The sequence below is a fragment of the Rhizobium sp. NRK18 genome (assembly GCF_024385575.1).
Classification (GTDB): Bacteria; Pseudomonadota; Alphaproteobacteria; order Rhizobiales; family Rhizobiaceae; genus JANFMV01.
This window is the reverse complement of sequence record NZ_JANFMV010000001.1, coordinates 1-57,671: the sequence shown is the minus strand read 5'-3', so window position 1 is coordinate 57,671 and position 57,671 is coordinate 1. Positions and strand designations below refer to the sequence as shown.

General features: G+C 62.5%; 49 protein-coding genes. 23 read left to right on the top strand and 26 right to left on the bottom strand.

What is annotated here, in order from left to right; genetic code table 11:
* The first annotated feature begins 37 nt into the window (after positions 1–37).
* The 5 genes from NN662_RS00245 (at position 38) to gyrB (ending at position 5,373) form a co-directional block, all read left to right on the top strand.
* Positions 38–739, top strand: coding sequence for a Tim44/TimA family putative adaptor protein (locus tag NN662_RS00245; protein ID WP_261928315.1), 702 nt, complete (start codon positions 38–40; stop codon positions 737–739).
* Between the two features lie 4 nt (positions 740–743).
* Complete coding sequence (locus NN662_RS00240) at positions 744–1,859, top strand: murein transglycosylase A (protein WP_261928314.1); 1,116 nt, start codon at positions 744–746, stop codon at positions 1,857–1,859.
* Positions 1,859–2,431 carry a Smr/MutS family protein gene (locus NN662_RS00235; protein WP_261928313.1) on the top strand — a complete coding sequence of 191 codons (573 nt, stop codon included), beginning with the start codon at positions 1,859–1,861 and terminating at the stop codon, positions 2,429–2,431. Before NN662_RS00240 ends, NN662_RS00235 begins: the two co-directional genes overlap by 1 nt.
* Positions 2,428–2,793, top strand: a complete 366-nt coding sequence (locus NN662_RS00230; protein WP_261928312.1) for a helix-turn-helix domain-containing protein — start codon at positions 2,428–2,430, stop codon at positions 2,791–2,793. The genes NN662_RS00235 and NN662_RS00230 overlap by 4 nt, the downstream gene beginning before the upstream one ends.
* Positions 2,794–2,937: 144 nt before the next feature.
* Entirely contained in the window at positions 2,938–5,373 is a 2,436-nt protein-coding gene (gene gyrB / locus NN662_RS00225) for a DNA topoisomerase (ATP-hydrolyzing) subunit B (protein ID WP_261928311.1), read from the top strand.
* 63 nt (positions 5,374–5,436) lie between these two features.
* On the opposite strand, the gene NN662_RS00220 is transcribed toward gyrB, so the two are convergent.
* On the bottom strand, positions 5,437–6,036 hold the full coding sequence (locus NN662_RS00220; RefSeq protein ID WP_261928310.1) for a nitroreductase family protein: 600 nt from the start codon (positions 6,034–6,036) through the stop codon (positions 5,437–5,439).
* Between the two features lie 432 nt (positions 6,037–6,468).
* On the opposite strand from NN662_RS00220, the gene NN662_RS00215 reads away from it, so the two are divergent.
* The 8 genes from NN662_RS00215 to NN662_RS00180 all read left to right on the top strand — a co-directional run bounded on the left by NN662_RS00215 (position 6,469) and on the right by NN662_RS00180 (position 14,378).
* Positions 6,469–7,743: a polyhydroxyalkanoate depolymerase gene (locus NN662_RS00215; RefSeq protein ID WP_261928309.1), complete on the top strand. Its 1,275-nt coding sequence runs from the start codon at positions 6,469–6,471 to the stop codon at positions 7,741–7,743.
* A 170-nt stretch (positions 7,744–7,913) separates the two neighbouring features.
* A complete protein-coding gene (locus NN662_RS00210) occupies positions 7,914–8,360 on the top strand; it encodes a DUF2852 domain-containing protein (protein ID WP_261928308.1) in 447 nt (148 codons plus the stop codon).
* 94 nt (positions 8,361–8,454) lie between these two features.
* Positions 8,455–9,228 carry a M48 family metallopeptidase gene (locus NN662_RS00205; protein WP_261928307.1) on the top strand — a complete coding sequence of 258 codons (774 nt, stop codon included), beginning with the start codon at positions 8,455–8,457 and terminating at the stop codon, positions 9,226–9,228.
* Between the two features lie 58 nt (positions 9,229–9,286).
* Positions 9,287–9,961: a phosphoribosylanthranilate isomerase gene (locus NN662_RS00200; RefSeq protein ID WP_261928306.1), complete on the top strand. Its 675-nt coding sequence runs from the start codon at positions 9,287–9,289 to the stop codon at positions 9,959–9,961.
* Positions 9,958–11,178, top strand: coding sequence for a tryptophan synthase subunit beta (gene trpB, locus NN662_RS00195; RefSeq protein WP_261928305.1), 1,221 nt, complete (start codon positions 9,958–9,960; stop codon positions 11,176–11,178). The genes NN662_RS00200 and trpB overlap by 4 nt, the downstream gene beginning before the upstream one ends.
* 2 nt (positions 11,179–11,180) lie before the next feature.
* The gene (trpA, locus tag NN662_RS00190; RefSeq protein WP_261928304.1) at positions 11,181–12,020 is read left to right on the top strand and encodes a tryptophan synthase subunit alpha; all 840 of its coding nucleotides are present in this window, start codon (positions 11,181–11,183) and stop codon (positions 12,018–12,020) included.
* Between the two features lie 45 nt (positions 12,021–12,065).
* On the top strand, positions 12,066–12,992 hold the full coding sequence (gene accD, locus NN662_RS00185) for an acetyl-CoA carboxylase, carboxyltransferase subunit beta (RefSeq protein ID WP_261928303.1): 927 nt from the start codon (positions 12,066–12,068) through the stop codon (positions 12,990–12,992).
* A gap of 42 nt (positions 12,993–13,034) precedes the next feature.
* A complete protein-coding gene (locus NN662_RS00180) occupies positions 13,035–14,378 on the top strand; it encodes a bifunctional folylpolyglutamate synthase/dihydrofolate synthase (protein WP_261928302.1) in 1,344 nt (447 codons plus the stop codon).
* Positions 14,379–14,451: 73 nt separating this feature from the next.
* Here NN662_RS00180 and trxA read toward each other — a convergent pair whose 3' ends face one another.
* From trxA to NN662_RS00120, 12 genes are all read right to left on the bottom strand, one after another.
* A complete protein-coding gene (gene trxA / locus NN662_RS00175) occupies positions 14,452–14,772 on the bottom strand; it encodes a thioredoxin (RefSeq protein WP_261928301.1) in 321 nt (106 codons plus the stop codon).
* Between the two features lie 75 nt (positions 14,773–14,847).
* Positions 14,848–18,393, bottom strand: coding sequence for a double-strand break repair helicase AddA (gene addA, locus NN662_RS00170; protein ID WP_261928300.1), 3,546 nt, complete (start codon positions 18,391–18,393; stop codon positions 14,848–14,850).
* Positions 18,386–21,580: a double-strand break repair protein AddB gene (gene addB, locus NN662_RS00165; RefSeq protein WP_261928299.1), complete on the bottom strand. Its 3,195-nt coding sequence runs from the start codon at positions 21,578–21,580 to the stop codon at positions 18,386–18,388. The genes addA and addB overlap by 8 nt, the downstream gene beginning before the upstream one ends.
* Positions 21,581–21,584: 4 nt before the next feature.
* Positions 21,585–22,328: a nucleotidyltransferase family protein gene (locus NN662_RS00160; RefSeq protein WP_261928298.1), complete on the bottom strand. Its 744-nt coding sequence runs from the start codon at positions 22,326–22,328 to the stop codon at positions 21,585–21,587.
* Positions 22,325–23,833, bottom strand: a complete 1,509-nt coding sequence (gene tsaE / locus NN662_RS00155) for a tRNA (adenosine(37)-N6)-threonylcarbamoyltransferase complex ATPase subunit type 1 TsaE (RefSeq protein WP_261928297.1) — start codon at positions 23,831–23,833, stop codon at positions 22,325–22,327. The genes NN662_RS00160 and tsaE overlap by 4 nt, the downstream gene beginning before the upstream one ends.
* Positions 23,820–26,441, bottom strand: a complete 2,622-nt coding sequence (locus NN662_RS00150) for an ATP-binding protein (protein WP_410010889.1) — start codon at positions 26,439–26,441, stop codon at positions 23,820–23,822. The genes tsaE and NN662_RS00150 overlap by 14 nt, the downstream gene beginning before the upstream one ends.
* Positions 26,442–26,583: 142 nt before the next feature.
* Complete coding sequence (gene ahcY / locus NN662_RS00145; RefSeq protein ID WP_261928295.1) at positions 26,584–27,984, bottom strand: adenosylhomocysteinase; 1,401 nt, start codon at positions 27,982–27,984, stop codon at positions 26,584–26,586.
* A 163-nt stretch (positions 27,985–28,147) separates the two neighbouring features.
* The gene (locus NN662_RS00140; RefSeq protein ID WP_261928294.1) at positions 28,148–28,423 is read right to left on the bottom strand and encodes an HPr family phosphocarrier protein; all 276 of its coding nucleotides are present in this window, start codon (positions 28,421–28,423) and stop codon (positions 28,148–28,150) included.
* A 21-nt stretch (positions 28,424–28,444) separates the two neighbouring features.
* Positions 28,445–28,846 carry a PTS sugar transporter subunit IIA gene (locus NN662_RS00135; protein WP_261928293.1) on the bottom strand — a complete coding sequence of 134 codons (402 nt, stop codon included), beginning with the start codon at positions 28,844–28,846 and terminating at the stop codon, positions 28,445–28,447.
* A gap of 150 nt (positions 28,847–28,996) precedes the next feature.
* Entirely contained in the window at positions 28,997–29,443 is a 447-nt protein-coding gene (locus NN662_RS00130; protein ID WP_261928292.1) for an HPr kinase/phosphorylase, read from the bottom strand.
* The gene (locus NN662_RS00125; protein ID WP_261928291.1) at positions 29,430–31,298 is read right to left on the bottom strand and encodes a sensor histidine kinase; all 1,869 of its coding nucleotides are present in this window, start codon (positions 31,296–31,298) and stop codon (positions 29,430–29,432) included. Before NN662_RS00125 ends, NN662_RS00130 begins: the two co-directional genes overlap by 14 nt.
* A gap of 39 nt (positions 31,299–31,337) precedes the next feature.
* Positions 31,338–32,060, bottom strand: a complete 723-nt coding sequence (locus NN662_RS00120; RefSeq protein ID WP_261931819.1) for a response regulator transcription factor — start codon at positions 32,058–32,060, stop codon at positions 31,338–31,340.
* A gap of 310 nt (positions 32,061–32,370) precedes the next feature.
* Here NN662_RS00120 and NN662_RS00115 point away from each other — a divergent pair, with 310 nt between their 5' ends.
* From NN662_RS00115 to NN662_RS00100, 4 genes are all read left to right on the top strand, one after another.
* Positions 32,371–33,981: a phosphoenolpyruvate carboxykinase gene (locus NN662_RS00115; protein WP_261928290.1), complete on the top strand. Its 1,611-nt coding sequence runs from the start codon at positions 32,371–32,373 to the stop codon at positions 33,979–33,981.
* Positions 33,982–34,191: 210 nt separating this feature from the next.
* Positions 34,192–36,417 carry a beta strand repeat-containing protein gene (locus NN662_RS00110; protein WP_261928289.1) on the top strand — a complete coding sequence of 742 codons (2,226 nt, stop codon included), beginning with the start codon at positions 34,192–34,194 and terminating at the stop codon, positions 36,415–36,417.
* A gap of 101 nt (positions 36,418–36,518) precedes the next feature.
* A complete protein-coding gene (gene arfB / locus NN662_RS00105; protein WP_261928288.1) occupies positions 36,519–36,953 on the top strand; it encodes an alternative ribosome rescue aminoacyl-tRNA hydrolase ArfB in 435 nt (144 codons plus the stop codon).
* A 69-nt stretch (positions 36,954–37,022) separates the two neighbouring features.
* On the top strand, positions 37,023–37,634 hold the full coding sequence (locus NN662_RS00100) for an alpha-ketoglutarate-dependent dioxygenase AlkB family protein (protein WP_261928287.1): 612 nt from the start codon (positions 37,023–37,025) through the stop codon (positions 37,632–37,634).
* Positions 37,635–37,637: 3 nt separating this feature from the next.
* Here NN662_RS00100 and coaA read toward each other — a convergent pair whose 3' ends face one another.
* From coaA to hisB, 7 genes are read right to left on the bottom strand one after another with little or no spacing between them, the layout of a single operon-like run.
* Positions 37,638–38,621, bottom strand: coding sequence for a type I pantothenate kinase (gene coaA / locus NN662_RS00095; protein WP_261928286.1), 984 nt, complete (start codon positions 38,619–38,621; stop codon positions 37,638–37,640).
* Between the two features lie 13 nt (positions 38,622–38,634).
* Positions 38,635–38,949, bottom strand: coding sequence for a phosphoribosyl-ATP diphosphatase (locus NN662_RS00090; protein WP_261928285.1), 315 nt, complete (start codon positions 38,947–38,949; stop codon positions 38,635–38,637).
* Positions 38,950–38,958: 9 nt separating this feature from the next.
* Positions 38,959–39,735: an imidazole glycerol phosphate synthase subunit HisF gene (gene hisF, locus NN662_RS00085; protein ID WP_261928284.1), complete on the bottom strand. Its 777-nt coding sequence runs from the start codon at positions 39,733–39,735 to the stop codon at positions 38,959–38,961.
* Complete coding sequence (gene hisA, locus NN662_RS00080) at positions 39,732–40,475, bottom strand: 1-(5-phosphoribosyl)-5-[(5-phosphoribosylamino)methylideneamino]imidazole-4-carboxamide isomerase (protein ID WP_261928283.1); 744 nt, start codon at positions 40,473–40,475, stop codon at positions 39,732–39,734. Before hisA ends, hisF begins: the two co-directional genes overlap by 4 nt.
* A gap of 17 nt (positions 40,476–40,492) precedes the next feature.
* On the bottom strand, positions 40,493–41,143 hold the full coding sequence (hisH, locus tag NN662_RS00075; RefSeq protein ID WP_261928282.1) for an imidazole glycerol phosphate synthase subunit HisH: 651 nt from the start codon (positions 41,141–41,143) through the stop codon (positions 40,493–40,495).
* 1 nt (position 41,144) lies between these two features.
* Entirely contained in the window at positions 41,145–41,624 is a 480-nt protein-coding gene (locus NN662_RS00070; RefSeq protein ID WP_261928281.1) for a DUF2628 domain-containing protein, read from the bottom strand.
* 28 nt (positions 41,625–41,652) lie between these two features.
* On the bottom strand, positions 41,653–42,255 hold the full coding sequence (hisB, locus tag NN662_RS00065; protein ID WP_261928280.1) for an imidazoleglycerol-phosphate dehydratase HisB: 603 nt from the start codon (positions 42,253–42,255) through the stop codon (positions 41,653–41,655).
* Positions 42,256–42,469: 214 nt separating this feature from the next.
* On the opposite strand from hisB, the gene hslV reads away from it, so the two are divergent.
* From hslV to NN662_RS00050, 3 genes are all read left to right on the top strand, one after another.
* Positions 42,470–43,030 (top strand): ATP-dependent protease subunit HslV, encoded by a 561-nt coding sequence (gene hslV / locus NN662_RS00060; RefSeq protein WP_261928279.1) that lies wholly within the window; start codon positions 42,470–42,472, stop codon positions 43,028–43,030.
* A gap of 58 nt (positions 43,031–43,088) precedes the next feature.
* Positions 43,089–44,399, top strand: coding sequence for an ATP-dependent protease ATPase subunit HslU (hslU, locus tag NN662_RS00055; protein ID WP_261928278.1), 1,311 nt, complete (start codon positions 43,089–43,091; stop codon positions 44,397–44,399).
* Between the two features lie 211 nt (positions 44,400–44,610).
* Complete coding sequence (locus NN662_RS00050; RefSeq protein ID WP_410010953.1) at positions 44,611–45,558, top strand: DUF1402 family protein; 948 nt, start codon at positions 44,611–44,613, stop codon at positions 45,556–45,558.
* On the opposite strand, the gene NN662_RS00045 is transcribed toward NN662_RS00050, so the two are convergent.
* Together NN662_RS00045 and NN662_RS00040 are read right to left on the bottom strand one after the other, a co-directional pair.
* Positions 45,555–46,199, bottom strand: a complete 645-nt coding sequence (locus NN662_RS00045; protein ID WP_261928276.1) for a TetR/AcrR family transcriptional regulator — start codon at positions 46,197–46,199, stop codon at positions 45,555–45,557. The two genes, NN662_RS00050 and NN662_RS00045, sit on opposite strands and share 4 nt — an antisense overlap.
* Before the next feature lie 98 nt (positions 46,200–46,297).
* Positions 46,298–47,335 (bottom strand): serine/threonine-protein kinase, encoded by a 1,038-nt coding sequence (locus tag NN662_RS00040; RefSeq protein ID WP_261928275.1) that lies wholly within the window; start codon positions 47,333–47,335, stop codon positions 46,298–46,300.
* Between the two features lie 286 nt (positions 47,336–47,621).
* On the opposite strand from NN662_RS00040, the gene NN662_RS00035 reads away from it, so the two are divergent.
* Entirely contained in the window at positions 47,622–49,016 is a 1,395-nt protein-coding gene (locus NN662_RS00035; protein WP_261928274.1) for a cytochrome P450, read from the top strand.
* 141 nt (positions 49,017–49,157) lie between these two features.
* Positions 49,158–51,314: a malate synthase G gene (locus NN662_RS00030; RefSeq protein WP_261928273.1), complete on the top strand. Its 2,157-nt coding sequence runs from the start codon at positions 49,158–49,160 to the stop codon at positions 51,312–51,314.
* A 78-nt stretch (positions 51,315–51,392) separates the two neighbouring features.
* Here NN662_RS00030 and NN662_RS00025 read toward each other — a convergent pair whose 3' ends face one another.
* On the bottom strand, positions 51,393–52,052 hold the full coding sequence (locus NN662_RS00025; RefSeq protein WP_261928272.1) for a L,D-transpeptidase: 660 nt from the start codon (positions 52,050–52,052) through the stop codon (positions 51,393–51,395).
* Positions 52,053–52,246: 194 nt separating this feature from the next.
* Here NN662_RS00025 and NN662_RS00020 point away from each other — a divergent pair, with 194 nt between their 5' ends.
* Entirely contained in the window at positions 52,247–52,735 is a 489-nt protein-coding gene (locus NN662_RS00020; protein ID WP_261928271.1) for an MmcB family DNA repair protein, read from the top strand.
* Between the two features lie 2 nt (positions 52,736–52,737).
* Here NN662_RS00020 and NN662_RS00015 read toward each other — a convergent pair whose 3' ends face one another.
* From NN662_RS00015 to hrpB, 3 genes are all read right to left on the bottom strand, one after another.
* Positions 52,738–53,319 carry an ActR/PrrA/RegA family redox response regulator transcription factor gene (locus tag NN662_RS00015; protein WP_261931818.1) on the bottom strand — a complete coding sequence of 194 codons (582 nt, stop codon included), beginning with the start codon at positions 53,317–53,319 and terminating at the stop codon, positions 52,738–52,740.
* A gap of 96 nt (positions 53,320–53,415) precedes the next feature.
* Positions 53,416–54,747, bottom strand: coding sequence for an ActS/PrrB/RegB family redox-sensitive histidine kinase (locus NN662_RS00010; RefSeq protein WP_410010888.1), 1,332 nt, complete (start codon positions 54,745–54,747; stop codon positions 53,416–53,418).
* A 6-nt stretch (positions 54,748–54,753) separates the two neighbouring features.
* The gene (gene hrpB, locus NN662_RS00005) at positions 54,754–57,219 is read right to left on the bottom strand and encodes an ATP-dependent helicase HrpB (protein ID WP_261928270.1); all 2,466 of its coding nucleotides are present in this window, start codon (positions 57,217–57,219) and stop codon (positions 54,754–54,756) included.
* Positions 57,220–57,671 lie beyond the last annotated feature (452 nt).

Genomic DNA, 57,671 nt, shown 5'->3' with positions numbered 1-57,671 from the left:
TTGTAACCAGAAAGACGATACAGAAACCGGGACAAGCATGGGCACCAACGATTTTGTAACCCTCTTTTTTCTCGTCGCCGCAGTCCTGATTTTTCTGCAGCTTCGCAGCGTTCTCGGTCGACGCACCGGCAATGAGAAGCCGCCCTACGAACCCTATAATGCCCGTGACATGGCCAAGGGACCGGGAAGCGATCCGGCCGACAAGGTCGTCACCATCTCCCGGCGGAATGAGGACGGGACCGCAGACGAAGACCGCTACGCTGCGGTGGACAGTTTCGCCAAACCCGACACCGAGATCAACCGCTCGCTGCGCGCATTCGTCGATGCGGACCCCGCCTTCGATCCGAAGGAATTCGTCAAGGGTGCGCGCATGGCCTATGAGATGATCGTGATGGCGTTTGCCGAAGGCGACCGCGCCACCCTTAAGGGTCTTCTCTCGAGGGAGGTCTATGAAGGATTTGACCGGGCGATTGCCGATCGGGAAAGCCGCGGCGAAACGGTGAAGTCGACCTTTGTCGGCATCGACAAGATCGACATCGTTCAGGCCGAAGTCCGCGATGCCGAAGCCATGATCAAGCTCAAGATCGTCAGCCAGATGATTTCTGCGACCTACGACAAGAGCGGAACGATGATCGACGGAAGCGCGGAGGAAGTCGCCGAGATCAACGACATCTGGACATTCGCCCGCGATGTCCGTTCGCGTGATCCGAACTGGAAGCTGGTCGCAACCGAATCCTGATCCCATGACCGAAGGACAGGATTTCGAACTCAGGCCGGTTTCCTTCGCTGACCTGCCGCGATGGCAGGAGGACGATCCATCCTCGCTGGCCGGTGCCATGTGTGATTGCCTCGTCCACCTCAAATCCGCAAAACCTTACAAGACGGGATCGTTGGGCCTCACGGCTGGCGATCTCGTTTCGCTTCTCGAGCAGGCGGCGGGGCTCAGCGGCGAAAGCCCGGAGACCTGGCGCGCCTTCTTCGAGGCGACATGTGAACCGTTTCTCATCCGCCGCAAGGATGGCGAGCGCGGCTTCGTAACCGCCTTCTTCGAGCCGGAAGTTGAAGTCTCCGCCGCTCCGGACGAGACGTTCCGCTATCCCTTCTACCGGAGGCCCGATGATCTGGTCGACGTCAACGATGCCAATCGACCGGCCGGTATGGATGACTATTATGAATTCGGGCTGCAGCGGGACGGCGTCATCTCCTATTATCCCGATCGAGGCACAATCGAGCGCGGCTATCTGGAAGGACGCGGGCTGGAGATCGCCTGGGCGAAATCCCGCGCCGATGTCTTCTTCACCCATGTGCAGGGTGCCGCGCGGCTGCGCTATCCCGACGGCAGTCTGAAGCGCATCACCTACGCCGCAAAGGCCGGACATCGCTTTTCCGGCATCGGCAAGCTCCTGATCGAGAGGGGGGAAATCGCCCGCGAAGCGATCTCCATGCAGTCGATCCGGGCCTGGCTGGAGGCAAACCCGGATCGCGCCGACGATGTCTACTGGCAGAACCGTTCCTATATCTTCTTCCGCGAAGCCGCCGTCGACGATGTCACCAAGGGACCGATCGCCGCCGCGAAGGTGCCGCTGGTGGCGGGTCGATCGCTGGCCGTCGACCGTCGCATCCACACCTTCGGATTTCCCTTCTATATCGTCAGCGAAGCCATCACCCACATGGACAGAGATGGTCACTTCGCCAGGCTGATGCTGGCGCTGGATACAGGCTCCGCCATCACCGGCCCGGCGCGTGGCGATATCTTTACGGGCTCGGGCGATGAGGCGGGCGAAATGGCCGGCGCGGTCGCCTGTCCGGCCGACTTCTACATTCTTCTGCCCAAGGCCGCGGCCGCGAGATACCGCTGATGGCCCGGGACCGCAAACTCAGCCGCGAGGAGCGCATTCTCTGGGGCAAGGTCGCGCGCACCACGAAGCCGTTGCCTGGCCGGATGGATACCTTTGCCGAAGAGCGGGAAGAGGATGAATTCGGCGACATGCTGGCGGCGCCCGTATCTCCGCCCGTCGTCAAGGCGAAGCCGGATGACTGGGATGTGCCCTCTTACCAGGCGCCACCGCAGGAGAAGCCGAAAGGCATTCACCATCCGCTCGAGCGGCCGGTGAAGCGCAAGTTGCAGAAAGGGCATTTGCCGCTCGAAGGCCGCATCGACCTGCATGGCCTCGTCCAGAGCGAGGCGCACAACATGCTGCTCGATTTCATCATCCGGGCCCATGAACGCGGCATGCGCCATGTGCTGGTGATCACAGGCAAGGGACGCTCGATGGGCAGCGATGGCGCCCTGAAGCGGGCGGTGCCGATCTGGTTCCGAAAGCCGGAGTTCCGTTTCCTGATCTCATCCTATGAAACCGCCGCCGACCGGCACGGAGGAGAGGGCGCCATCTATGTCCGCCTATCACGTGTCAGGGAAGACAAGTCATGACGCCGTTCGGCGAAGCCATGCGGACGCTCCGAAAGTCGAAGGGCGTCTCGCAAAAGCAGATGGCCGCGGCAATCGGCGTATCGGCGGCCTACCTGTCGGCGCTCGAGCACGGCAGAAGAAGTCCGCCGAGCTTCGATTTCCTGCAAAGGGTGGCCGGCTATTTCAACATCATCTGGGATGAAGCCGACGAACTCTTCTCGATCGCCGGCATGTCCCATCCGCGGGTCGTCGTCGATACGTCCGGCCTTCCTCCCGGACACACCGAATTTGCCAATCGGCTCGCACATGCGATAAGGGAATTGTCACCGGAAACGGTGCGGGAACTGACGGCGATCCTGGAAAAGCGGTCAGGCGGTGAGTGAACGGCCCGTCATCCCCCGTTTTATGCCACATTGCTTCGCCATGGATTTGGAAGTTGCGGCAAATTCCCTATAGTCCGACAGGGACAAAAACGGTGATTCGCAAGGGTTGCCGCCTTATTCCGTCAACAGTGAAAGACCTCTTAGATGACCGATACACCCGAGCATGAAACCGGCGCTTCCGGCGAGTATGGCGCCGATTCCATCAAGGTTCTGAAAGGCCTCGATGCCGTGCGCAAGCGGCCGGGCATGTATATCGGTGATACGGATGACGGATCCGGCCTGCATCACATGGTCTACGAAGTCGTCGACAACGCCATCGACGAGGCGCTGGCAGGCCATGCCGACATCGTGACGGTGACGCTGAACGCCGACGGATCTGTGACCGTGACGGACAACGGCCGCGGCATTCCCACCGACATTCACACGGGCGAGGGCGTCTCCGCAGCGGAAGTGATCATGACGCAGCTGCATGCCGGCGGCAAGTTCGACCAGAATTCCTACAAGGTTTCCGGCGGTCTGCATGGCGTCGGCGTTTCCGTGGTCAACGCGCTGTCGGTCATGCTGAAGCTCAAGATCCGCCGCAACGGCAACGTCCACGAGATGAGTTTCACGCACGGTGTGCCGGATGCGCCGCTGGCGGTTGTCGGCACCTACGAGGGACGGTCGGGTACGGAAGTGACCTTCCTGCCGAGCACGGACACCTTCACGAAAACCGAATTCGATTTCTCGACGCTCGAACATCGCCTGCGCGAACTGGCTTTCCTGAACTCCGGCGTCCATATTCTTCTGACCGACAAGCGCCATTCCGACGTCAAGGCAGTCGAGCTCGTCTATGAAGGCGGGCTGGAGGCCTTCGTCAATTATCTCGATCGCTCCAAGAAGCCGTTGATCGAAAAGCCGGTCTACATTCGCGGCGAGAAGGACGGGATCGGTGTTGAGGTGGCGCTGTGGTGGAACGACAGCTACCATGAGAACGTCCTGTGTTTCACCAACAACATTCCCCAGCGCGACGGCGGCACGCATATGGCCGGTTTCCGCGGCGCGCTGACCCGCCAGGTCACCTCCTATGCCGATTCGTCTGGCATTCTAAAGAAGGAAAAGGTGACGCTGTCGGGCGAAGACTGCCGCGAAGGCCTGACGGCCGTGCTGTCGGTCAAGGTTCCGGACCCCAAGTTCTCGTCGCAGACGAAGGACAAGCTGGTCTCCTCGGAAGTTCGCCCGGTCGTCGAAAACCTTGTCAACGAGGCTCTTTCGACCTGGCTGGAAGAACATCCGAGCGAAGCCAAGACGCTGGTCGGCAAGGTCGTCGAGGCCGCCGCCGCCCGCGAGGCTGCCCGCAAGGCCCGCGAACTGACACGCCGCAAGGGCGCGCTCGATGTCGCCTCGCTGCCGGGCAAGCTCGCCGATTGTTCCGAGAAGGATCCGGCCAAGTCCGAACTCTTCCTCGTCGAGGGTGACTCGGCAGGCGGATCGGCAAAGCAGGGCCGCTCGCGCGAGACGCAGGCGATCCTGCCGCTGCGCGGCAAGATCCTCAACGTCGAACGCGCCCGCTTCGACAAGATGCTGTCGAGCCAGGAAATCGGCACGCTGATCACCGCGCTCGGCACGTCGATCGGCAAGGACGAGTTCAATCCGGACAAGCTGCGCTACCACAAGATCATCATCATGACCGATGCTGACGTCGACGGCGCCCACATCCGCACCCTGCTTCTGACGTTCTTCTTCCGTCAGATGCCGGAACTGATCGAGCGCGGGCACCTCTATATCGCCCAGCCGCCGCTCTACAAGGTATCGCGCGGCAAGTCTGTCCAGTACCTCAAGAACGAGAAGGCGCTCGAGGATTACCTGATCGACCAGGGTCTTGAAGAAGCGACATTGACGCTCGGCAACGGCGAAATGCGCGCCGGTCAGGACCTGCGCATGGTCATCAACGACGCGCTGCGCCTGCGAAGCCTCGTCGAGGGACTGCATTCGCGTTACAGCCGTGACATCGTCGAGCAGGCCGCAATCTGTGGCATTCTCAATCCGGAGCTGACCGACAAGCCCGAACAGGCGAGCGCAACGGCACAGGAAGTGGCGACCCGCCTCGACCTGATCGCCGAGGAAACCGAGCGTGGCTGGGAAGGGGAGGTGACGCCCGAGGGTGGCCTTCGCTTCCAGCGTGTGGTGCGCGGCGTACGCGAAGTCGCCGTCCTTGACAGCGCCCTGATCGGTTCCTCCGACGCGCGCTATATCGACCAGCTGACGCCGCGTCTGCAGGAAGTCTACAAGCAGCAGCCGACCCTCAACCGCAAGGAAGGCAGCCTGCAGGTTTCCGGTCCGCGCATGCTTCTCGACGCAATTTTCGCCAGCGGCCGTAAGGGCCTGTCGATGCAGCGTTACAAGGGTCTTGGCGAGATGAATGCCGAGCAGCTGTGGGAAACCACGCTGGATCCGAATGCCCGCTCGCTTCTGCAGGTGCGGGTCAACGATGCCGTCGATTCCGACGAAATGTTCTCGCGACTCATGGGTGACGAGGTCGAACCCCGCCGTGACTTCATCCAGGAAAACGCGCTGAACGTGGCCAACCTGGATATCTAGCCGGCCATATTTCGGAATGAAACTGAAAGACCCGCCGGATATCGTCCGGCGGGTCTTTCTGTTTCAGCCTTCCGGGAAGGTCCCTTCACCGGCAATCGCGTCGAGCGGCAGCCGGTCGCTCGGCACCTCTCGCAGACGCAGCTCCTCCGGCAGGTCGTCCGGGGAGCCCATCTTGCCGACGGCGATGGCAACCTCTGGACGGAAGTCCCTGGGGACGGAGAAGATGTCCATGGCCTTGTCGTGGTGAATACCGCCCATGGCATGGGCATGATAGCCGAGTTTGGACGCCTGCAGAGCAAGCGATACCCAGGCGGCACCTGCATCGAAGGCATGGCTGTAGAGATTCTTCGATTCACCCGTCTTGTCGTCCCGGATCGTCTGTCTGGAGTAGACCAGGATCAGCGCGCCTGCATTGCGCGCCCAGCGGAAGTTGGAGTCCATCAGCACCGGTCCGATTTTCTCCCATGCGGGCGTGCCGCGCAGGCCGTAGATAAAACGCCACGGCTGGCGATTGCTGCCGGACGGCGCCCAACGCGCTGCTTCGAGAATGATCTTGAGATCGGACTCCGGCAAAGGATCGCTGGTGAACGAGCGCGGCGACCAGCGATTTGCGAACAGTGGATCGATGTCGTGGGCGGGTTTTCTCGGATGAAGGAAGGACATCTGTATTGCCTCTGAAGGAATATAAATCGAATACGCGCGTGATTCACGTGAAACACGACCTGGGAGTTCGCTTTGGTTCCGAATCCTGGGGTGGAATCCGGCTAAGGTATGACCGTGGGCTGTCGCGCGCACGCACAGTTGTATGTGAAACATAGCGCGAGAGCACCAGCCGGCAAGTGTAGAGCGGAGCACGTTTCTTGCGTTGCGACAAGGCAGCTGTTGCGCCGCAAAAGAAACCTGCTACGGTCGGATGGAAAACGTGGAAGTCGGCTGGAAAAATCTGTCCTCGGCTCCAGGTAAAGACATGACGGACATCCCGAATGCCGGCAGGACCGGCAGCTTCCTTCATGAAAAGGAAGCGCAGAAGACGCGGCGCCGACAAGCCATGGGCAAGCTGCGTGGGATATCCGGACCAGAAAGGTGGCATTTCCCATGTTTTATCAGCTCTATGAATTGAACCATGCCATGGTCGCGCCGTTCAGGGCAGGGGCGGATTGGTGGCGGATGGCCTATCGCAATCCGCTGAACCCCTTGTCCCACACGATGCTTGGCCGATCGGTCGCCGCCGCGCTGGAGGTGTTCGAGCGATCCACCCGGCGCTACGGCAAGCCGGAATTCGGCTTGACCGAGACCGAGGTCGGTGGTGAGCGCGTGTCCGTCCATGAAAAGGTCATCTGGTCCCGGCCATTCTGCAACCTCATTCATTTCGAGCGTGTTCTCCCTGCCAATCATGGCAAGGATCCCCGCATCCTGCTCGTCGCGCCGATGTCCGGCCATTACGCCACATTGCTGCGCGGCACGGTCGAGGCGCTGTTGCCGCATGCCGATGTCTACATCACCGATTGGGTGGATGCCCGCATGGTGCCGGTGTCGGAAGGCCGCTTCGATCTCGACGACTTCATCGACTACCTGATCGACATCTTCCAGTTCATGGGACCGGGTGTGAATGCCGTCGGCGTCTGCCAGCCGTCGGTTCCGCTGCTTGCCGCCGTGGGCGTGATGGAAATGGATGCGGACCCCTGCGTGCCGGCGACCATGACCCTGATGGGTGGCCCGATCGACACGCGCGTCAATCCGACGGCGGTCAACAAGCTGGCCCAGAGCAAGCCGCTCGACTGGTTCCGTGACAATGTGATCATGAATGTGCCGTGGCCGCAGCCGGGTTTCATGCGCCCCGTCTATCCAGGTTTCTTGCAGCTCTCCGGCTTCATGTCGATGAACCTCGACCGCCACATGATTGCCCAGAAGGATTTCTTCTTCCACATGGTGAAGAACGACGGCGATTCGGCGGAAAAGCATCGCGACTTCTATGACGAATATCTTGCTGTCATGGACCTGACGGCGGAATTCTATCTGCAGACGGTCGACGAGGTTTTCATCAAGCATTCGCTTCCCAACGGCCGCTTCAAACATCGCGGGCGCAAGGTCGATACCAAGGCAATCCGCAATGTCGGCCTTCTGACTGTCGAGGGCCAGAACGACGACATCTCCGGTGTCGGCCAGACGGAAGCCGCGCATTTCATCTGCCCGGGCATCCCGAACGAAAAGCGGATGCATTACGTGCAGGCCGATGTCGGCCATTACGGCGTCTTCAACGGGTCGAGGTTCCGCCGCGACATCGTTCCGATGATCGTCGATTTTGCCCGCGCCCACAGCGGCGGCCGCAAGGCCATGAGCCCGCGGGTCATCGAAGGCGGGAAGGCCTGAAGCGTCCGGCACCGCCGCTTCCGCTGCAAGAGGCATTCCGATAAATCGCTTGCAGAACAGGCGATTGTCCGAATTCGGATGCCATATGCTTGAACCCGAATTGGAGGGTTACCACATCAAACTCATCGGTTCGGCATCCTGCCGGTCCGAGGAAAGCGAGGTAACTCACAATGAACCAGTCAGCATTGCTTCGTCCCGACTGGACGCCGGCAACGATCGCACTGATGGTGTTGGGCTTCGTCATTTTCTGGCCTCTCGGCCTGGCTATGCTCGCCTACATCCTGTTCGGCGAACGCTTGCAGGAATTCAAGCGGGACATGAACTCGAAAGCAGACGGACTCTTTGCCGGCTGCAGGTCGAGCCGTAGCCGATACGGCCGTCCGCATTTCTCTACCGGCAACGTCGCCTTCGACGACTGGCGCCGGCAGGAACTGGAACGGCTGGAAGAAGAACGCCGCAAGCTCGATGAGATGCGTGCCGACTTCGACGAGTACATGCGCGAACTGCGCAGGGCGCGGGACCAGGAAGAGTTCGACCGTTTCATGCGTGACCGTCCGTCCAAGCGACAGGATGGCGGCAACAACGGCAATCCGGTCCCCGGTTACACAGGCTCCTGAGCCTTGGAACCGTTGCCATGAGAAGAGGACCGGCATCGAATGGATGCCGGTTTTTGTTTGTCCCCAACAGATTCGAATCGGATAGAAGGAAGGCATGTTCGGATTGATTGAGCGTGTCAGGAAAAAGTCGCCGAAGCCACCCGGCGTGGTCAAGACGACCATTGATGTCGATGGCAGGCCGATGCCGCTCGTTATCCGCAGCAACCCGCGCTCGACAAGAATCACATTGAGGATCGAGCCCGGCGGAAATCTCCTGAAGATGACCGTGCCGCCCGGAGTGCCGCGCCGCGATGTCGACGATTTCCTGCGCCGTCATCAGGAGTGGCTGGCCGACAGACTGTCCCGTTTCTCAGACGACCGAACGCTTCGCGACGGCGCTGAAATCAGCCTGCGCGGCGTCCGCCATCTGATCGAGCACACCGGCAAGCTGCGCGGACTTACCCGGAGCATCGAACGCGATGGCAACCGCATCCTCACCGTCAGCGGCATGGAAGAACACACCGGTCGCCGCATCGCAGACTTCCTGAAGAAGGAAGCGCGCGGCGACATCGAAACCTATGTGGCAATCCATGCCAGGGCCGCCGGTCGGCCGTTCAAGTCGATCACTATGAAGGATACGCGCAGCCGTTGGGGCTCGTGTTCGAGCGACGGCAAGCTGTCGTTCTCCTGGCGCATCGTCATGGCTCCCCCCTTCGTCATTGATTACCTCGCAGCCCATGAAGTGGCCCACCTTCGCGAAATGAACCATGGCCCGCGCTTCTGGGCGCTGTGCGAAAGGCTCTGCCCGCGAACGGACGAGGCCAAGGCATGGCTGAAGAAGAACGGCACGCTGCTTCACGCGATCGACTTCGGACCGTCGGCCCTCTGACGGCCGCAGATGGCGATTTTTCTCGACTCTTTTACCGTTTCATGTCACTTCCGCCCAGATGAAACCGGATATCAAGATCTGCGGCCTCAAGACGCCTGAAGCGGTGTTGCGCGCTGTCGAGCGCGGAGCCACCCATATCGGCTTCATTTTCTTCGAGAAAAGCCCGCGCAACATAGAGCCGGACGTGGCCGGAAGCCTTGCCGATCTGGTGCGCGGCCGGGTCAAGGTCGTCGCCGTTACGGTCGATGCAGACGACGAGACCCTGGAAGAAATCGTTGCGTTGCTGAAGCCGGATATCCTGCAGTTGCACGGCAGTGAAAGCCCGGAGCGTATCCTTCACCTCAAGGCACTGTTCGGCCTGCCGGTGATGAAGGTGTTTTCGGTTCGCGACGCCGACGACCTGAAAAAGGTCGATGCCTATGACGGCGTTGCCGACAGTTTCCTCTTCGACGCCAAGGCGCCGAAAGGCTCGGAATTGCCCGGCGGCAACGGCGTCAGCTTCGACTGGAGCCTGATGGACAGTCTTGACGATCACATCGATTACATGCTTTCCGGGGGCCTGAACAAGGATAACGTCGGAACGGCTGTTCTGATGACCGGGGCGAGGGGGATCGACGTATCCTCCGGTGTGGAATCCGAGCCGGGGGTCAAGGACCTCGCCTTGCTCGACCAGTTTTTTGATGCGGTGCCCGACAAGCCGATGAAAACGGCTGGCACAGGGAGAATGATGTGAACCAGACGCCTTTGCCCAATTCCTTCCGGTCCGGTCCCGACGAGGACGGACGTTTTGGCATCTATGGTGGGCGCTTCGTCGCCGAAACCCTGATGCCGCTCATCCTCGAACTCGAGGAACAGTGGAACCGGGCAAAGACCGATGCCGAATTCCAGGCAGAACTTGCCCATCTGGGCACGCATTACATCGGCCGTCCGAGCCCGCTCTATTTCGCCGAGCGTCTAACGGAAGAACTCGGTGGCGCGAAGATCTACTTCAAGCGCGACGAGCTCAATCACACCGGCAGCCACAAGATCAACAACTGCATCGGCCAGATCCTGCTTGCCAAGCGCATGGGCAAGACCCGGATCATCGCCGAAACCGGCGCCGGCCAGCATGGTGTTGCCTCCGCGACCGTCGCCGCCCGCTTCGGCCTTCCCTGCGTCGTCTACATGGGCGCCACCGACGTCGAGCGCCAGGCGCCGAACGTGTTCCGCATGAAGCTCTTGGGCGCCGAGGTGAAGCCGGTGACCTCCGGTCACGGCACGCTGAAGGATGCGATGAACGAGGCGCTGCGTGACTGGGTCACCAATGTCGATGACACCTATTATATCATCGGCACGGCCGCCGGCCCGCACCCGTATCCGGAAATGGTCCGCGAATTCCAGTCGGTCATCGGCAAAGAAGCCAAGGAACAGATGATGGCCGCCGAAGGCCGCCTGCCGGACATGCTGGTCGCTGCCGTCGGCGGCGGCTCGAACGCCATCGGGCTCTTCCATCCGTTCCTCGATGACGAGTCGGTCCGCATCGTTGGCGTGGAAGCCGGCGGCAAGGGCCTCGACGGCGAAGAGCATTGTGCTTCGCTGACCGCCGGCAGCCCCGGTGTTCTGCACGGCAACCGCACCTATCTGCTGCAGGACAGCGACGGCCAGATCAAGGAAGGCCATTCGATCTCGGCCGGCCTCGACTATCCGGGCATCGGTCCGGAGCATTCCTGGCTGAAGGACAGCGGCCGTGTCGAATATGTGCCGATCATGGATGACGAGGCGCTGGCCGCCTTCCAGCTTCTGACCCGCACGGAAGGCATCATTCCGGCGCTCGAGCCGAGCCATGCTCTGGCCGAGGTGGTCAAGCGCGCGCCGAAGATGGGCAAGGGCCAGATCATCCTGATGAACCTGTGCGGCCGCGGCGACAAGGACATCTTCACCGTTGGCAAGATTCTCGGAATGGGCCTCTGATCATGACTGCACGTATGGACAAACGCTTCGCTGATCTGAAGGCGGAAAACCGCCCGGCGCTCGTCACCTATTTCATGGCCGGCGACCCCGACTACGAAACCTCGCTCGGCATCATGAAGGCGCTGCCGGCAGCCGGCGCCGACGTCATCGAGCTCGGCATGCCGTTCTCCGACCCGATGGCCGACGGTCCCGCCATCCAGATGGCCGGCCAGCGCGCGCTCAAAGGCGGCCAGACGCTCGTCAAGACGTTGCAGATCGCCCGCGATTTCCGCAAGACGGACAATGACACCCCCATCGTCATGATGGGCTACTACAATCCGATCTACATCCACGGCGTCGACAAGTTCATCGACGAGGCCATCGAGGCCGGCATTGACGGCCTCATCGTCGTCGACCTGCCGCCGGAGATGGATGACGAGCTCTGCATCCCGGCCGTCGCCAAGGGCATCAACTTCATTCGCCTGACGACGCCGACCACCGATGACAAGCGTATGCCGAGGGTCCTGCAAAATTCCTCCGGTTTCGTGTATTTTGTCTCGATGAACGGCATTACCGGCTCGTCGCTGCCGGATCCGTCGCTGGTTTCCGGCGCGGTGAAGCGGATCAAGGGCCATACGGAACTGCCGGTCTGCGTCGGCTTTGGCGTCAAGACGGCCGAACATGCCAAGCTGATCGGCGCGTCTGCCGACGGCGTCGTGGTCGGCACGGCGATCGTCAACCAGATCGCGTCGAGCCTGACCAAGGACGGCAAGGCGACAGCGGACACGGTTCAGGCGGTGGCGACGCTGGTCAGCGGACTGGCATCTGGCGCGCGGTCGGCACGCCTTGTTGCCGCCGAATAGCGGGTGTAATCCGCACTTAAGTTTGAAATTTCAGGAGCAAGAGCTTTGAACTGGATCACCAACTACGTCAGGCCGCGGATCAATTCCATGCTCGGCCGCCGCGAAGTGCCGGAAAATCTCTGGATCAAATGTCCGGAAACCGGTGAAATGGTCTTTCACAAGGATCTTGAGGAAAATCTCTGGGTCATTCCGGCGTCCGGCTATCACATGAAGATGCCGGCCAAGGACCGTCTGCGGACGCTGTTCGACAACGGCCAGTACGAATCCCTGCCGCAGCCCAAGGTGGCGCAGGATCCGCTAAAGTTCCGCGATTCCAAGAAGTATTCCGACCGTCTTCGCGACAGCCGCGCCAAGACCGATGCGGAAGACACGATCAATGCCGGCGTCGGCAAGGTGAAGGGCCTGAAGCTCGTTGCCATCGTCCACGACTTCAACTTCATTGGCGGTTCGCTCGGCATCGCCGCCGGCGAGGCGATCATCAAGGCCTTCGAGCGGGCGATCGCCGAAAAATGCCCGGTCGTCATGTTCCCGGCTTCGGGTGGCGCGCGCATGCAGGAAGGCATCCTGTCGCTCATGCAGCTGCCGCGCACGACCGTTGCCGTCAACATGCTGAAGGAAGCGGGTCTGCCCTACATCGTGGTGCTGACCAACCCGACCACCGGCGGCGTCACCGCCTCCTATGCGATGCTCGGCGATATCCACCTGGCCGAACCGGGCGCGGAAATCGGCTTTGCCGGCAAGCGCGTGATCGAGCAGACGCTTCGGGAAAAGCTGCCGGAAGGCTTCCAGACCTCGGAATATCTGCTGGAGCACGGCATGGTCGACATGGTCGTCCGCCGGCACGATATTCCCGATACGCTGGCGCGGCTTTTGAAGATCCTGATGAAAAAGCCGGTGGATGGCGTGCGCGAGGAAATTGACCGTGCGCCCGCAAGCGCAGACCCTGCTCCCAAGGCAGAAGCCGCAGAATAATCACGCGTTTGCTTCTTTTGCCGCATCGTTGGATGAGATGTCATGGACCAATCCGTGCGGAGTGAAGCCGAGAACGAAATCAACAGGCTGATGGCGCTGCATCCGAAGGGATTCGATCTGTCCCTTGACCGGATCACGCGCCTGCTCGATCGGCTTGGCAATCCCCATTTGAAGATGCCACCGGTGATCCATGTCGCCGGCACCAACGGCAAGGGATCGGTCACCGCCTTCGCAAGGGCGTTGCTGGAGGTAGCGGGCCACAGCGTTCACGTCCACACGTCGCCGCACCTCGTCAACTGGCATGAACGCTATCGCATCGGTGTGAAGGGCGGCTCAGGCCGTCTGGTGGAGGATGCGGTCTTCGCCGACGCGATCCGCCGGGTCGGTGAGGCCAATCGCGGCGAAACGATCACGGTGTTCGAGATCCTGACCGCGGTGATGTTCGTCTTGTTTTCCGAAGCGCCGGCGGATGTCGCCGTCGTGGAAGTTGGCCTCGGTGGCCGTTTCGACGCGACCAACGTCATTCCCGAACCCGCCGTTTCCGTCATCATGCCGATCTCGCTGGACCATCAGGCCTATCTCGGCGATCGCGTCGAACTAATCGCCGCCGAAAAGGCCGGCATCATGAAGCGTCGCTGCCCGGTCGTCATCGGCCAGCAGCAACATGACGAGGCCCTCGATGTCCTGCTGTCGACCGCCGAACGGCTGCATTGCCCGACCGCCGCACACGGCCAGGACTATGTCGCCTATGAGGAATATGGCCGTTTGATCTACCAGGACGAATTCGGCCTCGTTGATCTGCCGTTGCCGCGCCTTCCGGGCCGTCATCAGTATGCCAATGCCGCCGCCGCCATAAGAGCCGTGAAAGCGGCAGGCTTTACGCTGTCGGATACCGTCATAGAGCAGGCGATGCAGTCGGTCAGCTGGGCCGGGCGCCTGCAGCACCTGACCAGCGGCGCGCTGTTCGACAAGGCCCCGGCGGGGTCGGAAATCTGGGTCGATGGCGGTCACAATCCGGGTGCGGGCGAAGTCATCGCCGAAGCCTTGGCGAATTTCGAGGAACGCCAGCCGCGGCCGCTGTTCCTGATCGCCGGCATGATCAACACCAAGGATCCGGTCGGCTATTTCCGCGCCTTCGAGGATCTGGCCGAACATGTGTTCACCGTGCCGATCTTCGGCACCGACGCCCGCATCGATCCGGTGGTGCTTGCCGATGCCGCTGGCGAAGCCGGCCTCCTCTCGAGCCCCACTTCGTCGGTCTCCGAGGCTCTGGAGATGATGAAGCAGCATTTGCGGCCCGATGCGCCACCGCCGCGGATCCTGATCGGCGGTTCGCTGTACCTCGTCGGCGATGTGCTCGCCGAAAACGGCACCCCGCCGACCTGAACTCATGAAAAAATCGACAAAGAAAAAGCCCGGCGAAAACCGGGCTTTTCTCATGCCTGCAAATGAGGTCGCCTTATGCGGCGCTGGAAATCCAGCTCGTCAGGGCGGTCTTCGGGGCGGCACCAACCTTGATGTCGGCCACTTCGCCACCCTTGAACATGGCAAGCGTCGGAATAGAGCGCACGCCGAACTGGGCGGCCAATTCCGGGTTTTCGTCGATGTTGAGCTTGGCGACCTTCACCTTGCCGGCGAATTCGACCGACAGCTCTTCAAGGCTCGGAGCGATCATCTTGCACGGGCCGCACCATTCTGCCCAGAAATCCACGATCACGGGCTCTGCCGACTGCAGGACTTCGGCTTCGAAATTGGCGCTGTCAACTTTCACGGTAGCCATGTGGCTCTCCTTATCAAAGGGAATATGTTGGTACACATGTGACCCTGTGGGCCCGAAATTTCAATCCCCGATCTTTCACTTTGTCTTGAGCTCCGCAAGGGCGGAGGCGAGCTTCTCGCTCGGGATCACGTGGATAACTGCCTCTTCCGTGTAGACGAGTGCGCATTCGAAGCGCTTGCCCGGGTAGAGCGGCGCCAGGATCTCGCGATAGATGGCGAGCTGGGCGACATAGGCGGGCGAGACAGTGTCGATCGATTCGGGCACCGTGCGATTGGTCTTGTAGTCGATGATGATCACCGTATCGCCGTCGACGGCAAGGCGGTCGATGCGCCCGGAAACCGAATAGTCCCGGCCATTCAGCGAAAGCGTGCCCATGATCGAGACTTCCACCTGGGCCGATGCGGTGAACGCCGCGGCAATGCCGGGATGATCGATCACGGCGAGAATTTTCTCGACCGTTCTCTGGCGGTCCTCGTCGTCCCAGTGTCCGGCGGCGCGCTCGAGATAACGGATAGCCGCAGGCCGTCGTTCCGATGGCTCCAGGCCGGGCAGCACCTGCATCAGCCGATGCTGGATGCGGCCCTTTTCCAGCGCGTGGCTTTCCGCAGGCCTGTTGCCGAAGAGCGGTGACAACACGGGGGCGTCGCCCGTCTCGGCGTCGATGACCGAGCCTGCTCCTGAAGGACTGAGCGGCCGGGGAAGTGCCTTTGTCGGCGGCAAGGGTCGGGAAAGCGCCACCGGAAGATCGCGGGTGCGTTCCGCCTTCTGCTGTTCGTCCGCCCTGTCGAAGGTCCGCTTCGGCGCGGCCGCGCGCCAGGAGCAGCCGTTCCATGTGGCGCCATCCGGACCGATGAATTCCGTTTCCCGGCATCGGCTATCATCCGCTGCAAGTGCATTCGAGATCATCTCGTGCCAGATGCCGGGGTTCTGGCGGATGCCGCGATAGCCGCAGACGATCAGCCGGTCGGCCGCCCGGGTCATGCCGACATAGAGCAGCCGCCGGTATTCCTCCTCGGCGGCCGCCTTCGCCCGCTCGCCGTCTTCCTCGGTCAGCGAATTGCCGACGTCCTTCGTCACCGCCCACACCGGCACGGGTGCGGCGCTGTCCGGCGTGTCGATCATCCGGAACTTGGAGAGATGGCTGTGGCTGAAGGCTGCCGAACCGCCATCGACCAGGAAGACGATCGGGGCTTCCAGGCCCTTCGAGGCGTGCACGGTCATGATCCGCACTTCGTCGCGGCCCTTGTCCTGCTCGCGCTTGACCTCCGGTGCTTCGAGCTCGAGCGTCGAGAGAAACGCCTGCAGTCCGGGAAGGCCGTTCTGCTCCTGATCGAGCGCGAAGGTCAGGAATTCGTCCAGAATGTCGCTGACTTCGCTGCCGAGCCGGGCGAGGAACTTTCGCCGTCCGCCATGGGCGGCGAGCACCTGCGCATAGAAATCATGCACCGACAGCCGGTTCGCGGCCGCGATCTGGGTCAGGAGGCTGTCTCGAACGGCTTCCAGCCGGGTGTCACCACTTGCCGCGCGCCGCTTCAATTCGCTCCAGGCGCTCTGGTTCTCCGCCCGCAGGCCGCAGATGTCGAAGACGTCCGCCTCGCCGAGATTGAAGAGGGGGCTCTTCAACAGGGCGGCAAGCGACAGGTCGTCCTCGGGCAGCAGCGCAAATTGCCCGAGCGCCATCAGATCCTGGATGGCAATGTGGCTGGTCAGCCGCAGCCGGTCGGCGCCGGCGACGGGAATGTTGTAGGGGGATTTCAGAAGCCGCGTCAGGGCATTGACGAAACCGTCGCGCTTGCGCACCAGGATGAGGATGTCTCCCGGCCTTACACTGCGCTCCTTGCCATCCTCGATGATCGTGCCGTCGGAAACCAGTTGCCCGATATGGTGCGCGATGCGGCGGGCCAGAATGGCGGGCGGCGCGTTCTCGGGCGTCGAATCGAACGGCGCGGTCCAGTCGTCTGCCGTCAGGGCTGCCTCTGTGCCGATCATCTCCCACAGGTCGACGGCGCCGGGATGGCCGGTGCGGTTGGACCGGTGGATGATGTCGTCGCCGTCGGCGGCAAGGCCGCGAGCATTCTCGGCAAGCGAAAATACCTGGTCGACCGCCGACAGCACGTCCTCCGTCGAGCGGAAGGACAGCGGAAGGCGGATGCCGGAAAAGACCCCGCCGCTCGCCGTTACGCGCTTCTGGGTGAAGCTCCGCTCGGCGGCAAACCGCTCCGGTCTTGCGCCCTGGAAGGAATAGATCGACTGCTTTTCGTCGCCGACCGCAAAGAGCGTTCTCGTGCCCGGCCGGGACGTATCGCCGGAAAAGAAATCGTCGCTGAGCGAGCGGATGACCTGCCACTGGATCGGGCTGGTGTCCTGCGCCTCGTCGACAAGGATATGGTCGATGCCCTGATCGAGCTTGTAGTGGATCCAGGCGCTGATCTGGCTCTTGGTCAGAAGTGCCGCCGCCCGGTTGATCAGATCCTCGAAATCGAGAAGGCTGCGTTCCTTCTTCAGGTCCTCGTAGTCGCCGAGCAGCCGGGTCGCCAGGATGAGCGCCGCGCGTGTCGCCTGGAAAAGCCGGAAACGCTTCAGCCGGTCGCGGCAGTCGACCAGATGGCCGATGGCCTCTGTGATTGCAGTTTCGAGATGTGGTGCAGCGGCCAGCATCTTCTTGGTGGCGAGCGTGCTCAGCGCCTTGGGATCGCCGTCCTTTTTCAGGAGGGCCGCTTCTAACATGTCTATGCGTTCGGCCGGATCGGCGGTTTTGGCGGCGCTGGCCAGCAGATCGGCGATCTCGCCGGCTTTCGATCCGCCGACTTCGCGGGCGATGTCGATGTAAAGGCTGAGGTTCGCGTCCGAAAGGCCGGCCAGCGGCCAGAAACCGGCAAGAAGACCGGCTTCGGTCTCGTCATGACCGATGCCAAATGCCTGACGCAGGGCCGCCTCGGGCTTCGCTCCGGCGACGCCCAGGAAATTGGCGATGGCGATCCGGTTGGCGACGATTTCGCCGAGCAGCGTGTCGAGACCGAATTCGTCGCCGACCGAGAGAACATAGGCGAATGCTTCGGCGAGCGCGGCGTCCTCTTCAGACGAAGCCGCCGTCAGCATCGCGCGCCGCGCATCGGCGAGCAGCACGCTCGCGGCCCGGTCGTCGAGGACGGAGAAATGGCCGGCGACGTTGGCTTCCAGCGGAAACTGGTGCAGCAGTGCCTCGCAGAAGGCATGGATCGTCTGGATCTTCAGCCCGCCGGGCGTTTCCAGCGCGCGGGCGAAGAGCTGGCGGGCGAGCGCCAGCTTGATCCGGTCCGGCCGCGCGCCTTCGATCTTCTCTATCCGGGATGCCAGCTCCTCGTCGTTCAGCGTTGCCCAGGCGCCCAGCCTATCGAAAACGCGGTTCGACATTTCCGATGCCGCCGCCTTCGTATAGGTCAGGCACAGGATGGAGGAGGGGCGTGCACCCGCCAGCAGCAGGCGGATCACCCTTTGGGTCAGGACATGTGTCTTGCCGGAACCGGCATTGGCCGAAACCCAGGCGGAACGGCCCGGATCGGCCGCGGCCGACTGTTGTGTCGTAGTCCAGTCGAGCCAGCCGGCCGGCGTATCGGGATGATCGGGCAGATGCTCACTCATCGCCATCCTCCACTTGGCCGTCAGCGGTGGACCACTCCGCCACGCGGGCAAGATGGTCGTACTCCCCGCCATAGTCGTTCTGGCTGAAGGGTAGCAGCCGCGAGACGAAACCGCGCTCGCCGGATCGCAGCACCGAGACGAAATTGCCGAGCTGGTGCAGGGCCTCGTCGGCCAGCTGTTCGGCCGATTTCGCCTTGGCCGGATCGCGGGCGCTGAGCTCGTTGTTGACCTGCTGCACATCGAAGCGATCGCCGGGGCGCAGCCGCACATAGATCAGGTTTTCGGCCGTCAGCGGCTCCACATCCTTGAAGGCACCGGCTCGGAGTGCCGCAGCCTCCAGCGCCAGCTGCGGATCGAGCAGCGCCCGCGCCTGCGACGGGCTTGGATTGGAGCCGGTCTTGTAGTCGATGATGTCGGCGTGACCCGGTCCCTTGATATCGATCCGGTCGGCAATGCCGGTAATGGTGATGCCGACCGGCGCATATTGCATCGCCGCTCCGACCTCGGTGACGGTTCGGCCGATCTCTGTCTGCCGCGTAGCTTCCCATTTCAGGAAGGCGTTTGCGACCGCGCGAAACCGCGGCCGCCAGACCGCATCGATGTGCGCCGGCAGTTCCTCTTGGTCGAAGTGCTCGGAAATCAGCCTTTCCATCACGCGTTCCGCTTCGGCCGTTCCGGCTTTCGCCCCCGATTTGGTGAAGGCGTCGATGATCGCATGGTAGAGCGTGCCGCGCTCGGCCGCACCTGGATCGGCGTTGAAGGGATCGACGGGATCGAGCTTCAGGATGCGGCGGGCGTAGATGGAATAGGGATCGCGCCGGAGCCGCGAGACCTCGGAGAAGGAATAACGCACCGGCTGCAGGTCGGCGGGCGGCTTCGGCTCCGGCCGGGCTGCGAGCGTCTGCTTCTCGCCGGTGTCGATTGCGCCGGCCCAGTCGCGAAACCGGTCGCCGCGTTCGCGCATGTCCTTGATGATCTCTGGTCCGAGAAGCGCCTTCAGGCGCTGCAGCCACCGCGATGGCACGGTCGGCGCCGAGCCTTGGCGGGCCGATCGGGAATAGATGAGCTTGCGGGTGCCGTTCGCCATCTCGAAGTCGTGGGCGTGCTGGCCCAGCCGCCGTTCGGGCGGCTCCAGGCCCATGCCAGTCTTCATGGTGCGCGAGAGAAACGGATTATTGGCGCTTTCCGCCGGCCAGGACCCTTCGTTCAGACCTCCCAGCACGAGCGTGTCGACGCTCTGCAGGCGCGCTTCCAGCGTGCCGAAGATGAAGACGCGCGGATGGCTCATCGCCTGCGGCTTGACCGACGAACCGGCCGTCAGCGCATCCGCGATGTCGATCCATTGCGGCCCGCTGGCCTCCAGCTGGCCTTGTGCCTCCATCACCTCGCCGAGCAGGCCGGCAAGCGCCTGTCCCGCTTCACCGGTCCAGAGGGCGGCGAGATCGCCGGCCTCGTCGCGGCAGAGATTTTCGAGCACCGAGCCGGTCCGCTCCGCCCAGGCGGATAGGGTGAAACGATCGCTGAGCCCGCGCTCCCGGCCGCGCCGCAGAAAGGCGCTTGCCAGCGGCTCGACCGCTTCGGCGAGCTTTTCCGCGACAATGGCCGCATCCTCGATCGCCTGCCTTGAAATGGAACGGCGCCATTGCGGTCGGTGCCGGTCGGCCTTCTGTTCCTCCAGCCGCCGGGCAAACAGCGGACCGAGCAGGGCGATATCGCATTCTCCAAGACCGCCCCGCAGCGCGATGGCCTCCAGCGCCCTGACGGCCAGCGCCAGCCGCGCGGATGGCATCTGCAGCCGGAGCAGCGGATGTTTGAGCAGGGAGGCGATCGCCACCGGATCGCCGGGCCGAAGCGTCGTTTCGAGGACGAGACGCAGCAATGTCCCCTGCTGGGTCTGCGACAGCGGCGTGCCGGCCGAATCGTCCGCCGTGATGCCGAAGCGGGCAAGCTCCGAGACGACGCGGCGGGCAAGCGTGCGGTCCGGTGTGATCAGTGCCGCCTGGCTTTCGCCATGGACGCCGGGTTCCTCCAGCGCCAGCCTCAGGGCAATGGCGATCGCGGTTGCCTCCTCGCGCTCGTTCTGCGCCTCGATCAGACTGACATCGGCAAATGCAGCCGCAGCCTCGCCGGGACCTTTGTCCGCCTGCCAGCTCGCCCAGCGGTCGGTCGCCGATGCCGGCGTCATCGCCTGCGAGATCAGTCTCTGGCGAAGCGCAAGCGGCTCCTCGGAACCCGCAAGTGCGATGACTTCCGAACGGGCCGTTCCGAGCCGCGAGAGAAGCAGGGCGAGACCATATTGCGGATGCCCGCGCAGTGTCGGGTCCTGGAAGCGCGGATCATCCGCGGCCGGCGTAAGGCCCTGCCAGATGTCCTCGTCCATGGAGGTATCGAGGCCCGGCAGAACGACGGCGCCCTCCGGCAATCTGGCCACCGTGGCGATCAGCTCGGCCGTCGCGGGCAGCGAGCCCGTCGAACCGGCAACGATCACCGGTCCCTCATGTCTTGCGCGCGCCAGCCGCTCGGCCTCGCCCCGGAGGATCGCGTTGCGGTGCCGGGCAGGGGACGACAGACTGAGCTCCTGCAGGCGCGCGGGCCAGAAGGCGGAAGCAATCTTCAGGAACTCGAGCGTCAACTGCCACCAGTGGGCATAGTCCTCGGCATTCAGCTTTTTCAGGTCGTCCCAGTCTCGTTCTTCCGTCTCGACCGAATCGATCAGTTCGGCGAGATCGCGGGCAAGCCAGATGGCGTCCGCCGGACTTGCCGGAGCGACCAGCGGCGAATCGGAATGGATGTCGCGGATGACTTCCGGCAACCAGTTGCGCCAGGAGAGGATGAGCCGGGCGAGTTCCAGAAGCCGGGCGGTGCCGGGGATTGGCGGATCGAGGTCCAGCCGGTCCGGAACGGTTTCGTCAAAGAAGCCGGTGTCGTCGTCCGTTTCGCCGAGCGGACGGATGACCGGGAGAATGGCGGACTTGCCGCCAAGCAGGTCGACGAATTCGGAGCGCAGCACGCGCGCGGCGCGGCGCGTCGGCAGAAAGATGGTGACGCGCGACGGGGCGAGTGGATCGGCGGGATCGTAGCGGAAGCTTTCGACCAGTGAGCCGTCGCACAAGGCTCGGGCGAGGGTTCGGAGAAACGGCAGACCGGGCGGAATCGTAAGTATGCGCTGACGATGTCGTTCGGCCATGTTTTCAGTTTCCGCCGGCGATGCGCCGGATTGCGTCCTCCGCCTCCGAAATGGCTTCGGGTGTCCCGACCGTCAGCCAGTGGCCATCGAGAATGAGACCGTAGAGCCGGCCCTTGGCGATGGCCCTGTCGAAATAGATGTTCAGGTTGAAGGCGTCTTCCGGGGCATCATCCAGCAGCGAGGGCCGCATGGCAATAGCGCCGGCATAGACGACGGGCGTCTCGCCGCCCTCGCGGTGACGCGTCAGGCGTCCGTCGGCGGCAAGGTCGAAATCATTCTTGCCGTTGTGGCCGGTCGTGTCCTCGATCTTCACGCAGAGAAGCGCCATGTCCATGCGCTCCGGGTCGAAGAAATCGGCCAACCGGTCGAGATTGCGGTCCTCCATTCCGGGCGGAACGACCCAGAATAGGTCGGCATTCATGACGAAGACGGAAGCGGCCTTGTCGAGGCGCTGCAGGCCCTTCTTCAATCCGCCGCCGGAATTCATCAGTTGCTCGCGCTCGTCCGAAATGACGATCTCGACATCCGTGCGGCCGCGGAGATGATCTTCCATCTGGTCTGCATGGTGATGAACGTTGACGACGGCCTTTTCGACACCGGCAGCGACCAGCCTGTCCAGCACATAGTCGATCATCGGCGTGCCGGCGATCTTTACCAGCGGCTTCGGGATCGTCTCGGTGATCGGCCGCATGCGCGTGCCGAGCCCGGCGGCGAGCACCATGGCATTGCGGATCGGTGCCGCGCTCATGGCTCAAGCTCCATTCCGGCGTCGAGGCACCATGTCTTCAGCCGCTGGAGCGCCGGATGCCTGAAGACGGAGTTGAGGTAGGACAGCGTGCGCGGCATGTGCTTCATGTAATAGGGCTTGCCGTCGCGCTGTAGGAGGCGCACCCAGATACCCGCGAGCTTGCAATTGCGTTGCGCCGCCATGATCGCAAAGGCAGTCCGGAAGTTGTCTTCGTCGAAGGAGGACGATGTCCGCAGTGACAGATAATGTCGAAGCAGTCGTTCGCTCAGCGCCGGGTCCATGTCGACGCGGGCGTCCTGGACCAGCGAGGCGACATCATAGGCCGTCGGGCCGATCATGGCGTCCTGGAAGTCGATGATGCCGACGCGATCCGTGCCGGTGCGGTCGGCGAGCCAGATGAGGTTCGGCGAGTGATAATCGCGCAGCAGCAGGTGTGTCTCCGCCCCGTGGAGAATGTCGATCAGCTCGTCCCAGATCGCGAAATACTCGTCACGACGGGCCGGCTCGACCGGGTGACCGCTCTTCCATGGCAGATGCCAGTCGGGAAGCAGGCTGACCTCGATCTTCATGGCGGTCGGATCGAACTCCGGTACATGGTAGAGGGCGTCATCGACCGGAATATCGCGTGGAACAGCCTGATCATGCAGGCGCGCAAGGCAGGCGGCGCTTTCCATGTAGCGCTCTTCGATCGGTCTGCCCGCCTCGTCGAGAACGCCGTCGCGTCCCAGGTCCTCCATGATCAGGATGCCGTCGTCTCTGTCCGCGGCGCGGATTGCCGGTGTCGAGAACCCTCTTTCATGCAGCGCATTGCCGATGGCGATGAAGGGCAGGGCGTTGGTGGCGAGATGCGCGACCTCGGCATAGGGCTTGCCGTCGAGAACCGGCGCGCCCAGCGGAGGCTTCGGCCAGTCCATCAGCACCTGCGGCTCGCCGCTTTCCGGATGAATGATCTCGTAGGCCCGAAAGATAGAGGCGTCGCCACTCAGGAAGCGTCTTCGCGCGCTGCCGTAACCGTGCCGGCTGAGAAAATCGCGGATCTTCATGACGCGCCGAATCCGGCTCATTGTCTTCTCGGAACCGGTGATGCTGACGGCGCGGCCGCTTCCCTCGTGTGACAGCGTCAGGTGAATCGCCGTCTCCGGCAGATTGCCGCCCGCCATCTCCGGCCATTCGACAAGGGCGATGCCGTCTTCGAGTACCTCTTCCAGGCCGAGTTCGAAGAGTTCGTCAGGATCGCCGATCCGGTACAGGTCGAAATGAGCGATCGGAATCCGGGTTCGATAGTTCTGGACCAGCGTGAAGGTGGGGCTTGGCACCTCGAGCACCGGATCGTCCGCCATGGCACGGATCATGGCGCGGGACAGCGTCGATTTACCGCTGCCGAGATCGCCGTGCAGTGCCAGACAGTCGCCGGCCTTCAGCGCCAGCGCCAGATCCTCGCCAAACAGGATCGTCCGGCTTTCGTCGGCGAGGTGAAGGGTGAAGGGGGCCTCACTCGGCTGCAAGTGTTTCTTCCGAACGTTTTCCGGAGGGGATGCGGCAGGTCACCGTCGTTCCCTTGCCGTCCGGGCAGTCGATGGAGACCGAGCCGTGGTGCAGGTTGACGAAGCTCTCGACGATCGAGAGGCCAAGACCGGCGCCGCTGCGCTTGCCCGTACGGGCGCTCGTCTGGAAGCGGTTGAACACCGCCTTGATCATCTCCTGCGGGATGCCGGGCCCGCTGTCCTTGACGGTGAAGACAAGGTCGCCGTTGTCGCGCCAGCAATGCAGGGCGATGTCCGAACCGTCGGGCGCGAAGTTGGCGGCATTCGCCAGCAGCTTCAGCATGATCTGCTTCAGCCGCTGCCGATCGGCGACAAGCGTGCCGATGCCGGGTTCGGCGCTGACGGACAGCGTCACGCCGCTCTCCTGCAGCCGCTCGGCGATATGCTCCGACACCTCGTCCAGAAGCTCGCGGACATCGATATCGGCCATATGCAGTTCCATGATGCCGGCGTCGACGGTCGCAAGGTCGAGAATGTCGTTGACGATGGTCAGGAGCAGCGACGAGGAGGTCGAGATATGGTCGATGTAGCTTGCCTGCCGCTCGTTGAGACCGCCGATTTCCGGCGTCTTCAGGAGATCCGTGAAGCCCATGATGTTGGTCAGCGGCGTCCTGAGTTCGTAGGACACGTGCTGGACAAAATCGTTCTTCAGCTGGTCGGCCTTGCGCAGGGCCTCGTTCTTTTCGGTGAGCGCCCGCTCGGCCCGCACGCTGTCGGTGACGTTGACGAAGGTCAGCATCGTCTGGGCGTTCGGCAGCGGAATGACGGCGTAGTCGAGAACCAGTCCGGAATGCAGTTCCAGCGTTCCCTGCAGCGATGACCGCTCGTCCTCGAAGCTGGTGATCATGTGCGCGAAGCGGCGCCAGCCGTCGGCACCGTCATAGGACTGCGCGCAGGCATCCTCGATGGCGCGGATATGGGTGCCGGGCGCGGCCTGCGCCTCGGTGATGGCCCAGAGGGCGCGGAAGGCCGGGTTCGAAAGGCGGATCTTGCCGTCCGGACCGAACACCGCGACGCCTTCGGCCAGATGGTCGATCGTTTCACCCTGAACCCGAACCAGCGTGTTGTAGCGTGTCTCCAGATCGACCTGTTCGGTGAGGTTCTCGAACACCCAGGTGGCGCCGCCTTGCGGGTGCGTGGTGGCAATGACGCGCAGCGTCTGGCCGCTTGGCAGGTACCAGAGATGCGATTGCGTATCGAGCGACTGGTAAACCGACAGTGCCGCTTCCTTCCAGGCCTTCCAGCCGAGCTGCTCCGGCAGCTTGTCGGCGGCGCGCAGGCGTTCCAGAAGGTCGCCATGGTCGGGCTTGGATTCGAGGAATGCGATATCGAGGCCCCAGAGCTGCACGAAGGCCTGATTGTAGAATTGCAGACGACGGTTGCCGTCGAAGATCGCGACCGGTGTCGCCAGCTGGTCCAGCGTTTCGGAATGGGCCTTCAGCGTGCGCTTCAGCTCCTCGCGCGCCGCTTCCTCGCCGGAAACGTCTGCAGCGATGCCGGCGGTACCGCCCTGCACCTTGACGTCGACGACGTCGAAGAAGGTCCGGTTGCCGTTGACGACGGTGGAGACGCGGCCATGGAAGGGCGAGTCGATGGTCGTGCTGGCGCGGATCTTTTCGCGCGTCACGGTGCTCAGCACTTCGCGGTTTTCGTCGATCGCCTGCTTGGGCGAAGAGGCGTCGACGGCTTCGGCATAGGCGTGGTTGACCCAGACGAGGCGGCCGTCACTGTCGCGCTGCCAGGCCGGGAAATCGACCGAATCGAGCAGGCTCTGGAATGTCGAGATCGAGGAGACGAGGCGCTCGCGCTCGACGGAGAGTTCGGCAAGCTCGGCGCGCAGGTTGTTGAGGGCCACGAACCGGACGAAAGCCCGGCCGCCGGACACGCGCCCTTGCGTTTCCAGAACCTCGCCGCGCTGCGTTTCGACGACGAGATCGAAGCTGCGAGCCTTGTCGCGCAGGGCTTCCAGTGCGCGCTCGAATTGCAGCGCCGCGTCCGGTTTCATCCATCGTCCGAAGGCCAGGAACTCCCGTTCCTGTTCCGGGGCTCCGGTCTTTGCCGGCAATTGCCCGAGAACTTCCGGCCGCTCGCCGGGACCGTCCCAGATGACGATGCGGCGGTTCTTGTCGGCAATCAGAGCCTCGAAGCGCGCCAGCCGCTGCTTGGCATCGGAGAGCGCCGAGCGGATGTCCCGGTTCTCGGTCTCCATGTTGCCCTTCTGCCGGACGAACCAAAGGGTGGAGAGCATGGCCGCGGAAATCGCGCCGATGACGAGAGAGAAGACGACGACTTCGGGAGAGGAGAAACGCGCGGCATGGCCGGTCGCCTCTGTCGCGCCCTGCGCGAAGGCATAGCCGCCCGTGGCAAAAAGCGCCGTGCCGGAAAGCAGGGCTTTCCTGAAGAAACGAGCCTTGTGCTGTTTTGCCGGCTGCAACCGCCCTGCGTCCCCGGCGGGTGTGCTGCCGCTGTCGTCAGGCCGCTTGTCCTGGCCTGATAAGATTACGTCCATTCCCGGTCCGTCTCCGTCCTTCGCGCCGCCTGTCGACAAGACATCCCCTCGCCACACCATTTCCCTGTGCCGAAATGGGGCGAATCATTACGAATTCACAATACTGCCTCTCAGAATCGTCGGGAAGCCGAAGGTCAAAAAAAGAAGCCGCGGCCGGAATTCCGGCCGCGGCAACTAAATGTAGCGTATTCTGATGTGGTAATCAGTATCTGTAGTGATCGGACTTGAACGGACCGGCAGTCGTGACGCCGATATAGCTCGCCTGCTCGTCGGAAAGTTCCGTCAGCCTGACGCCGAGCTTGTCGAGATGGAGGCGTGCAACCTTTTCATCGAGGTGCTTCGGCAGCACGTAGACCTGATTTTCGTAATTGTCGCCCTTGGCGAAAAGTTCGATCTGGCCCAGCACCTGGTTGGTGAACGAGGCCGACATCACGAAGGACGGGTGGCCGGTGGCGTTGCCGAGGTTCAGCAGGCGGCCTTCAGACAGCAGGATCATGCGATTGCCGGCAGGGAACTCGATCATGTCGACCTGAGGCTTGATGTTGGTCCACTTCAGGTTCCGGAGGCTCGCGACCTGGATTTCGTTGTCGAAGTGGCCGATGTTGCCGACGATCGCCATGTCCTTCATCGCGCGCATATGGTCGACGCGGATGACGTCCTTGTTGCCGGTGGTGGTGATGAAGATGTCGGCGCTGGAGACGACGTCTTCCAGCTGGACCACTTCATAGCCGTCCATGGCGGCCTGCAGGGCGCAGATTGGATCGATTTCCGTGACCTTGACGCGGGCGCCGGCGCCGCGAAGCGAGGCTGCCGAGCCCTTGCCGACGTCGCCGTAACCGCAGACGACGGCGACCTTGCCGGCCATCATCACGTCGGTGGCGCGGCGGATGCCGTCGACCAGCGATTCCTTGCAACCGTACTTGTTGTCGAACTTCGACTTGGTGACGCTGTCATTGACGTTGATTGCCGGGAAGGGCAGCAGGCCCTTCTTCGACAGCTGATACAGGCGGTTGACGCCCGTGGTGGTTTCTTCCGTCACGCCGCGGATTGCGTCGCGCTGCTTGGTGAACCAGCCCGGCGAAGCCTGCATGCGCTTCTTGATCTGGGCGAAGAGCACTTCCTCTTCTTCCGAATGCGGGTTCGACAGCACGTCTTCGCCGGCTTCGGCACGGGCGCCGAGCAGGATGTACATGGTGGCGTCGCCGCCATCGTCGAGGATCATGTTGGACAGGCCGCCATCGGTCCACTGGAAGATCTTGTCGGTGTAAGTCCAGTATTCCTCGAGGGTTTCGCCCTTGACGGCGAAGACCGGAACGCCGCTTGCGGCGATCGCGGCTGCGGCATGGTCCTGGGTCGAGAAGATGTTGCATGAGGCCCAGCGCACTTCGGCGCCGAGAGCGACCAGCGTCTCGATGAGGACGGCGGTCTGGATGGTCATGTGCAGCGAACCGGAGATCCGTGCGCCCTTCAGCGGCTTGGAAGCGCCGAATTCTTCACGGCAGGCCATCAGGCCGGGCATTTCGGTTTCTGCGATGTCGAGTTCCTTGCGGCCGTAATCGGCAAGTGCGATGTCCGCGACGATATAGTCTTTTTCCGTGCTCATCTAAGTCTCCTGGTCCTGAGGCGGCACGACCGCATATGCGGCCGCAAAAGGCCGGCTCTCCAACTCATGCATCAATACGAATTTGTTCCGCATGCGGTTTACCGCACTTCGGGCATGATGGCAATAACGATATAAAGAAGTCTTTATATGGTCGGTTAAGACGTCACATCTCTTCGCCGAATCGGTTGCCGACCAGCGCTTCCAGCGCCTGCATGGCCTCGTCCGCCTGATGGCCGTCGGCGGTGACGACGACGCAACAGCCGGGGCTCGCCGCCAGCATCATCAGCCCCATGATCGAGGTGCCTCCGACCGTCATGCCGTCCTTCGAGACGGTGATGGCCGCATCGAAGGATTCGACGGTCTGGACGAATTTTGCCGAGGCCCGCGCGTGCAGACCGCGCTTGTTGATGATCTGCAGTTCCTTGGTGATCGCAGCCATGGATGTTGCGCCAGTTCCCGACTATTTGCCGCTCAAGACGCGGCTGGCCACGTTGATGTATTTCCGGCCCGCGTCCGAGGCTTCCGCCAGGGCCTTTTCCATGTCGTTTTCGCCGCGAACGCCGGCGAGCTTGATCAGCATCGGCAGGTTCACGCCGGCGATCACCTCCACGCGGCCGCTGTCCATGACGGAGATCGCCAGGTTCGACGGCGTGCCCCCGAACATGTCGGTGAGGATGATCACGCCGTTGCCTTCATTGGCCTGATGGACTGCATCCAGGATATCCTGCCGCCTCTGGTCCATGTCGTCTTCCGGACCGATCGAGACTGTCTCGATGAGATTCTGTGGACCCACGACATGCTCGACCGCATGTCGAAATTCTTCTGCCAGCTTGCCATGTGTGACAAGCACAAGTCCGATCATCTACAACTGCTCCTGTGGCACTCTGCATCCGTCGCGGACCTTGAAAGGCCCGTTTTTCGCCGGTGGGTGCTCATCTTGTCGATCAAAAGCCGAAGTGCAAGACAAAAAAACAAAATCGGCATCCGTCTGCAGTTGTTTCACGCCGTCCTGCTACAAATCGCCGACAAGAGCTTGTATCCGCGCCAGCGGGTTGCCGGGTTGCAAGGGAATACGCAGAAGCGGCAGTGATACGCCGTCGTGCACCATCATCCGCTCGTCGTCCTCCGGCAGCCGTTCGCAGCTATCGGCATCGACCGGCATGATCACGAAGCGCAGGACGGCCGCGTCGATCGTGTCGACGGAAACGATGCCGCTGCCGCGCAATTCCATCTTCCCGGCAATGCTTGCCGGCGCGCGTGCCACGAGCCTGTCGGCATGGCGGCGGACGAGAACCTGATCGTCCGCGACGAGCGCGGTATAGAGGCCGAGACTGCGGCCTTCGGCGAGGCAGGCAAAGGCCGTTGACGACTTGCCGGAACCGGAAGGGCCGACAAAAAGCAGGCCGGTGCGGCCGGCGACGATTGCCGTTGCGTGGAGATTGGTCTCAGCGCCGGTCATTCTTTTCGCCGGTCGGCATCGTCAGGATGAAGCGGGCGCCGATGATCCTGCCGCTCTTCTCTTCGGTAACGTTCTCGGCTCTGAGAGAGCCGCCATGCGCCTCGGCGATCTGCCGGCTGATGGACAGGCCGAGACCGGAATTCTGCCCGAAACCTTCGCTTTCCGGCCGGTCGGTGTAGAACCGCTCGAAGATCCGGTCGATGTTCTCGGCCTGGATCCCCGGTCCGTTGTCCTGCACCTGGATCACGCAGTCCGCCTTGCGGCGCATCAGCTTGACTGCGATGTGGCCTTCCGCCTCCGGCACGAACGAGCGGGCGTTTTCAATGAGGTTGGTGACGATCTGGCCGATTCGAAGATCATGGCCCTGGATGGTGAAGGCGTCCTTGCCCGTTGCCTGCCGTCTGTCGACTTCGAATGTCAGGCGAACCGCCTTCTTCGAGGCGCGAATCTGCCGCGAAACCTCGACGAGGTCGCCGAGCAGCTGTTCGAGGTTGACGTCCTGCGCATCCGTGCGCGCCAGTTCTGCGTCCAGCCGCGAGGCGTCGGAAATATCGCTGATCAGCCGGTCGAGACGGCGCACGTCGTGCTGGATGATTTCCAGCAGCCGTTCTTTGGATTGTTCGTTGCGGGCGAGCGGCAGCGTCTCGACGGCGCTTCGAAGCGAGGTGAGCGGGTTCTTGAGCTCGTGGCTCACATCCGCGGCAAAGCTTTCGATCGCGTCGATCCGGTCGTAGAGCGCCGACGTCATTTCCCGGAGCGCGATCGAGAGGTTGCCGATTTCGTCCTGGCGATAGGAGAAATCGGGGATTTCCTCGCGCTCCTTGGCGCCGCCCCGGCGCACGCGGATGGCCGCCGCCGAAAGCCGGCGCAGCGGATTGGCAATCGTCGAGGAGAGCAGCAGCGACAGCACCATGGTGACCAGCGTCGTCACGCCGAAGACGCGCAGAATGGCCATGCGCTCGGCCTGGACGATCTTGTCAATGTCGCCGGCCTGGGTGGAGAGCAGCAGCACGCCGAGAACGGCCCGGAAACGCTGGATCGGTACGGCCACCGAAACGATGAGCTCGCCCTTTTCGGTGACGCGCACCACGGTGCCGCGAACGCCGGTCAGCGCGTTCATCACTTCCGGATAGATCGACCCGTCACCGCCGGGCGTTTCCTTGTAGAGCGGCAGGTTGCTCGGCTGCAGCAGCCGGTTCACCCAGTTATAAAGCATCTCCCACCAGTCGACCTGTTCGGCCTCGATCGGCGGCAGGTCGAAGCGCAGCACCTGGCCGCGGGAATAGAGGTGGCGCGAATCGAGGATCAGGCTGGCGTCGGCATCGAAGATTCGGGCGCGGGTCCGCGTTGGCGAAATCAGGCGACGGAGGACCGGCGCGACCCGTTCGGGGTCGATCGGGAACTGTAGGTCCTCGTCGTTCGGCACCGGGGTGATGCTTTCGCCAGCCTGCAGCTCAAGCAGCTTCTTCGGATCGACGGTGATCGAATTGGTATCGACCGAGGCCGAGGCCGATACGGCAGCGGCGATGATTTCGCCCTGCGTCAGCAGGCTTTCCACGCGGGCATCGATCAGCCCCTCGCGGAACTGGTTGAGGTACATGATGCCGCCGACGAGAACGCCGAGCGCGACGAGGTTGAAGAACAGGATGCGGCGCGTAAGGCTGGAGAAGACCGCATTGCCGAAGATCCGGCGGGTGAGCACGAACGGGCGCGACCAGAGGCGGCCGCCGCCCTTGCCGGGACGGCCGTCTCTTTCGAACTCATCGCCGTCCGGCGCTGCTGCGGTTGTCAATTCCTCAGGCCGCTCCTGCGGCCTTTCGTCCGTGTTGTTGGCACCGGACATTACTTCCGACATCAAAGAACCCCTGTCACCGCTGCTGCGGCATGGTCGGGCTTACGCGGCTTCGCGGAACCGGTAGCCGACACCGTAAAGAGTTTCAATCATATCAAACTCGGTATCGACCATCTTGAATTTCTTTCGCAGCCGCTTGATGTGGCTGTCGATGGTGCGGTCGTCGACATAGACCTGTTCGTCATAGGCGGCGTCCATCAGCGCGTCGCGGCTCTTGACGACGCCGGGGCGCTGGGCCAGCGAATGCAGGATGAGGAACTCGGTGACGGTCAGCGTCACGGCCTCTCCCTTCCAGGTGCAGGTATGGCGTTCCTGGTCCATGACCAGCTGGCCGCGCTCGAGCGACCTGGCGAGTTCCGTCTGGCCGGGTTTTGCCGTTGCCGCGGCAGCGCCGGCCTCGCGGCTTGCCGTACGCCGCAGGATCGCCTTGACGCGCTCGACCAGCAGACGCTGCGAGAAGGGCTTGGTGATGAAATCGTCGGCGCCCATCTTCAGGCCGAAGAGTTCGTCGATTTCCTCGTCCTTGGAAGTGAGAAAGATGACGGGCAGGTCAGACTTCTGCCGCAGCCGCCGCAAGAGCTCCATGCCGTCCATGCGCGGCATCTTGATATCGAAGATCGCCAGCTGCGGCGGGCGCGCCAGGAGGCCGTCGAGCGCAGATGCACCGTCGGTATAGGTTTCGACGCGATAGCCTTCAGCCTCGAGCGCGATGGAGACCGAGGTCAGGATATTGCGGTCGTCGTCCACGAGCGCGATCGTCTGCATGCCAATTTTCTCCGCCATATGGGTCATTCCTCCGGCTGTTTCGACTTACGACGGAGGGTATGTGGGGATAAAGGTGGAACAAATTGTGGCAAACGGGAAGGGGAGGCAACGATCGAGGTGTGGAATAAATGTTTTAACACCCACAAAGCGCGCCTCATTTAACCGATTTAAATGGAATGGAAAATTTTTAAATCGATTAATATATTGATTATGTTAGCTTTTTTGAGTCAACCGGGTTGCCAGCTGCGAGAACACAGACTATTTGTCCGGAAAATTTTAATTCCGTAACTCGCAGCAAAGGAATGGAGCCATGGAGGAGAAAGGGATTCGCAACCCGGTAAGAAGCATCGCGAATATCGGCCTGGGAGATGCCGCGCATGCTTTTTATAATTACTGCGAAAGCCAGCTCGTCGAAGAGGCCGTCCGTCGCGAGGAGGCCGTTCTGACGGCCGACGGCGCGGTGCGGGCCCTGACCGGCCAGCACACCGGCCGTTCGGCGAAGGACAAGTTCGTCGTCAAGGACGAGAACACTGTCGACAAGATCTGGTGGGACAACAACAAGCCGATGACGCCGGCCCATTTCGACCGTCTGCATCAGGACATGCTGGCCCATGTCCGCAAGAAGAGCCTGTTCGTGCAGGATCTTGTCGGCGGCGCCGATCCGGAAAACGCCCTGCCGACGCGGGTCGTCACCGAGCTCGCCTGGCATTCGCTCTTCATCCGCAACCTGCTGATTCGCCCGGAAAAGGAAGCACTCGAAGATTTCGTCGCCAAGCTGACGATTATCGACCTGCCGAGCTTCAAGGCCGACCCGGAACGCCACGGCTGCCGCACCGAGACCGTGATCGCCTGCGACCTGACCAACGGACTGGTCCTCATCGGCGGCACGTCCTATGCCGGCGAGATCAAGAAGTCGGTCTTCACCGTGCTCAACTACCTTCTGCCGGAAAAGGGCGTCATGCCGATGCATTGCTCGGCCAATGAAGGTCCGAAGGGCGACAGCGCCGTTTTCTTCGGCCTGTCGGGCACCGGCAAGACCACGCTTTCGGCCGATCCGTCGCGCACGCTGATCGGTGACGACGAGCATGGCTGGGGCAAGGCCGGCATCTTCAACTTCGAAGGCGGTTGCTACGCCAAGACGATCCGCCTGTCGGCTGAGGCCGAGCCGGAAATCTTCGCCACGACGAAGCGCTTCAGCACGGTTCTGGAGAACGTCGTCCTCGACGAGAATGGCGTTCCGGATTTCAACGACGGATCGCTGACCGAAAACACGCGTTGCGCCTACCCGCTGCACTTCATTCCGAATGCATCGAAGACCGGCCGCGCCAGCCATCCCAAGACGATCATCATGCTGACGGCGGATGCTTTCGGCGTGCTGCCGCCGATTGCCAAGCTGACGCCGGAACAGGCCATGTACCACTTCCTGTCCGGCTACACCGCCAAGGTCGCCGGTACGGAAAAGGGCGTGACGGAGCCGGAAGCGACCTTCTCGACCTGCTTCGGCGCCCCCTTCATGCCGCGTCATCCGACGGAATACGGCAATCTGCTCAAGGAGCTGATCGCCGAGCATGGCGTCGACTGCTGGCTGGTCAACACCGGCTGGACCGGCGGCGCCTACGGCGTCGGCAGCCGCATGCCGATCAAGGCGACCCGCGCGCTGCTGACGGCGGCACTGTCGGGCGAGCTGAAGACGGCGGAGTTCCGCACGGATCCGAACTTCGGCTTTGCCGTGCCGGTTGCAGCCAGCGGTGTCGACACGAAGATCCTCGATCCGCGCTCGACCTGGGCTGATGGTGAAGCCTACGACGCCCAGGCCCGCAAGCTTGTGACGATGTTCATCGAGAACTTTGCGAAGTTCGAGGATCACGTCAGCGGCGACGTCGCCAGCGCGGCACCGGTTCTTGCCATCGCAGCGGAATGACCCGAACAAAAAGTCCAGGGAGGACAGAACCCGGCTGTGAGCGATCGCGGCCGGGTATTTTTGTGTGACGAAAACCGGGAGTTGCCGAACTGCAACATGGTTACCGTAAAGTTAAGACTACCTGTTCCGTAACGTAAGGTTGTCATCGCATTGTAATGTGCAATGCATAGCGACTCCGTCGTGTTCAACGTATGGACTAGGCGGAAACCTATGTACGAGCGTCCTTCAAGCCGGATTTTCCTGAGTGCAGCCCTGTTGCTCGCGGGCGTCGCGGCCATTCCGGTGCAGTCAGCCATGGCCGCATGCGATCCCTCTTCGCCGTCGGATGGTGACACAGTCACCTGTTCCGGTACCTCGAGCGGTATTCGCGACAGCGGCCTCGACGATGCCAAAATCAAGGTCGAGACGGGGGCTACCGTTTCAGGCGGGGCGTCTCAGGGCTTCCTGTTCAAGGATAATGTCGATCTGACCAATGATGGTTCCATCTCTTCGACGGGCACGCATGCCGTCGAGGGTGATGATGACGCCACGATCGTCAACAACGGCTCCATCAGCAGCTCGACCAAGGACGGCATTCATCTCGATGAGAATGCTACGATCACCAACACCGGAACGATCGCGGCAGGCGACGACGGCATACAGGTCGGCATCGGAGCCACGATCGTCAACTCGGGAACGATCACCAGCAGTGCCGGCACGGATCATCACGGGATCGACGCCGATGATGACCTGACGCTGACCAATACCGGCACGATTGATGCCGGGTATGACGGCGTTCACGGCGGCGACAATGCCGATATTGAAAACAGCGGCACGATCAAGGCCATCCACGACGGCATCAACGTCAACGACAATGCCTCGGTCAAGAACGAGGGCACGATCACCGCAGGTGATGACGGCATCCAGGTCGGCGCAAACAGCACTGTCGTGAACAACGGCAGCATCGACGTCGATGGAGAAGGGGTCAACGCAGACGACACCGGTATCAGCGTCACCAATACGGGCACGATCACATCCGGCGACGACGGCATCAAGATCGGAACGGATGCGGTGATTCGCAACAGCGGCACGATCGAGGCCGGCGACGACGGCATCGACATCGATTCCGGCACCGTGATCAACACCGGAACCATCATCGCCGTCCGGGATCTTTCCAGCCTCGATCCGGGTTACGGCATAGACTTCGACATCCAGGCGAGCGGGGTCACCTCCTACATCTACAACTGGGGCTACATCAGCGGTTACAAGGCCATCGGCACCGATGCGGCGGATGAGGGATCGCAGATCGTCTACAACTACGGCACTCTCGTCGGGACCAGCGGCGAGGCGATCGACCTCGGCATGGGCGACGACACGCTGGTCATTGGCCGCGGTTCCCACATCGACGGCACCATCGAGCTTGGCGACGGCAATGATACGTTCGAGGTGGCGACGCCCGTCGCGTCCTACCTCAGCTTCGTATCCGCACCCGAGATCGTGAAATTGAACGGAACGCCGGCAATCGTCACCGACACGGCGATCGCGACCTTCGATCCGGCGGTATTCGATGCCATGGACGCGTCGACCAGCCTGATGTTCGGCAACGTGGTGACGGCACTGGTCGACCGCGACCCGGGCGTGCGGGGCTGGTGGGCCACAGGCTTCGGTTCCTATGCCCAGTACGGCGATGACAGCACCTACCAGGGATACGATGCCTTTGGCGGCGGCGTGATGCTGGGGCATGACCAGGATGTCACGGCGTCCGACACGATCGGCATCTTCGGTGGCGCCACGCGCTATCGTGCAAGGCTTGATGACGGCTGGCATGATATCGACCAGTATTCGGCCTTTGCCGGTCTGAGGGCAGTCCATGCCTACGGAGGCGGTTTGTCCCTGCATGGCGCGGCGTTCGGCGGCGTTCTCGCAACGAAACTCGACAGTCCCGACTGGGCGACGGGATCGGGCGACGAGACGGGCGGATTCGTCGCTCTGACCACCGGCGTTGCCTACGAGAAGGCAGATGTGTTCGCCGGTGCCGGCCTGAAATTCGGCGCGGACCTCGGCTGGCTGCACCATTGGTCGGGGACCATGGATGTGTCCGGCTACGACGGCGCGACGGTGGCGTCGAGAAGCAGCGACATCCTGCTCGGCGCGCTCAAGCTCGGCATGCCCATGGATTTCGAGACGGACGCTGGCAAGCATCACCTGATGCCTTTCGTCACCATTTCGGCCGCCGGCCGCAATGGTGGCGATGTCTCCGTCGCAGCGCTCGGCAGCAGTGTCGATTTCTCGACCCCGGGAAAATTCGAGGCCGTGACCTACGGTATTGGATCCGAGATTTCGAGCGACTTCGGTTCGGTACGGCTGACTGGTCGCATTGAGGCGGCAACGACATTCGACGGCGATTTCACCGTTTCGGGCGGCGTTCGACTTTCCGTGCCGATCGGCGGCATGTGATCGCAAAGCCTATCGAAACCCGACCCGGCCGCGAGCGATCGCAGCCGGGTTTTCATTTTGTCGCTGCTGTGGGATAGATCGGCCGGAAGGACGACGATCTCATGGCCAGTGCCGCGCTCTACATCAACGACCACATCGTCATCGCCGGCTGGGAGCTGAGCGAGCAATTCGTTCTGGCCGGCGGGCCGGGCGGCCAGAACGTCAACAAGGTGTCGACAGCCGTCCAGCTTTTCTTCAACCTGAAGGGTTCGCCTTCCTTGCCGGAGCGGGTCAAGGCCAATGCGGTGAAGCTCGCCGGCAGACGCTTGTCCAAGGATGGCGTCCTGATGATCGAGGCCAGTCGCTATCGCAGCCAGGAGCGCAACCGCGAAGACGCGCGCGAACGGCTGAAGGAACTGATCCTTGAGGCCGCAGCGCCGCCGCCGCCGCGCCGCCGGAAGACCAAGCCGACCAAGGGATCGATCGAGCGGCGGTTGAAGGCCAAGGCGGGACGCTCCGAAATCAAGAAGATGCGCGGCACGCCGGACGGCGAGTGATCCGTAGCCGGGCCGCCGCCGTTTCTGTTTCGTGGCCATAACCGATCCGCTGACATGGGAGGTTTTCCGATGCTGGTTCTGCCGAAAGGCATCCGACACATACCGGGCTATCTCGACCGGGAGCGCCAGGAAGCCGTTCTCGCCGAGATCCGCGCCGTCGTGGCCGAGGCGCCGCTGTTCGTGCCGACCATGCCGAAGACCGGCAAGCCGATGTCTGTGCGCATGACCAATTGCGGTCCGCTGGGCTGGGTGACCGACAAGGAGCGGGGGTACCGCTACCAGCCGACGCATCCGGCGACCGGCAAGCCATGGCCGGCCATGCCCGGCATCCTCATGGACATCTGGTCCGAACTCTCCGGATATGCGCAGGAGCCCGAGGCCTGCCTCGTCAACTATTACACCGATGAAGCGAAAATGGGTCTCCATCAGGATCGCGACGAGAAGGATTTCTCGGCCCCCGTTCTGTCCTTGTCGCTTGGCAATGCCTGCCTGTTTCGCGTCGGCGGCAAGAACCGCAACGACCGGACCGTGTCCTTCCGGCTGGAAAGCGGCGACGCGGTCATCATCGGCGGCGAGGGGCGGCTGAACTTCCACGGGGTCGACCGGATCTATCCCGACACTTCCGGCCTTCTCAGGAATGGCGGCAGGATCAACCTCACCATGCGGCGGGTCAATTCCTGACCCTCAGAGCTTCCTGAGCGCGACCTTCTCGACCAGATGGTCCTTGCCCTTCTGCAGGATCAGATCGGCGCGCGGCCGGGTCGGCAGAATGTTCTGGTGCAGGTTCTTCAGGTTGGTGTTGGCCCACAGGCCTTCGGCGATCTTCAACGCCTCGTCGGCGCCGATCGAGGCATAGCGGTGGAAATAGGAGCTCGGATCGCGAAAGGCTGTTTCGCGCAACCGCATGAAGCGCTCGACATACCAGGTGTGAATGAGTTCCTCGTCGGCATCGATGTAGATCGAGAAATCGAAGAAGTCGGAGACGATCGGCACCATCTTGCCGTCGGCGGGCAGATCGCGCGACTGCAGCACGTTGATACCCTCGAAGATGAGGATATCGGGCCTGTCGATGGTGATGAACTCGTCGGGGATGACGTCGTAGACCAGGTGCGAATAGCACGGCGCCTTGACGTTCGGCCGGCCCGCCTTGATGGCGGAGAGGAAACGCAGAATCGTGCCGATGTCGTAGCTTTCCGGAAAGCCCTTGCGATCCATCATGCCGTTGGCCTTCAGATAGGCGTTCGGATGCAGAAAGCCGTCGGTGGTGATGAGATCGACCTTCGGGCTCGAAGGCCAGCGCGCCAGCAGTTCCTTCAGGATACGCGCCGTGGTCGACTTGCCGACCGCCACCGAACCGGCAATCCCGATGATGAACGGCGTTTTGACGTCGGCCTTGAAGTTCAGGAAGCTGGAGCGCTGCTGGAAGAGCAGCTGGGACGATTCGACGTGGGCGGACAGAAGGCGTGAGAGCGACAGATAGATGCGCCGCACTTCCTCCAGATCGATCGGGTCGTTGAGCGAACGCAACCGGTTCACTTCGTCGGCCGACAGCGTCAGCGGCGTATCGGCCCTGAATTTGGCCCATTCGTCCGAGGTGAAGAAGCGGTAGGGAGAGTATTGGCTCTCCTTGAAATGGTCGAGAAACTCCACCGATTCGGCGCTGTCCATGCGCGTCCTTCCCTTACCGGCTCGCCTTTTCCTGCAAGCCCGATTGCGCCGTGCGACGTTCAAGCTCGGCCAGCACGTCCTGAAGCGGAATGCCTGCAATCTTCAGCACGACAAGCAGGTGATAAAGCAAATCCGCGCTTTCATCGACCAGATTCTTCCGGTCCTGGCTGATGGCGGCGATAACGGTTTCCACAGCCTCTTCGCCGAGTTTCTTGGCGGCCTTTGTCTGACCGGCCGCCGCGAGCTTGGCCGTCCAGGATTCCTCGGGTGAGGCGCTTGCCCGCCTTGCGACGATCGCTTCGAGATCGGCCAGGGTGAAGGTGGTCATCGAACTCTCCTAATCGAGCCGCATGGCGATGCGGCGATCGGCCATGTAGCGCTTGGCTTCGGCTATGGAATAGGTGCCGAAGTGGAAGATGGAGGCGGCAAGAACGGCCGTCGCATGGCCTTCCTTGACGCCGGCAACCAGATCGTCGAGCGTTCCGACGCCGCCCGACGCGATCACCGGAACGCGCACGCTGTCGGCGATGGTGCGCGTCAGCGCGATATCGTAGCCGCTCTTCGTTCCATCGCGGTCCATCGAAGTGACCAGCAGTTCGCCTGCGCCGCGCTCGACCATCCTGCCGGCGAACTCGACGGCGTCGATGCCGGTCGGATTGCGGCCGCCATGCGTGAAGATCTCCCAGCGGTCCGTTTCACCGTCCTTCGACACCTTCTTGGCGTCGATCGAGACGACGATGCACTGGTTGCCGAACTTGTCGGCGGCTTCGGCCACGAAATCGGGATTGTTCACCGCCGCCGAGTTGATCGAGACCTTGTCGGCGCCGCAGAGCAAAAGCTTGCGGATATCGGCAATCGCACGAACACCGCCGCCGACCGTCAGCGGCATGAAGCAATGCTCGGCGGTGCGCTGGACCACGTCGAAGATCGTGTCGCGATTGTCGGAGGAGGCGGTGATGTCGAGGAAGCAGAGCTCGTCGGCGCCGGCGGCATCGTAGGCGCGGGCCGATTCGACCGGATCGCCGGCATCGATCAGGTCGACGAAATTGACGCCCTTGACGACGCGGCCGTCCTTCACGTCCAGGCAGGGGATCACGCGGGCCTTGAGGGTCATCGGGCCAACTCCTTCGCATCACGGATCAGCTTCAGCGCCTCGGCGGGATCGATGCGCCCATCATAAAGCGCGCGGCCGGAAATCGCACCTTCCAGCCTGGCGGCATCGGGCTCGAGCATGCGGCGGATATCGTCGAGCGAGGCAAGGCCGCCGGACGCGATGACTGGAATGGAGACGGTCTCGGCAAGCTCCAGTGTCGAATCCCAGTTGATGCCGGTCAGGATGCCGTCGCGGTCGATGTCGGTGTAGATGATCGCCGCGACGCCGACGCCCTCGAATTTCTTCGCAAGCTCGATGACGCCGAGCTCGGAGGCTTCCGCCCAGCCTTCGACGGCGACCTTGCCGCCCTTGGCGTCGATGCCGACGGCGACCTTGCCGGGAAACTTCTTGCAGGCCTCGATGACCAGCGCCGGATCGCGCACTGCGACGGTGCCGAGAATGACACGCGACAGGCCGCGCGACAGCCAGTTTTCGATATGATCCAGCGTGCGGATACCGCCGCCGAGCTGCACCGGGTTCTTTGTCGCCTTCAGGATCGCGTCGACCGCGGCGCCGTTGACCGTCTCGCCGGCGAATGCACCGTTGAGATCGACCACGTGCAGCCATTCGAAGCCCTGGTCTTCAAAGGCTTTCGCCTGCGCCGCCGGATCGGGATTGTAGACGGTCGCCTGGTCCATGTCGCCAAGCTTCAGGCGCACGCACTGGCCGTCCTTGAGGTCGATTGCGGGAAAAAGGATCATGGTCGGATATCCGTCTGTCAGGGCGCCCAGCGCAGGAAATTGGTGATCAGCGAGAGGCCGAGCTTCTGGCTCTTTTCCGGATGGAACTGCGAACCGGCCACGTTGTCGCGGCCGACAAAGGCGGTCATCGGCCCGCCGTAATCGGTCGTGGCGATCACCTCTTCGGGATTTTCCGCAGCCAGATGATAGGAGTGCACGAAATAGGCGTGCAGCCCGTCGGGGCCGGTCGGAATGCCGTCAAACAGCGGGTGCGGGCGGTTGAGGTTCAGCGTGTTCCAGCCGATCTGCGGGATTTTCAGCGCCGGATCGCTCGGCGTCATCTCGACGACGTCGCCCTTGATCCAGCCGAAACCTTCGGTGATCGTCTTTTCCAGTCCGCGCGAGGACATCAGCTGCATGCCGACGCAGATGCCGAGAAAAGGACGGCCCTTGTTGTCGACAACGTCGGTGATCGCATCGTGCATGCCCGGAACGGCGTCGAGCCCGGCGCGGCAGTCGGCATAGGCGCCGACGCCCGGCAGCACGATCCGGTCGGCACTTGCCACGCGGTCCGCCTTGTCGGTGAGCTCGATCTCGGCAGAAATGCCGGCTTCGCGGGCGGCGCGCTCGAAGGCCTTGGTGGCCGAACGCAGATTGCCGGAGCCATAGTCGATGATTGCGACGCGCATCTTACTTGCGTCCTCCTTCAGGATCATAAAAGCCGAACAGGCCCGGCTCGGATGCTCGCGGTCGGATACTCGACGGCGGCATGACGGGATGAGCCGTTGCCGGAGCTGCAGCATCTTGTAAGCCGGCGAAGTAGACTGCTTCCGCGTCGCCGAGATTGGGGGCCGTCACGATCTCGCTGAGTGTCCAGCCATCGGCCTCGAGACGACGGATATAATGCATCCGGCCTTCAAGCGCGACCACCATGGACACTGTGATGAGAAGGGCTAGCCCCGCCCATCCGAAACCGCTTACACCCGACAGCTGAAGCGCGATGATTTGCAGAACGAGCGTAATCGAGCCCGCAATCCAAAGACGATGGGCATAAAGCCAGAGTGCCGGCACGAGGAAGGCCGTGAGGCTGAAACCGTCGCGGATCACCTTGGTAAGGGTGTGATCCCTGTCCGTGCCATCCGGCGATGTCAGAACGATATAACTTGCCATTCGCTGTCCTAGCCGGGTTGCGGCAGGTTCAAACAAGCGTTCCCTTGGTCGAAGGAACGCGGCCCTGTTGGCGGGGGTCGATCTCCGTTGCCGTCCGCAACGTCCGTGCCACCGCCTTGAAGCAGGTTTCGGCGATATGATGGTTGTTGGCGCCGTAATGGTTCAGCACATGCAGCGTGATGCCGGCATTCTGCGCGAAGGCCTGGAAGAACTCACGCACCAGTTCGGTGTCGAACGTGCCGATCTTCGGCGCCGAAAAGGCGACGTTCCAGACGAGGAACGGGCGGCCGGAGAGATCGACGCCGGCCTTCGTCATCGTCTCGTCCATGACGAGATCGAGCGAGGCGTAGCGGGCGATGCCGCGGCGATCGCCGAGCGCCTTCGAAATCGCCTGGCCGAGCGCGATGCCGGTGTCCTCGACCGTGTGGTGATCGTCGATGTGCAGGTCGCCCTTGACCTCGATCTCCATGTCGATCAGCGAGTGTCGCGACAGCTGGTCGAGCATGTGGTCGAAGAAGCCGACACCCGTCGAAATCTTCGCCGATCCCGTGCCGTCGATGTTGACGGCTACGGAAACGGAGGTCTCGTTGGTCGTCCGCTTGACGCTGGCGATGCGGCCGGTTTCTGCCATCTCTCTGCTCCGACAAGGAAAATATCGCCGCTCAATAACAGGCGCACCGGCAAATATCCAGAAGCCCCGTCGCAAAAAGCCGCAGGGGACCGCTCCGCGGCCGCATTTGACGGCGCCATGATTGCAATCGTGGCAAGGCGGCTTACATAGGCTCTCATATTCGGAACAGCAAAACCGGTATCCATCGCGATGAACACCGGGACAAGGGTGTCATATGAGTGAACACAATCCGTTTGGAACAATGCATGCCACGACCATCATTACCGTGCGCAAGGGCGACAAGGTGGTGATGGCGGGCGACGGCCAGGTCTCGCTCGGGCAGACCGTCATGAAGGGCAACGCCCGCAAGGTGCGCCGCATCGGCAAGGGCGGCAACGTCATTGCCGGTTTCGCCGGCGCCACCGCCGACGCCTTCACCCTTCTCGAAAGGCTTGAAAAGAAGCTCGAGCAGTATCCCGGGCAGCTGATGCGCGCCGCCGTCGAGCTCGCCAAGGACTGGCGAACCGACAAGTACCTGCGCAACCTCGAGGCCATGATGCTTGTCGCCGACGAAACCATCACCCTGGCCGTCACCGGCAATGGCGATGTGCTGGAGCCCGAACACGGCACGATGGCGATTGGCTCGGGCGGCAATTACGCCTACGCGGCCGCACGCGCGCTGATGGGCACCGACCTGCCGGCCGACGAGATTGCCCGCCGCGCCATGGAGATCGCCGCGGAGATCTGCGTCTACACCAACAACAACATCATCGTCGAAACGCTCGACGCCGCCTGATCGGGGCCGGTGTCAACCGTGGGCGCTGCAGCCCTGCGCCCGTCTGAAAGAGGTTTTCATGACCAATTTTTCCCCCCGCGAGATCGTTTCCGAACTCGACCGCTTCATCATCGGCCAGCACGAGGCGAAGCGCGCCGTGGCGATCGCGCTCAGAAACCGCTGGCGCCGCCAGCAGCTGGAGCCTGACCTTCGTGACGAGGTCATGCCGAAGAACATTCTGATGATCGGCCCGACCGGCGTCGGCAAGACCGAGATTTCGAGGCGTCTGGCCAAGCTCGCCGGCGCGCCCTTTATCAAGGTCGAGGCGACGAAGTTCACCGAAGTCGGCTATGTTGGCCGCGACGTCGAGCAGATCATCCGTGACCTCGTCGAGGTCGGCATCGGCCTGGTGCGCGAGAAGAAGCGCGCCGAGGTGCAGGCCAAGGCGCATCATAATGCTGAAGAACGTGTGCTTGACGCGCTGGTCGGCGCGACCGCGTCTCCGGCCACCCGCGAAAGCTTCCGCAAGAAGCTGCGCGCCGGTGAACTGGACGACAAGGAAATCGACATCGAGATCGCCGAGACCGGCACCGGCGGCATGCCGGGCTTCGAGGTTCCTGGCATGCCGGGCGCCAATATTGGCGTCCTCAACCTGTCCGATCTGTTCGGCAAGGCAATGGGCGGCGCAAAGAAGAAGCTCCGCACCACGGTCAAGGCCTCCTATGGCGATCTGATCCGCGACGAATCCGACAAGCTGATCGACAACGAGGTCATCCAGCGCGAGGCGATCCGTGCCGTCGAGGACGACGGCATCGTCTTCCTCGACGAAATCGACAAGATCGCCGCCCGTGACGGTGGCATGGGTGCCGGCGTCTCGCGCGAAGGCGTGCAGCGCGACCTGCTGCCGCTCGTCGAAGGCACGACCGTCTCGACCAAGTATGGTCCGGTCAAGACCGACCATGTGCTGTTCATCGCTTCGGGCGCCTTCCATGTCTCCAAGCCGTCGGACCTGTTGCCTGAGCTGCAGGGCCGCCTGCCGATCCGCGTCGAGCTGAAGCCGCTGACCAAGGAAGACTTCCGCCGCATCCTGACGGAAACCGAGGCAAGCCTCATCCGCCAGTACAAGGCGCTGATGGATACCGAAGAGGTGGCGCTCGACTTTACCGAGGATGCGATCGACGCGCTGGCCGACGTTGCCGTTCATCTGAACGCGACGGTCGAGAATATCGGGGCGCGCCGGCTGCAGACGGTGATGGAGCGCGTGCTTGACGAGATCTCCTTCAATGCACCCGACCGCTCCGGCTCCGGTGTGACGATCGATCAGGCCTACGTCCGCAAGCATGTCGGCGACCTTGCCGCGGATACCGATCTGTCGCGCTACATCCTGTAGCGGCAGGCAAAATAGCGGAACCGGCGCAAGGGTTTGACCCGGCGTCACGGCACTGTGACCGTTTGGCACTCGACAACGGCCTCTCCTTTTCTTTAAGGAGGGGCCGTCCCTTTTCATGCCGGACCTTGGACGGCATAGAGCGTTCGTCGTGGCTTTCCGAGAAACGGAGCCCGCGGGACCAGCATCTGCTCAACGTTTACAGGACCATTCGATCGTGAAGCTTCTCCGCACGGTACTCGTGATTGCCCTGACCAGCCTTCCGCTTGCGTCGCACGCCGCCGACATGGTGCCGCCGGGCAACCGCAACGCCACGCAACCACCGATCCCGGGTGCATCCGTCCGCCGCACCAAGGCCGGCCGCACAACGTTCGACGACAAGTACGACAAGATCTATGCGCTGCTGTCGACCGACCACAAACTGATGAGCAAGATCAAGTCCACGGCCGCTGCTTACGGTATCTCGCCGATGCATATGATCGGCGCGCTGGTCGGCGAGCACACCTACAATGTCGATGCCTATGACCGGCTGCAGTCCTACTACATCAAGGCGGCATCCTACGCCGGCGAGAGCTTCCGCTTCGCCTATAATGACGAGAAGGTCGACCATTTCGTCGATCGCCCGCAGTTCGCCGGTTGCACGCCGGACATGAACTCCTACGACCTCTGGAGCTGCAGGGAAGATGTCTGGAATGCAACGTTCCGCGGCAAGACCGTCGAGGGCGAGGGCTTCCCGAACAACCGCTTTTCCGCCGTCTTCTTCCAGCCCTTCTACGCCGGCCAGACCTTCGGCCTCGGCCAGATCAATCCGCTGACGGCGCTGATGATGAGCGACATGGTCCACCGCGTTTCCGGCTACAAGAAACTCGACGAAAACGATGCGGCCGACGTCTACAAGGCGATCATGGATCCCGACCAGTCGCTGGCCTATATGGCCGCGGTCATCCGCACCGCCATTGATGACTACAGGAAGATCGCTGGCGTCGACATCTCCGATAACCCGGGCGTCACGGCGACGCTTTACAATCTCGGCGGCTCCCGCGACCGGGCCCGTGCGCTGGCCGCCAAGCGGAGATCGGGCGGCACGGTCTGGCCTGAAGAGAATTATTACGGCTGGCTCATCAACGACAAGCTCGACCAGCTGCAGGGTTTGGTGCGCTAATCCGTTCTTGCAGATCCGTGGCGGCGAATTCCGTTGAGGAACAGCGCGACGGAGGAATCGGCAACCGCTTCGATTTCCGCCAGGGTCAGGGGCTTTCTCAGGCCAAGGACAATTTCGAGGTGCAGGTTCGACCTCAGAATGCCGATGAACTGGGTGGCCGCATAAAGCGCATCCTCGACCTCTATGGTTTCGCAATCCGCTGAACGGGTCAGGATATCCGCCAGCCGTCGTGCGCCCTTCTCCGGTCCGTTTTTGTAGAAGGCCGAGGCGAGGCTCGGCAGGCGATGGGATTCGCTGATCACGACGCGGTAGACCCCGACCATGACCGGGCTCATGAACAGCTTGAGAAAACGCAGCGCAAACTGCCTCAGCGCTTCCTGAAGCGGCAAGTGACTACCGCTCTCGGCGGATATTTCCTGGGATGCGTGCTTCGCGCATTGCGATATGAGGGCGATGAACAGACCCTCCTTGCTACCGAAGAGGCTGTAGATGTTGCGCTTCGAGCCACCGACCTTTTCGATGACGGCATCGATGCTGGCTGCCGCATATCCGTGCTCGAGAAACACCTCGGTCGCCGCATTCAATATCGCCGCTCGCCGCTCGTCCTGAGCGGCGGGCATACCCACTTCCACGTCGTTCACGATTCCGGTCCCCACAAAGCCGCCCTGGTTCAGGGTAGGACAAGAGGCTGTTCCAGGTCAAACCGTGGAAAGAGTATGGCGCGTCACCGCCGGGCTCGCTAGCGCAGCGTCGACTTGGCGACGATTGCGGCAATCCGGCTGCGCGCTTCCGTTTCATTGCGAAAGGTCGAAAATGCCTGCCGCTTCGTGCCCACGGTATGGGTGAGGGCAGGGAACATGCCGGCGCGCAAGGCGAGGATCTCCCGACGGTCGCCATCCCCGCACATCCATCGGTCAGAGCCGACGCGCACCCATCGGCGGGCGAAGGACAACTGGTCGAGGGCGCGCTTGAACTCGGCCACCGATGTGAAGCGGTCCTGCGGGTCGAAGCTGACCGCCTTTCGGACGATGCGCCGGATCCGTTCCGGCACGTAGTCTGCGAACCCGATCACGTCCGCGACGTTCTGGTCCTTTTCAAGCGTTTGCCGTGCGTCGGTCAACGTCTGGTGAAAGCTCGCCATGTTGTTGACGGAGCGCAGCAGCATGAGCCCCGCGTCGAATATGTCCCACGAAGGCGACGAGCCGTCGCCGGGCGCCGTTTCCGGCGGGATGTAAGGCTTGTAGACGAGATCGGAAACCATTCTGCCGGTCGGCATGTGGAAGGCCGCTCCGAAATCCGTGAGCTTGGCAGTCTCACCGGACAGCATGACGTTTTCCGCGCCGACGTCGCGATGCACGACGCCCATATGATGGACCTTCGTCAATCCATCCAGGACCTGCCGCGTGTAGCCGACCGATTCCGCGAGGGGAACGAAGCGCCGGGCAAGGGCGTCGGCAAGCGATCCGTCATGCATGAACTCCATCTCGATCAGCGAATACTGGTCGCGCGGATGGAACGCGAGCGTGTCGACGACATGGGGATGCTGGCATGCGGTCTGGGCCTTCATTTCGCGTTGCGCGGCCTCGCGCGCCTGCGTCTCTCCGCGGACGTACTTCATCGCCACGTTGCGACCGGACTGGCAGTTGATCATCTGGTAGACTTCACCGGTCCGGCCGATGCCAAGCCGCCTTATCACCTTGTATTTTTCGAGAACCGTCTGGCCCGCTTGCAGTGTCTGGGTCATGCCGGGAGTTTGAAACGGAGCAATGGCGATCACGTCGCGATCCTGTCGAATAAAAGCGCGAGGTGTCTGCCGGTTTCGGAGGAGAGATTGGATCTCTCGGAGTGGCGAGAATGACCGGTCGGCGTCGCGTGCAATGTGATTGGTAATAAGAATTACCATCTAATGGTAATCACCATTACTAGTCAATCGATTGATTAGAAAATTCTGAGCTTGAGTGCAGCGCGGGGTCCTCGCCGGTCCGTATCTGCAATCGTGCAGGAAGCGTCGGATTGACTGTTCGGACGCGTGCTCTACCCTTCATCCAAACAGGAAGACTGCAATGGATATGCGTCCGGACCCCTTTGAGCCACCAGCCCCCATCCCGCGAACGGTTCCGCCCGGCCGGCTGGAAATCATACGAACGGTCTTTCGCAACCCGCTCGAACTCTGGGGGGAGCCGTCCTACACGCTCCCCTATATCGACGCGAAGTTCCTCAATCAGCGCACGCTGATCGTCAACGATCCCGGGCTGATCCGCCATATTCTCGTCGACAATGCCGCCAATTACCGCATGTCCACCGTTCGCCAGTTGATCCTGCGACCAATCCTGCGGGACGGCCTGCTGACAGCGGAAGGTCCCGTCTGGAAGCGCTCGCGCAAGGCAATGGCGCCCGTCTTCACGCCCCGCCATGCACAGGGTTTTGCCAGCCACATGCTGAGCCAGTCGCTTGCCTTTCTCGATCGCTACCGGTCGCAGAGCGGAGATCCCGTTCGGCGTGATATCGCGGTCGACATGACCGAACTCACCTTCGCCATCCTTTCCGACACCCTGTTTTCCGGCGAAATCGCCAGCGTCACCGACGATTTCGCCGAAGACGTGAACCAGTTGCTCGCCACCATGGGCCGCGTCGATCCGCTCGATCTTCTGCTGGCCCCGTCATGGTTGCCGCGCGTCAGCCGCTGGCGCGGTCAGAAGGTGCTGGAAAAGTTCAGGGACATCGTGCGGCAGACGATGGCGGCCAGAAAGGCGCGAATGACGGCCGACCGGCAGTCGGCGCCGGACGATTTCCTCACCCTGCTGCTCGAGGCTGGCGGGCCGGACGGCCTTTCCGACGAGGAAATCGCCGACAATATTCTCACCTTCATCGGCGCCGGCCACGAGACGACAGCGCGAGCGTTGGCATGGACGCTTTATTGCGTCGCCAATGCGCCGGCCGTGCGCGAGCGGATGGAGGCCGAGATCGATGCGGTGATGGCAAGCGGCGCCGAACCGGTAACCTGGCTCGACAAGATGCCGAATGTACGTGCGTCGTTTGAAGAGGGACTTCGTCTCTATCCGCCGGCGCCGTCGATCAATCGCGCCGCGATCGATGCAGATACCTGGGTGGACGCCGACGGCAAGACGCTCGAAATACCCGCCGGCATCACCATCCTGATCATGCCCTGGACCCTTCACCGCCACTCGCTTTACTGGGAGAAGCCGCGCGCCTTCATGCCGGAACGTTTCCTGCCTGAAAATCGCGATCGTATCGGCCGCTTCCAGTATCTGCCCTTCGGCGCGGGCCCGCGCATCTGCATCGGCGCGACCTTCGCCATGCAGGAGGCCGTTATTATCCTGGCGACGCTGATGCACCGCTTCCGTTTCGACATGCTGCCGGAAACCAGCCCCTGGCCGGTCCAACGGCTGACGACCCAGCCGCAGGGCGGGCTGCCGATGCGCATTACCGCCCGCTGAAGGCCGGAGACGGCATTCATTCCAAAATGGAAAAAATCCTTGGAATTTTCGCCAAATTGACATCGAGTCTTTCCGGTGCGATTTGGCACTATCGCAAGAATACCGAAAATTGGTGCAAAGCCGCTGCTGGGAGATTACCGCATGAGCCGGATTGAAAAGAACGGACTGTCGATCGACAAAGCCCTCCATGACTTTCTGGTCGACGAGGCGCTGCCGGGAAGCGGCGCCGATACCGAGCACTTCTTTTCCGCGTTTTCGTCGATCGTCCATGATCTCGCGCCGAAGAACAGGGCGTTGCTGAAGAAGCGGGACGAGCTGCAGGCAAAGATCGACGACTGGTATCGCAAGAATGGCGCGCCGGTGGACATGGGCACCTACGAGGCCTTCCTTCGCGACATCGGTTACCTCCTGCCGGAAGGCCCGGACTTCTCGGTCGAGACGAAGAATGTCGATCCTGAAATCGCGTCGATCGCCGGCCCGCAGCTCGTCGTGCCGGTCATGAACGCCCGCTACGCGCTGAACGCCGCGAATGCCCGGTGGGGTTCGCTCTACGATGCCCTTTACGGCACGGATGCGCTCGGCGATCTGCCGAAGGGCAAAGGATACGATGCCGAGCGCGGCGCGCGTGTCATTGCCTGGGCAAAGAGCCTCCTTGATGAAAGCCTCCCGCTTGCCGCCGGCAAATGGGCGGACGTCACCGGATTTGAATTCGAGAACGGCGCCTTGATCGTCGACAGCAAGGCCGGGCAGACCGGTCTCGCCGACCCGGCTCAATATGTCGGCTTCAAGCGTGAGAGCGAGACGGCTTACCGCCTCTATTTCAAGACCAACAACCTGCATACCCTGGTCTTCGTCGATCCCGACAGCCTGATCGGCAAGGACGATCCGGCCCAGATCGCCGACATCGGCCTGGAATCGGCGATCACCACGATCATGGACTGCGAGGATTCGGTCGCGGCCGTCGATGCCGAGGACAAGGTCACCGTCTATGCCAACTGGCTTGGGCTGATGCGCGGCGACCTGACGGAAGAGGTTTCCAAGGGTGGAAAGACCTTCACGCGCAAGCTGAACGGCGATCTCGACTACCTGACGCCGGACCATCAGAAGGCGACGCTCAAGGGCCGTTCGCTGATGCTGGTGCGCAATGTCGGCCACCTGATGACAAACCCGGCGATCCTCGACAGGGACGGCAACGAAGTGCCGGAAGGCATCATGGACGCGATGATCACCGCCCTGATCGCGCTTTACGACATCGGACCGAACGGCCGCCGCGCCAATTCCCGCGAAGGCTCGATGTATGTCGTCAAGCCGAAGATGCATGGCCCGGAAGAGGTCGCCTTCGCCTGCGAGATCTTCACCCGCGTCGAGGACGCGCTCGGCATGGCCCGCGACACCATCAAGATGGGCATCATGGACGAGGAGCGCCGCACGACGGTCAACCTCAAGGAGTGCATCCGCGCCGCCAGGACCCGTGTCGTCTTCATCAACACCGGCTTCCTCGATCGCACCGGCGACGAGATCCATACCTCGATGGAAGCCGGACCGATGATCCGCAAGGGCGACATGAAGCAAGCGGCCTGGATCTCGGCCTACGAGAACTGGAACGTCGACATCGGCCTCGAATGCGGCCTGTCCGGCCATGCACAGATCGGCAAGGGCATGTGGGCGATGCCGGATCTGATGGCCGCCATGCTCGAGCAGAAGATCGGCCATCCGAAGGCCGGCGCCAACACCGCCTGGGTGCCGTCACCGACCGCCGCGACCCTGCATGCGACCCATTATCACAAGATCAATGTCGCCGACGTGCAGAAGAAGCTTGCCGGCCGGGATCGCGCCAAGCTGTCCGATATCCTCTCCGTGCCGGTCGCTTCCCGTCCCAACTGGACGCCCGAGGAAATCCAGGCCGAACTCGACAACAATGCGCAGGGCATTCTCGGCTACGTCGTCCGCTGGGTCGACCAGGGCGTCGGCTGCTCCAAGGTGCAGGACATCAACAATGTCGGACTAATGGAAGACCGCGCGACGCTGCGCATTTCCTCCCAGCATATGGCGAACTGGCTGCATCACGGCGTCGTCACCGAAGCCCAGATCGTCGAGACCATGAAGCGCATGGCGGTTGTCGTCGACGGCCAGAATGCGGGCGATCCGGCCTATGTGCCGATGGCAAAGGACTATGACGGCTCGATCGCCTTTCAGGCGGCACTCGACCTGGTCCTGAAGGGCCGGGAACAGCCCAATGGCTACACCGAGCCGGTCCTCCACCGCCGCCGCCTGGAGTTGAAGGCCCACGCCGCCTGACGATTTCGAAATCCGAAACAGAAAAGCCGCCGGGAGGGAACCTCACCGGCGGCTTTTTCCTATGCGCTGAAGCCGAAGTTACTGCTTCACGATGACCTTGGTGTTGCGGCCGGGCGTGACGCGCGAATAGAGGTCGATGATGTCCTGGTTCATCAGGCGGATGCATCCCGACGAAACGGCCTTGCCGATGGAGTTCCATTCCGGCGTGCCGTGCAGACGGAAGAGCGTATCCTGGCCCTGATCGTTGAACAGGTAGAGCGCGCGTGCGCCGAGCGGGTTGCGCAGGCCGGGGCCCATGCCGTCTTCGACATACTTGGCGACTTCCGGCTTGCGTACGGCCATTTCCTTCGGCGGATGCCAGGTCGGCCATTCCTGCTTCCAGGCGACATAGGCGTTGCCAGACCACGAGAAGCCCTGCTTGCCGACGCCGATACCGTAGCGCACTGCCTTGCCGCCGGGCAGCACGTAGTAGAGGAAGCGCGAAGGCGTATCGACGATGATCGTGCCCGGCTTCTCGCTGGTGCTATAGCTGACGATCTGGCGGTGGAAGCGATCTGGGACCTTGGAGATCGGGATTGCCGGCAGAGTGTAGCCGGAATCAGTGATCGAGCCGTAGGAATTGGTGAAGATCTGGGAGGTTTCGGTCGTCGAGCCACCGGTCTCGGAGGTGGTGGAGCAGCCGGCTGCGGCAAGGGTAGCAGCCAGTGCGAATGCGGTCAGGGCGGTGCGAAAGCGCATGGGGGTCTCGTCTGGTAAGGAATCTGGTTGATACGGCTTCGCCAAAATCGTCGAGTATGGTTTATTTTCTGTTAAACCGAGTTTTCCGAGCGACCGTACGCGCTAAACTTGGTAGCGCCCCCCAAATTGAAAGTGAATTGCATTTTTGCAACAATTTCAAAAGAATCAACATTACGTATACGTGAAGTGAGCGCATGGCGATACTCGACATCCACAACGACAATCCGCTTCTCGACGGCCGTCAATCCGACCGCGCGATGCTGGTGCGCAAAGGGGTGCAGATCCTGATGCACGAGATGCGGCTGGCCGTGCTTCCGGAGTTGTCGCTTGCCGGCGGCCGGCGTGCCGATCTCATCTGCCTCTCGGACAAGGGCGACATCACCATCGTCGAGATCAAGACCTCGATCGAGGATTTTCGGGTCGACCGCAAATGGCCGGAATATCTCGACCATTGCGACACATTTTATTTCGCCACGCATAAGGGCGTGCCGCTTGAGATCTTTCCGGAAACCTGCGGTCTCATCCTGTCGGACGGCTACGGCGCCCACATCGTGCGCGAGGCATCCGAAAACCGCCTCGCTGCGTCTCGGCGCAAGGCGATCACCCTCAACTTTTCCCGCACGGCAGCCGAAAGGCTGATGCGGGCGGAGTGGGCGGCGGCAAGGACGCCGACGGGCGAGTAGCCTTATTTCGGTGCGCGCTTGGCCAGGATTCTCTGCAGCGTGCGGCGATGCATGTTGAGCCGGCGGGCGGTTTCCGAAACGTTGCGCTCACACATTTCGTAAACGCGCTGGATATGCTCCCAGCGCACGCGATCGGCCGACATCGGATTTTCCGGCAGTTCCGCCTTCTCTCCCGGACGCTGGGTCAGCGCGGCGTAGACGTCGTCTGCGTCCGCCGGCTTCGCAAGATAATCGACAGCGCCAAGCTTCACGGCATTCACCGCCGTCGCGATATTGCCGTAGCCGGTCAGCACGATGATGCGGGTGTCGTTGCGCTCCTTGCGGATCGCCTCGATCACGTCGAGCCCGTTGCCGTCGCTCAGGCGAAGGTCGATGACCGCATATTTCGGCGCATGGGCGCGGGTCTTGGCAATGCCTTCCGAGACCGTTTCCGCCATCTCGACGGCGAAGCCCCGCGTTTCCATGGCGCGCGCCAGACGGCGAACGAAGGGACCGTCGTCATCGACGATCAGCAGCGAGGCATCCGGGCCGATGGGATTGTCGTTTGCGTCCTGATCCACGTCGGTTCCGGCGGGTAGGCTCATGTCTTTTTCACTCATGTCCTGTGGTCCTGTTCACGTCGCGTGCCACAAGTAGGCAATTTCGAACGTCTATATGGTGTCTTTACCGTGCCGGTAAAGTTAAATTGCCGCTTTCGTTTCCATCAGGTAGCGCGGCCAGCTGACAATGATGCGGGCGCCCGGGTCGTCTTCGGCCTTGTTTTCGAACCTGAGGCTCGCCCCCGACCGCTCAAGAAGCGTCTTGGCGATGAACAGGCCGAGGCCGAGGCCGCCGGCCATGTCGTCGCGGTTGCGGCTCGTCACATAGGGCTCCCCGATGCGCGCCAGGATATCGGGCGGATAGCCTTCGCCGTCGTCCTCGATGGTGATCGAGATGCGCGCCGCATCGTGCTCAACGGTGATCGTCACCTCGTTCTGCGCATAATCGACCGCATTTTCCACCAGATTGCCAAGCCCGTAGGTCACAGCGTCGTTGCGTATTCCTGTCGGCTCCTTGGCCCGCTCGCTCTTTTCCACGAGAACGATGTCGACGCCGGCGTCGCGATGCGGGGCGATTACCTCCTCGATCATCGAGGAGAGCGGCAGGTTGCGCATGTGCGTGTCGCCCTCGGTCGACAACGTCGTCAGCCGTCTAAGAATGTCCCTGCAGCGCTCGCTCTGGCTTCTGAGCAGCATCACGTCTTCGCGCAGCGGATCGTCCTTGGCGAGCCCGCGCTCCATTTCCTTGGCGACGACGCTAATGGTCGCAAGCGGCGTTCCGAGTTCGTGTGCCGCGGCGGCGGCCAGCCCGTCGAGCTGCGAAAGATGCTTCTGCCGTTGCAGCACCAGCTCGGTGGCGGTCAGCGCGTCGGCGAGTTCGATCGCTTCACGCGACACACGATGTGTATAGAACGCCGCAAAGCCCATCATGGTCGCGATGGCGCTCCAGACGGCGAGTTGCATCACCGGATGCAGTGCGATTTCCTCGCCCGGCATCCACGGGAGCGAAAAAGGCGAAAAGGCGAGCAGGGTCGTCGCCATGAGCGCGATGACGATCAGCGCCATCGAATACCGGATCGGCTGGGAGGCAAACGAGATCACCACCGGCACGCAGATCAGGGGCGCGAAGGGATTGGCGAGCCCGCCGGTGATGAAGAGAAGAGCCGAAAGCTGGATGAGGTCGAAGCTGAGAACGATCAGCGTCGCACGCGGCGTCAGGCGGTGCGCCGCCGGAAACCAGAAGGTCAAGTACATGTTCAGCCCGGCGAGGCTGGCGATCAGGATCGCCGCCATCACCAGCGGAATGTCGAAGCCGAGGCCGAGCGACACCAGCGCGACGGTCAGACCCTGGCCGCAGATCGCCAGCCATCTCAGCCGGATGAGCGTCTGCAGGCGGAGACGCCGGCTCGAATGATCGTCTGAATGCTTCATGCCCTTGTCGGAAAGCGCGCTCACTGTCTCGATTGCTGCCATGTCGTCTCACTTAGCACGGGGTTTCGCACGTGTCGTCGGCAAAGCCTCCGCCGGATTGTCCGGCCAGACATGCTTCGGGTAGCGGCCGCGCATGTCGGCGCGCACGTCCCGCCAAGAGCCGGCCCAGAATCCGGGCAGGTCGCGCGTCGTCTGGATCAGCCGGTGCGCCGGCGACAGCAGCTCCAGCAGAAGCGGAATACGGCCGCCGCCGATCGTCGGATGTGCCGTCAGCCCGAAAAGCTCCTGCACGCGGATCGACAGCACCGGCTCTTTGCCGTCGTAACGGATCGGATGGCTCTGGCCCGTCGGCGCGGTAAAATGCGTCGGCACCAGGCGGTCGAGGTCGCCCTTCTTCTCATAGGGCACGAGCGACAGGATGCCTTTCGCCAGATTGCCCGGGGAAATGCCGTCGAAGCTGGTGACGCCTGACTGGAAAGGGGTGAACCAATCGTCAAGCCGCGCCAGCAGGGCCTCGTCATCCATGGCAGGAAAGCTCTCGTCGCCGCTCAGTCTGAGGAAGGCAATCCGGTCCCTGATCTGCATCGCGTCCTTGCCGAAGGGCAGGGCGGCAATACCGAACTGGCGCACGCCGTCTGCAAGGCCGCGCGCGGCGGCCTCGCCCGTCGGGCGCGCAAGCGGGGACTCTTCCAGGATGATCGCTCCGAGCCGCGTCACCCGCCGACCGCGGACCTGCCGGCTTGCCGGATCGAAGAACGACTGGTCCTCGCGCCGGATCAGCTCCGGGAATTCGGCCTCGATCTGTTTGCGCTCCACTTCGGCTGCGGCCAGGATGCGCGGGCTCTGGGCCCGGCCGGTAAGGTCGGCCACCACCAGCATCGAGGCGCCCGCGAGCCGGTCGGTCTCCGGCAGCTCGGCGCCGCGTCCATTGGCGAGCACGAACCGTCCGCGTCCGCCCCGCTGCAGCGCCACCCTGTCGGGATAGGCATGCAAAAGAAGTGCGCCGGGCGTCACCGGTCCGCCCGCCGATGACGCAAACGGTCGCGCCATCCGTTCGGCGAGCTTGCAGGCGCTGATCGCACGCGGCCCGCGATCGTTTTGAAACCGCCGCAGCCGGTCTTCGATGTCGACGCTGTTGCCGCCGAGCCCCTGTTCGCCGAGCAGCACCGCGATCTGGCAGGCCTCGAGGGCGTGACCTTCCGCGGCCGCCGCGATCACCATCGCCGCCAGCCGTGGCGGGAGTGCCAGCTCGCGCATCGTGCGACCCGCCGCCGTCAGCTGGTTGTTTTCGTCGAGCGCGCCGAGGAGCTGCAGCAGTCCGCGCGCTTCCTTCAGTGCCGCCGCCGGCGGCGGATCGATGAAGGCAAGGGTGCCGGGATCCTCGACGCCCCATCCCGCCAGATCCAGCGCGAAGGAGGAAAGGTCGCTGGCCAGAATCTGCGGTGGGGAAAAGGGAGAGAGGGCCGCCGTCTGGCCGCTGTGCCAGAGACGAATGGCGACGCCGGGTTCCGTTCGTCCCGCTCGTCCGGCCCGCTGATCGGCCGATGCCTTCGAGACCCGAACCGTTTCGAGCCGTGTAATGCCGGTGGCCGGCTCGAAAACCGGCTGGCGCTGCAGCCCGCTGTCGATCACCACCCTGACACCGTCGATGGTGATGGACGTTTCGGCAATCGACGTCGCCAGCACGATCTTGCGGGTTCCGGCGGGGGCCGGTCGGATCGCCGCGTCCTGATCCTTCTGCTCGAGATTGCCGTAAAGCGGCATGACAAGGGTGTTTGCGTCAAACCGGCCCTCGAGGCGTTCGGCAGTTCTGAGGATCTCGCCCTGGCCCGGCAGGAAGGCGAGGATCGAGCCCGTCTCCTGCGCATGCGCTTCCGAGATGGCCGAAGCCATGGCGTCCTCGATCCGCTCGTCGCCGGCGCGCGCCCGGTAGCGCACGTCGACCGGGAAACTCCGCCCCTGGCTTTCGATCACCGGCGCTCCTTCGAGCAGTGCCGCAATCCGCTGGACGTCGAGCGTCGCCGACATCACCAGGAGACGCAGATCGTCGCGAAGAGCCCCTTGAGCGTCAAGCGCCAGCGCCAGGCCGAAATCGGCGTCGAGCGATCGTTCGTGAAATTCGTCGAACAGCACGGCGGCGATACCCGAAAGCTCGGGATCGTCGATTATCATGCGTGCGAAGACGCCTTCGGTCACCACTTCGATCACCGTGTCACGGCCGATCCTGTTGTCGAGCCGCATGCGGTAACCAACCCGACCCCCGGGCTCTTCGCCGAGAAGAAAGGCCATGCGTCGCGCCGCGGCACGGGTCGCCAGCCGCCGCGGCTCCAGCACGATGATCTTTCCGCCGTTCCGCCATGGCGCGTTAACAAGGGAAAGCGGCACGAGCGTCGTCTTGCCGGCGCCGGGCGGCGCGGACAGGATCGCCCTGTTGCCCTTCGCGAGCGCGTCGCCGATCTGGTCGAGGACCTCGGTGATGGGCAGCTGCGGCAGTGAAACGGGATATGTCGCCATGATGCCGGATCGAGCTCCTTTTTGCGGCGGCTGTCTTGGCCCGATAGCGCGAAAGGGCGTCTCCTTCAAGAACGGGCGTAACGCGCACTCTATAGAGAGGCTTCTGGGGAGCCGGTCCCATCGGGCGCGAAAGGGCAATCGGAGGCTTGTGCCTAAAAACCCGGCCCGGATTCAAATTGCATGAAAATTCAGCCCTTTAAAAAAATGTCATAAACCTGCACTTTTCCTGTTGACTGAAAAAAGACCCGGGCCTATAAGCGCAATCACTGACGAGGGCGGCGGGCGCTGCTGGCGACCAACGAACTCGTTCAACAAGATCCTTCCGGTTTCGAGTGAAACAGGAGCCTTGAAAAAGGTTACGGATTGTCGACGCGCACTGTTTCGCGTCAGTTATTTGACAATTGAATAATGATTAGGAAAGAGAAACGTGGGCGGCGAAGCTTGCGGGATCT

Bases quoted from the DNA above. Each gene is read 5' to 3' on its own strand.
- arfB (WP_261928288.1), top strand. From the start codon at position 36,519: ATGGCCAGTGCCGCGCTCTACATCAACGACCACATCGTCATCGCCGGC.
- hrpB (WP_261928270.1), bottom strand. From the start codon at position 57,219: ATGGCGACATATCCCGTTTCACTGCCGCAGCTGCCCATCACCGAGGTC.
- NN662_RS00070 (WP_261928281.1), bottom strand. From the start codon at position 41,624: ATGGCAAGTTATATCGTTCTGACATCGCCGGATGGCACGGACAGGGAT.
- NN662_RS00245 (WP_261928315.1), top strand. From the start codon at position 38: ATGGGCACCAACGATTTTGTAACCCTCTTTTTTCTCGTCGCCGCAGTC.
- NN662_RS00210 (WP_261928308.1), top strand. From the start codon at position 7,914: ATGAACCAGTCAGCATTGCTTCGTCCCGACTGGACGCCGGCAACGATC.
- NN662_RS00215 (WP_261928309.1), top strand. From the start codon at position 6,469: ATGTTTTATCAGCTCTATGAATTGAACCATGCCATGGTCGCGCCGTTC.
- NN662_RS00125 (WP_261928291.1), bottom strand. From the start codon at position 31,298: ATGTCGGAAGTAATGTCCGGTGCCAACAACACGGACGAAAGGCCGCAG.
- NN662_RS00090 (WP_261928285.1), bottom strand. From the start codon at position 38,949: ATGACCACCTTCACCCTGGCCGATCTCGAAGCGATCGTCGCAAGGCGG.
- addA (WP_261928300.1), bottom strand. From the start codon at position 18,393: ATGAGTGAGCATCTGCCCGATCATCCCGATACGCCGGCCGGCTGGCTC.
- NN662_RS00010 (WP_410010888.1), bottom strand. From the start codon at position 54,747: ATGGCAGCAATCGAGACAGTGAGCGCGCTTTCCGACAAGGGCATGAAG.
- NN662_RS00180 (WP_261928302.1), top strand. From the start codon at position 13,035: ATGGACCAATCCGTGCGGAGTGAAGCCGAGAACGAAATCAACAGGCTG.
- NN662_RS00130 (WP_261928292.1), bottom strand. From the start codon at position 29,443: ATGACCGGCGCTGAGACCAATCTCCACGCAACGGCAATCGTCGCCGGC.
- trxA (WP_261928301.1), bottom strand. From the start codon at position 14,772: ATGGCTACCGTGAAAGTTGACAGCGCCAATTTCGAAGCCGAAGTCCTG.
- hisH (WP_261928282.1), bottom strand. From the start codon at position 41,143: ATGCGCGTCGCAATCATCGACTATGGCTCCGGCAATCTGCGTTCGGCC.
- hisF (WP_261928284.1), bottom strand. From the start codon at position 39,735: ATGACCCTCAAGGCCCGCGTGATCCCCTGCCTGGACGTGAAGGACGGC.
- NN662_RS00115 (WP_261928290.1), top strand. From the start codon at position 32,371: ATGGAGGAGAAAGGGATTCGCAACCCGGTAAGAAGCATCGCGAATATC.
- NN662_RS00205 (WP_261928307.1), top strand. From the start codon at position 8,455: ATGTTCGGATTGATTGAGCGTGTCAGGAAAAAGTCGCCGAAGCCACCC.
- NN662_RS00120 (WP_261931819.1), bottom strand. From the start codon at position 32,060: ATGCAGACGATCGCGCTCGTGGACGACGACCGCAATATCCTGACCTCG.
- NN662_RS00160 (WP_261928298.1), bottom strand. From the start codon at position 22,328: ATGAGCGCGGCACCGATCCGCAATGCCATGGTGCTCGCCGCCGGGCTC.
- hisB (WP_261928280.1), bottom strand. From the start codon at position 42,255: ATGGCAGAAACCGGCCGCATCGCCAGCGTCAAGCGGACGACCAACGAG.
- NN662_RS00220 (WP_261928310.1), bottom strand. From the start codon at position 6,036: ATGTCCTTCCTTCATCCGAGAAAACCCGCCCACGACATCGATCCACTG.
- NN662_RS00240 (WP_261928314.1), top strand. From the start codon at position 744: ATGACCGAAGGACAGGATTTCGAACTCAGGCCGGTTTCCTTCGCTGAC.
- NN662_RS00030 (WP_261928273.1), top strand. From the start codon at position 49,158: ATGAGCCGGATTGAAAAGAACGGACTGTCGATCGACAAAGCCCTCCAT.
- gyrB (WP_261928311.1), top strand. From the start codon at position 2,938: ATGACCGATACACCCGAGCATGAAACCGGCGCTTCCGGCGAGTATGGC.
- NN662_RS00235 (WP_261928313.1), top strand. From the start codon at position 1,859: ATGGCCCGGGACCGCAAACTCAGCCGCGAGGAGCGCATTCTCTGGGGC.
- NN662_RS00100 (WP_261928287.1), top strand. From the start codon at position 37,023: ATGCTGGTTCTGCCGAAAGGCATCCGACACATACCGGGCTATCTCGAC.
- ahcY (WP_261928295.1), bottom strand. From the start codon at position 27,984: ATGAGCACGGAAAAAGACTATATCGTCGCGGACATCGCACTTGCCGAT.
- NN662_RS00150 (WP_410010889.1), bottom strand. From the start codon at position 26,441: ATGGTGTGGCGAGGGGATGTCTTGTCGACAGGCGGCGCGAAGGACGGA.
- NN662_RS00200 (WP_261928306.1), top strand. From the start codon at position 9,287: ATGAAACCGGATATCAAGATCTGCGGCCTCAAGACGCCTGAAGCGGTG.
- NN662_RS00135 (WP_261928293.1), bottom strand. From the start codon at position 28,846: ATGATCGGACTTGTGCTTGTCACACATGGCAAGCTGGCAGAAGAATTT.
- hisA (WP_261928283.1), bottom strand. From the start codon at position 40,475: ATGATCCTTTTTCCCGCAATCGACCTCAAGGACGGCCAGTGCGTGCGC.
- hslV (WP_261928279.1), top strand. From the start codon at position 42,470: ATGAGTGAACACAATCCGTTTGGAACAATGCATGCCACGACCATCATT.
- NN662_RS00015 (WP_261931818.1), bottom strand. From the start codon at position 53,319: ATGAGCCTACCCGCCGGAACCGACGTGGATCAGGACGCAAACGACAAT.
- NN662_RS00140 (WP_261928294.1), bottom strand. From the start codon at position 28,423: ATGGCTGCGATCACCAAGGAACTGCAGATCATCAACAAGCGCGGTCTG.
- coaA (WP_261928286.1), bottom strand. From the start codon at position 38,621: ATGGACAGCGCCGAATCGGTGGAGTTTCTCGACCATTTCAAGGAGAGC.
- addB (WP_261928299.1), bottom strand. From the start codon at position 21,580: ATGGCCGAACGACATCGTCAGCGCATACTTACGATTCCGCCCGGTCTG.
- NN662_RS00110 (WP_261928289.1), top strand. From the start codon at position 34,192: ATGTACGAGCGTCCTTCAAGCCGGATTTTCCTGAGTGCAGCCCTGTTG.
- NN662_RS00025 (WP_261928272.1), bottom strand. From the start codon at position 52,052: ATGCGCTTTCGCACCGCCCTGACCGCATTCGCACTGGCTGCTACCCTT.
- trpA (WP_261928304.1), top strand. From the start codon at position 11,181: ATGACTGCACGTATGGACAAACGCTTCGCTGATCTGAAGGCGGAAAAC.
- NN662_RS00020 (WP_261928271.1), top strand. From the start codon at position 52,247: ATGGCGATACTCGACATCCACAACGACAATCCGCTTCTCGACGGCCGT.
- hslU (WP_261928278.1), top strand. From the start codon at position 43,089: ATGACCAATTTTTCCCCCCGCGAGATCGTTTCCGAACTCGACCGCTTC.
- NN662_RS00230 (WP_261928312.1), top strand. From the start codon at position 2,428: ATGACGCCGTTCGGCGAAGCCATGCGGACGCTCCGAAAGTCGAAGGGC.
- NN662_RS00035 (WP_261928274.1), top strand. From the start codon at position 47,622: ATGGATATGCGTCCGGACCCCTTTGAGCCACCAGCCCCCATCCCGCGA.